The organism is Flaviflagellibacter deserti (genome assembly GCF_042652085.1).
In the GTDB taxonomy this organism is placed as follows: Bacteria; Pseudomonadota; Alphaproteobacteria; order Rhizobiales; family Methylopilaceae; genus Flaviflagellibacter; species Flaviflagellibacter deserti.
The window spans coordinates 156,890-202,393 of sequence record NZ_JBHSJF010000002.1; the positions used below are offsets into that span (position 1 = coordinate 156,890).

52 protein-coding genes and 1 pseudogene (1 of these 53 running past the window's edge) are annotated in these 45,504 nt (G+C 64.5%); 24 read left to right on the plus strand and 29 right to left on the minus strand.

Annotation, left to right across the window (positions count from 1 at the left end):
* Nucleotides 1-1,307: the 5' portion of an outer membrane beta-barrel protein gene (locus tag ACFPFW_RS02910; RefSeq protein ID WP_114957370.1), read on the minus strand. The gene continues 118 nt to the left of window position 1, outside the view; only the first 1,307 of its 1,425 coding nucleotides appear in the window; its start codon is at nt 1,305-1,307; its stop codon lies beyond the left edge, outside the window.
* Nucleotides 1,308-1,415: 108 nt separating this feature from the next.
* Here ACFPFW_RS02910 and ACFPFW_RS02915 point away from each other — a divergent pair, with 108 nt between their 5' ends.
* From ACFPFW_RS02915 to ACFPFW_RS02925, 3 genes are all read left to right on the plus strand, one after another.
* Nucleotides 1,416-2,414, plus strand: coding sequence for a KpsF/GutQ family sugar-phosphate isomerase (locus ACFPFW_RS02915; protein WP_114957371.1), 999 nt, complete (start codon nt 1,416-1,418; stop codon nt 2,412-2,414).
* Between the two features lie 135 nt (nt 2,415-2,549).
* Nucleotides 2,550-3,320, plus strand: coding sequence for a motility protein A (locus ACFPFW_RS02920; RefSeq protein WP_114957372.1), 771 nt, complete (start codon nt 2,550-2,552; stop codon nt 3,318-3,320).
* A 3-nt stretch (nt 3,321-3,323) separates the two neighbouring features.
* Nucleotides 3,324-4,154 (plus strand): OmpA/MotB family protein, encoded by an 831-nt coding sequence (locus tag ACFPFW_RS02925; protein ID WP_114957373.1) that lies wholly within the window; start codon nt 3,324-3,326, stop codon nt 4,152-4,154.
* 35 nt (nt 4,155-4,189) lie between these two features.
* Here ACFPFW_RS02925 and ACFPFW_RS02930 read toward each other — a convergent pair whose 3' ends face one another.
* A complete protein-coding gene (locus ACFPFW_RS02930; RefSeq protein ID WP_114957374.1) occupies nt 4,190-4,639 on the minus strand; it encodes an NfeD family protein in 450 nt (149 codons plus the stop codon).
* Nucleotide 4,640: 1 nt separating this feature from the next.
* A complete protein-coding gene (locus tag ACFPFW_RS02935) occupies nt 4,641-5,630 on the minus strand; it encodes an SPFH domain-containing protein (protein ID WP_114957375.1) in 990 nt (329 codons plus the stop codon).
* 194 nt (nt 5,631-5,824) lie between these two features.
* On the opposite strand from ACFPFW_RS02935, the gene ykgO reads away from it, so the two are divergent.
* Nucleotides 5,825-5,950 carry a type B 50S ribosomal protein L36 gene (gene ykgO, locus ACFPFW_RS02940; protein WP_114957376.1) on the plus strand — a complete coding sequence of 42 codons (126 nt, stop codon included), beginning with the start codon at nt 5,825-5,827 and terminating at the stop codon, nt 5,948-5,950.
* A gap of 76 nt (nt 5,951-6,026) precedes the next feature.
* Complete coding sequence (locus ACFPFW_RS02945) at nt 6,027-6,653, plus strand: tetratricopeptide repeat protein (protein ID WP_114957377.1); 627 nt, start codon at nt 6,027-6,029, stop codon at nt 6,651-6,653.
* Between the two features lie 12 nt (nt 6,654-6,665).
* Here ACFPFW_RS02945 and ACFPFW_RS02950 read toward each other — a convergent pair whose 3' ends face one another.
* Complete coding sequence (locus ACFPFW_RS02950; protein WP_379769351.1) at nt 6,666-7,193, minus strand: DUF1036 domain-containing protein; 528 nt, start codon at nt 7,191-7,193, stop codon at nt 6,666-6,668.
* 120 nt (nt 7,194-7,313) lie between these two features.
* The gene (locus ACFPFW_RS02955) at nt 7,314-8,231 is read right to left on the minus strand and encodes a DMT family transporter (protein WP_114957379.1); all 918 of its coding nucleotides are present in this window, start codon (nt 8,229-8,231) and stop codon (nt 7,314-7,316) included.
* A gap of 56 nt (nt 8,232-8,287) precedes the next feature.
* Here ACFPFW_RS02955 and ACFPFW_RS02960 point away from each other — a divergent pair, with 56 nt between their 5' ends.
* The 3 genes from ACFPFW_RS02960 to ACFPFW_RS02970 all read left to right on the plus strand — a co-directional run bounded on the left by ACFPFW_RS02960 (nt 8,288) and on the right by ACFPFW_RS02970 (nt 9,824).
* Entirely contained in the window at nt 8,288-9,133 is an 846-nt protein-coding gene (locus ACFPFW_RS02960) for an N-formylglutamate amidohydrolase (RefSeq protein ID WP_114957380.1), read from the plus strand.
* A complete protein-coding gene (locus ACFPFW_RS02965; protein WP_114957381.1) occupies nt 9,130-9,432 on the plus strand; it encodes a DUF1244 domain-containing protein in 303 nt (100 codons plus the stop codon). Before ACFPFW_RS02960 ends, ACFPFW_RS02965 begins: the two co-directional genes overlap by 4 nt.
* A 137-nt stretch (nt 9,433-9,569) precedes the next feature.
* The gene (locus tag ACFPFW_RS02970; protein WP_114957382.1) at nt 9,570-9,824 is read left to right on the plus strand and encodes a DUF2312 domain-containing protein; all 255 of its coding nucleotides are present in this window, start codon (nt 9,570-9,572) and stop codon (nt 9,822-9,824) included.
* A 19-nt stretch (nt 9,825-9,843) separates the two neighbouring features.
* Here ACFPFW_RS02970 and ACFPFW_RS02975 read toward each other — a convergent pair whose 3' ends face one another.
* From ACFPFW_RS02975 to ACFPFW_RS03005, 7 genes are all read right to left on the minus strand, one after another.
* Entirely contained in the window at nt 9,844-10,605 is a 762-nt protein-coding gene (locus tag ACFPFW_RS02975) for an SDR family NAD(P)-dependent oxidoreductase (RefSeq protein ID WP_114957383.1), read from the minus strand.
* A gap of 120 nt (nt 10,606-10,725) precedes the next feature.
* Complete coding sequence (locus ACFPFW_RS02980) at nt 10,726-11,331, minus strand: LuxR C-terminal-related transcriptional regulator (protein WP_379769357.1); 606 nt, start codon at nt 11,329-11,331, stop codon at nt 10,726-10,728.
* A gap of 242 nt (nt 11,332-11,573) precedes the next feature.
* Nucleotides 11,574-11,918, minus strand: a complete 345-nt coding sequence (locus ACFPFW_RS02985; protein WP_114957385.1) for a DUF3088 domain-containing protein — start codon at nt 11,916-11,918, stop codon at nt 11,574-11,576.
* A gap of 32 nt (nt 11,919-11,950) precedes the next feature.
* On the minus strand, nt 11,951-13,552 hold the full coding sequence (locus ACFPFW_RS02990; protein WP_114957386.1) for a peptidoglycan L,D-endopeptidase MepK: 1,602 nt from the start codon (nt 13,550-13,552) through the stop codon (nt 11,951-11,953).
* 217 nt (nt 13,553-13,769) lie between these two features.
* Entirely contained in the window at nt 13,770-15,605 is a 1,836-nt protein-coding gene (locus ACFPFW_RS02995) for a L,D-transpeptidase family protein (RefSeq protein WP_114957387.1), read from the minus strand.
* A gap of 75 nt (nt 15,606-15,680) precedes the next feature.
* On the minus strand, nt 15,681-17,171 hold the full coding sequence (locus ACFPFW_RS03000; RefSeq protein WP_114957388.1) for a sigma-54-dependent transcriptional regulator: 1,491 nt from the start codon (nt 17,169-17,171) through the stop codon (nt 15,681-15,683).
* Nucleotides 17,172-17,263: 92 nt separating this feature from the next.
* Complete coding sequence (locus ACFPFW_RS03005) at nt 17,264-17,875, minus strand: NAD(P)-dependent oxidoreductase (RefSeq protein ID WP_114957389.1); 612 nt, start codon at nt 17,873-17,875, stop codon at nt 17,264-17,266.
* A 108-nt stretch (nt 17,876-17,983) separates the two neighbouring features.
* On the opposite strand from ACFPFW_RS03005, the gene ACFPFW_RS03010 reads away from it, so the two are divergent.
* The 8 genes and pseudogenes from ACFPFW_RS03010 (at nt 17,984) to ACFPFW_RS03045 (ending at nt 26,043) form a co-directional block, all read left to right on the plus strand.
* Nucleotides 17,984-18,349 (plus strand): winged helix-turn-helix transcriptional regulator, encoded by a 366-nt coding sequence (locus tag ACFPFW_RS03010; RefSeq protein WP_114957390.1) that lies wholly within the window; start codon nt 17,984-17,986, stop codon nt 18,347-18,349.
* A 159-nt stretch (nt 18,350-18,508) separates the two neighbouring features.
* Nucleotides 18,509-20,236 carry a M3 family oligoendopeptidase gene (locus ACFPFW_RS03015; RefSeq protein ID WP_379769390.1) on the plus strand — a complete coding sequence of 576 codons (1,728 nt, stop codon included), beginning with the start codon at nt 18,509-18,511 and terminating at the stop codon, nt 20,234-20,236.
* A complete protein-coding gene (locus tag ACFPFW_RS03020; protein ID WP_379769364.1) occupies nt 20,233-21,144 on the plus strand; it encodes a heme-dependent oxidative N-demethylase family protein in 912 nt (303 codons plus the stop codon). The genes ACFPFW_RS03015 and ACFPFW_RS03020 overlap by 4 nt, the downstream gene beginning before the upstream one ends.
* Entirely contained in the window at nt 21,137-22,513 is a 1,377-nt protein-coding gene (locus tag ACFPFW_RS03025) for an ABC1 kinase family protein (protein WP_114957391.1), read from the plus strand. Before ACFPFW_RS03020 ends, ACFPFW_RS03025 begins: the two co-directional genes overlap by 8 nt.
* Nucleotides 22,514-22,645: 132 nt before the next feature.
* Nucleotides 22,646-22,933, plus strand: a complete 288-nt coding sequence (locus ACFPFW_RS03030; RefSeq protein WP_114957392.1) for an aa3-type cytochrome c oxidase subunit IV — start codon at nt 22,646-22,648, stop codon at nt 22,931-22,933.
* Nucleotides 22,934-22,938: 5 nt separating this feature from the next.
* The gene (locus ACFPFW_RS03035) at nt 22,939-24,258 is read left to right on the plus strand and encodes a Re/Si-specific NAD(P)(+) transhydrogenase subunit alpha (protein ID WP_114957393.1); all 1,320 of its coding nucleotides are present in this window, start codon (nt 22,939-22,941) and stop codon (nt 24,256-24,258) included.
* Nucleotides 24,259-24,305: 47 nt separating this feature from the next.
* Nucleotides 24,306-24,641 (plus strand): annotated as a pseudogene (locus tag ACFPFW_RS03040) (proton-translocating transhydrogenase family protein); the annotation flags it as partial.
* A 4-nt stretch (nt 24,642-24,645) separates the two neighbouring features.
* Nucleotides 24,646-26,043, plus strand: coding sequence for an NAD(P)(+) transhydrogenase (Re/Si-specific) subunit beta (locus ACFPFW_RS03045; protein ID WP_114957395.1), 1,398 nt, complete (start codon nt 24,646-24,648; stop codon nt 26,041-26,043).
* An 899-nt stretch (nt 26,044-26,942) separates the two neighbouring features.
* Here the strand turns inward: ACFPFW_RS03045 and ACFPFW_RS03050 are convergent.
* The 4 genes from ACFPFW_RS03050 to purE form a co-directional block, all read right to left on the minus strand.
* A complete protein-coding gene (locus ACFPFW_RS03050) occupies nt 26,943-27,809 on the minus strand; it encodes a tetratricopeptide repeat protein (protein ID WP_114958713.1) in 867 nt (288 codons plus the stop codon).
* 123 nt (nt 27,810-27,932) lie between these two features.
* The gene (gene rpsU / locus ACFPFW_RS03055; RefSeq protein ID WP_114958714.1) at nt 27,933-28,163 is read right to left on the minus strand and encodes a 30S ribosomal protein S21; all 231 of its coding nucleotides are present in this window, start codon (nt 28,161-28,163) and stop codon (nt 27,933-27,935) included.
* Nucleotides 28,164-28,299: 136 nt separating this feature from the next.
* Complete coding sequence (locus tag ACFPFW_RS03060) at nt 28,300-29,394, minus strand: 5-(carboxyamino)imidazole ribonucleotide synthase (protein WP_379769371.1); 1,095 nt, start codon at nt 29,392-29,394, stop codon at nt 28,300-28,302.
* 2 nt (nt 29,395-29,396) lie between these two features.
* Nucleotides 29,397-29,897, minus strand: a complete 501-nt coding sequence (purE, locus tag ACFPFW_RS03065) for a 5-(carboxyamino)imidazole ribonucleotide mutase (RefSeq protein ID WP_114958715.1) — start codon at nt 29,895-29,897, stop codon at nt 29,397-29,399.
* Nucleotides 29,898-30,085: 188 nt separating this feature from the next.
* Between purE and ACFPFW_RS03070 the strand changes: the two genes are divergently transcribed.
* Together ACFPFW_RS03070 and ACFPFW_RS03075 are read left to right on the plus strand one after the other, a co-directional pair.
* Nucleotides 30,086-31,015: a flagellar motor protein MotA gene (locus tag ACFPFW_RS03070; protein ID WP_114958716.1), complete on the plus strand. Its 930-nt coding sequence runs from the start codon at nt 30,086-30,088 to the stop codon at nt 31,013-31,015.
* A 1-nt stretch (nt 31,016) separates the two neighbouring features.
* The gene (locus ACFPFW_RS03075) at nt 31,017-32,042 is read left to right on the plus strand and encodes a peptidoglycan -binding protein (protein ID WP_114958717.1); all 1,026 of its coding nucleotides are present in this window, start codon (nt 31,017-31,019) and stop codon (nt 32,040-32,042) included.
* Nucleotides 32,043-32,151: 109 nt separating this feature from the next.
* Here the strand turns inward: ACFPFW_RS03075 and ACFPFW_RS03080 are convergent, their stop codons facing one another.
* Nucleotides 32,152-33,942, minus strand: a complete 1,791-nt coding sequence (locus ACFPFW_RS03080) for an ABC transporter transmembrane domain-containing protein (protein WP_114958718.1) — start codon at nt 33,940-33,942, stop codon at nt 32,152-32,154.
* Nucleotides 33,943-34,124: 182 nt separating this feature from the next.
* On the opposite strand from ACFPFW_RS03080, the gene rpmE reads away from it, so the two are divergent.
* On the plus strand, nt 34,125-34,355 hold the full coding sequence (gene rpmE, locus ACFPFW_RS03085) for a 50S ribosomal protein L31 (RefSeq protein ID WP_114958719.1): 231 nt from the start codon (nt 34,125-34,127) through the stop codon (nt 34,353-34,355).
* Nucleotides 34,356-34,421: 66 nt separating this feature from the next.
* On the opposite strand, the gene rcdA is transcribed toward rpmE, so the two are convergent.
* Nucleotides 34,422-34,949 (minus strand): protease adaptor protein RcdA, encoded by a 528-nt coding sequence (gene rcdA / locus ACFPFW_RS03090; RefSeq protein WP_114958720.1) that lies wholly within the window; start codon nt 34,947-34,949, stop codon nt 34,422-34,424.
* Nucleotides 34,950-35,259: 310 nt separating this feature from the next.
* A complete protein-coding gene (locus ACFPFW_RS03095; RefSeq protein WP_114958721.1) occupies nt 35,260-35,457 on the minus strand; it encodes a DUF1192 domain-containing protein in 198 nt (65 codons plus the stop codon).
* Between the two features lie 207 nt (nt 35,458-35,664).
* Here ACFPFW_RS03095 and ACFPFW_RS03100 point away from each other — a divergent pair, with 207 nt between their 5' ends.
* The gene (locus ACFPFW_RS03100) at nt 35,665-36,381 is read left to right on the plus strand and encodes a DUF1013 domain-containing protein (protein WP_114958722.1); all 717 of its coding nucleotides are present in this window, start codon (nt 35,665-35,667) and stop codon (nt 36,379-36,381) included.
* Nucleotides 36,382-36,420: 39 nt separating this feature from the next.
* On the opposite strand, the gene ACFPFW_RS03105 is transcribed toward ACFPFW_RS03100, so the two are convergent.
* The gene (locus ACFPFW_RS03105) at nt 36,421-36,609 is read right to left on the minus strand and encodes a YdcH family protein (RefSeq protein WP_114958723.1); all 189 of its coding nucleotides are present in this window, start codon (nt 36,607-36,609) and stop codon (nt 36,421-36,423) included.
* A gap of 194 nt (nt 36,610-36,803) precedes the next feature.
* Between ACFPFW_RS03105 and ACFPFW_RS03110 the strand changes: the two genes are divergently transcribed.
* A complete protein-coding gene (locus ACFPFW_RS03110) occupies nt 36,804-37,016 on the plus strand; it encodes a YdcH family protein (RefSeq protein ID WP_114958724.1) in 213 nt (70 codons plus the stop codon).
* On the opposite strand, the gene ACFPFW_RS03115 is transcribed toward ACFPFW_RS03110, so the two are convergent.
* The 9 genes from ACFPFW_RS03115 to ACFPFW_RS03155 all read right to left on the minus strand — a co-directional run bounded on the left by ACFPFW_RS03115 (nt 37,013) and on the right by ACFPFW_RS03155 (nt 43,699).
* Nucleotides 37,013-37,801 carry an inositol monophosphatase family protein gene (locus tag ACFPFW_RS03115; RefSeq protein WP_114958725.1) on the minus strand — a complete coding sequence of 263 codons (789 nt, stop codon included), beginning with the start codon at nt 37,799-37,801 and terminating at the stop codon, nt 37,013-37,015. The two genes, ACFPFW_RS03110 and ACFPFW_RS03115, sit on opposite strands and share 4 nt — an antisense overlap.
* Before the next feature lie 35 nt (nt 37,802-37,836).
* Nucleotides 37,837-38,838: a tetratricopeptide repeat protein gene (locus ACFPFW_RS03120; protein WP_162799817.1), complete on the minus strand. Its 1,002-nt coding sequence runs from the start codon at nt 38,836-38,838 to the stop codon at nt 37,837-37,839.
* Entirely contained in the window at nt 38,835-39,464 is a 630-nt protein-coding gene (locus ACFPFW_RS03125) for a thiamine phosphate synthase (RefSeq protein WP_114958727.1), read from the minus strand. Before ACFPFW_RS03125 ends, ACFPFW_RS03120 begins: the two co-directional genes overlap by 4 nt.
* Before the next feature lie 57 nt (nt 39,465-39,521).
* On the minus strand, nt 39,522-40,151 hold the full coding sequence (locus ACFPFW_RS03130; protein WP_114958728.1) for a Crp/Fnr family transcriptional regulator: 630 nt from the start codon (nt 40,149-40,151) through the stop codon (nt 39,522-39,524).
* Between the two features lie 36 nt (nt 40,152-40,187).
* A complete protein-coding gene (locus ACFPFW_RS03135; protein ID WP_114958729.1) occupies nt 40,188-40,859 on the minus strand; it encodes a Crp/Fnr family transcriptional regulator in 672 nt (223 codons plus the stop codon).
* 99 nt (nt 40,860-40,958) lie between these two features.
* Nucleotides 40,959-41,279: a c-type cytochrome gene (locus ACFPFW_RS03140; protein ID WP_114958730.1), complete on the minus strand. Its 321-nt coding sequence runs from the start codon at nt 41,277-41,279 to the stop codon at nt 40,959-40,961.
* A gap of 55 nt (nt 41,280-41,334) precedes the next feature.
* Nucleotides 41,335-42,573 carry a PQQ-dependent sugar dehydrogenase gene (locus ACFPFW_RS03145; protein ID WP_114958731.1) on the minus strand — a complete coding sequence of 413 codons (1,239 nt, stop codon included), beginning with the start codon at nt 42,571-42,573 and terminating at the stop codon, nt 41,335-41,337.
* 155 nt (nt 42,574-42,728) lie between these two features.
* Nucleotides 42,729-42,920 (minus strand): hypothetical protein, encoded by a 192-nt coding sequence (locus ACFPFW_RS03150; protein WP_114958732.1) that lies wholly within the window; start codon nt 42,918-42,920, stop codon nt 42,729-42,731.
* Between the two features lie 374 nt (nt 42,921-43,294).
* On the minus strand, nt 43,295-43,699 hold the full coding sequence (locus tag ACFPFW_RS03155; protein WP_114958733.1) for a GFA family protein: 405 nt from the start codon (nt 43,697-43,699) through the stop codon (nt 43,295-43,297).
* A gap of 83 nt (nt 43,700-43,782) precedes the next feature.
* Between ACFPFW_RS03155 and ACFPFW_RS03160 the strand changes: the two genes are divergently transcribed.
* The 3 genes from ACFPFW_RS03160 to ACFPFW_RS03170 all read left to right on the plus strand — a co-directional run bounded on the left by ACFPFW_RS03160 (nt 43,783) and on the right by ACFPFW_RS03170 (nt 45,195).
* Nucleotides 43,783-44,487: a helix-turn-helix transcriptional regulator gene (locus ACFPFW_RS03160; RefSeq protein WP_114958734.1), complete on the plus strand. Its 705-nt coding sequence runs from the start codon at nt 43,783-43,785 to the stop codon at nt 44,485-44,487.
* Nucleotides 44,488-44,560: 73 nt separating this feature from the next.
* A complete protein-coding gene (locus ACFPFW_RS03165; RefSeq protein ID WP_114958735.1) occupies nt 44,561-44,797 on the plus strand; it encodes a hypothetical protein in 237 nt (78 codons plus the stop codon).
* Nucleotides 44,794-45,195 carry an SH3 domain-containing protein gene (locus tag ACFPFW_RS03170; protein ID WP_114958736.1) on the plus strand — a complete coding sequence of 134 codons (402 nt, stop codon included), beginning with the start codon at nt 44,794-44,796 and terminating at the stop codon, nt 45,193-45,195. Before ACFPFW_RS03165 ends, ACFPFW_RS03170 begins: the two co-directional genes overlap by 4 nt.
* The last annotated feature ends 309 nt before the right edge of the window (nt 45,196-45,504 follow it).

Genomic DNA, 45,504 nt, shown 5'->3' on the forward strand with positions numbered 1-45,504 from the left:
CGGTATTCGACCCCGAGATCGGCCGAATATTGGTCTTCGACGAAGTCCGCGCCCTCATAGTCGACACGGTCGTAGGCGAGCTGCCCCGTCAGGATCAGATTGCGTCGCAGCGCGTGCTCGACCTTGATGGAGGTCGAGCGGTTGACCGCGCCGGAAGCTCCGGGAAGCGTCGTCTCGTCGATGCTGGACGCGCCTGTCAGGGTCATGGTCGTGAGCACGGACGGGCGCCAGATCAGCGAGCCCTCGGCGATGAGGCCATCGATCGTTTCGAGCTTTGATGAATCCGGGTCGCGACGCCCATAGCCCGCTTTGCCCTCGATTGCGATGAGCGCGCTCGGTTCGAAACGCGCGCCGAGCAGGGCTTCCACGCCGGTCGAATCACGCTTCTCCTGCAGGAAGTCGTCATCCGCCTCGTAGAGATGGCGATTGCCCGCCACTTCGACGAAAGGTTCGAGAGCCGGGCTCAGCTCGTAGCCGATGCGCTCGCGCAGTTCGTAGGCGGTGTAGTTGCGGGGCGAGTTGTCGAGCGTGTCGCCGTTGTTGAGCTTCGAGTCGGCATAGAAGTAACGGTCGGCCGAGAGGGTCGAGCCGATCGACAGGCGGTTCGGCTTGTAGGTCGCACCGACGCTGATGCCCGATGTGTAGACCTCCGTCCGGCCGACGACGCTCTCCGGTACTTCCGGATCACCGGGCCGGTCGCTGCCGATCGTGCCCCGGATCGCGAGATCGATCTTGAGGTCACTTCGAGCATCGAGGCGAAGCGCCATGTCGCCTGCGAAATCCGGCGTGTCGAGGTCGTGGATGTCCTGGTAGGCGATGTAGGCGCCACGGATCTTCGCCGTGAATTGATGGCGCGCCCAGTCGGAGGCGACGTCGAGGTCCGCTTCGGCGCGGGTGAAGGTCGAGCCCTTGCCGCCGGCTTCCGCGCGCGGATTGCTCTCATAACCGCCGGAGGTCTCGAAGCTCGGCTTCAGGATGAAACTGCCAGCGCGAACGCCTAGGGGAGCATAGGGATCGTCCTCCTCGATCCGCCTCTTGCGGCGCGGCTCAACGATCTCCGCCGGGCTAGGCGGCATGGCGTCTTCGAGCGGCGGCTCGGCGAAGCTCGTGTCGGGGGCGCTCTCGAAAGCCGGGAAGCCGAGGTCGTCGGACGATGTCGGCGGCGTCTCGGCCAGGGTTCCCCGTAGCTCCTGCGCGACGGCCGGATGGGCGAACGCCGCCAAGGCGAGGGCGCAGAGAATCGACCGGCCAGGCGGCAGGGCTCCGCCCAGACGGGTGCGAAGCGGAGCCTTTCGCCGTCCCAACATGGTTAAGAACCATTGAACAGGAAGGGTTAACGCGCGGTTGCGGAGGGCGCGCTTGCTGCCGTCCCGGCACGGGGCTAGAAACGCGTCTTGTCGCAGGAGGACGCGTTTTTGTCCCTGAAGCCCGTCAGTACCGAAGCGCGGGAAGAGCCGGCGCTCGTTTCAGCCCGCAACACTCTCGAGACCGAAGCCGGCGGGCTTGCGCTCCTTGCCCGCGCCCTCGATGGCGAACTGGGTACGGCATTCCTCCGGGCGGTCGACAAACTGCAATCGGCCGAAGGTCGCGTGATCGTCACCGGAATGGGCAAGAGCGGCCATGTCGGGCGGAAGCTGGCGGCGACCTTCGCCTCGACCGGCACGCCCGCGAGCTTCGTGCACGCGGCCGAAGCCAGCCATGGCGATCTCGGCATGATCACGAAGCGAGATGTCGTGATCGCGCTGTCCTGGTCGGGCGAGACCCTCGAACTGCGTGATATGCTGCACCACACGCAGCGCTACGATATTCCGCTGATCGCGATCACCGCCAATCCGGAAAGCGCGCTCGGCTCGAACGCCGACATCGTGCTCTGCCTGCCGAAGGCGCCGGAAGCGTGCCCGCATGGCCTGGCGCCGACGACCTCGACGACGATGCAGCTTGCACTCGGCGATGCGCTGGCGATCGCGCTGCTGGAAGTTCGACGCTTCACCGCGGAGGGTTTCCGAGGGTTTCATCCCGGCGGCAAGCTTGGGGCCGGCCTTATCCATGTCGAGGATCTGATGCATGGCGGCGATGAGATGCCGCTCGTTGGCACGGGTACTCTGATGTCCGAGGCGATCTCGGCGATCAGCGCGAAAGGCTTCGGCTGCGTCGGCGTGGTCGACGCGGATGGACGTCTCGTCGGCATCGTGACCGACGGCGATCTGCGCCGCCACATCTCGCCGGTCCTGCCCAGCCTTCCGATCGACGATGTGATGACCCGCTCGCCGAAAACCGTCGCGAAGGGAGAGATCGCGAGCTCCGCGATCGAACTGATGAACTCCGGTAAGTTCACGGCGGTTTTCGTCGTCGAGAACGGCCGTCCGGTGGGGCTGCTTCATCTGCACGATCTGCTGCGGGCAGGGGTCGCCTGAAGGTCTTCAGTTCCGCACAAGCTTTCTGAGCGATATCAAGTTTGTGAGCCAAAAACCGTCCCAGGTTTAACGTCGGGTTAGAACAAGCCTGCATAAACTCCAGTGTTCCCGCGTGGGTTACTGGGGTTTGCGTAGATGGATCTTGCATCGCTAATCGGCTTTGGTCTTGCGATGGCCGTGGTCGGCGGTCTGATGGTACTGGGCGGCGACCCGTCGATCTTCCTCGACTCGCATTCGGTGATCATCGTGTTCGGCGGCGCGCTGGCCGCCACAATGATCCGTTTCCCCCTCCATGCGACCCTGCACGGCTTTCCGGTCGGTCTGAAATACGCGTTCACGATGCGGAAGGTCTCCGCACGGGATCTGATCGTCGAGATCGGCCAACTTGCCGACACGGTTCGCAAAAACGGCCCGTTGGCGCTCGAGAACGTGCAGGTATCGGACCCCTTTCTGGGAAAGGGCGTCCGCTACATCGCCGACGGCTATGACGGCGACTTCATCCGCGAAAGCCTCGAACTGGAGCGCGACCTCCTGCTCGGCCGCCTCAGCGAAGGCGAGAAGATCTTCCGCTCGATCGGCGATTGCGCCCCGGCCTTCGGTATGGTCGGCACGCTCATCGGCATGGTGCAGATGTTCGCCAACATGCAGGACCCCTCGACCCTGGGTCCCTACATGGCCATCGCGCTGACCGCGACCCTCTACGGCGCGCTGATGCAGAACTTCGTCGGCATTCCGATCGCCGACAAGCTGCACCTGAAATTCGCCGAGGAGGACCTCAACCTCACGCTCATCATCGACGGCATCATGCAGATCCGCGACGCAAAGAGCCCGGCGCTCGTGCGCGAGATGCTGCTGGCCTACCTGCCCGAGAAGCACCGGGCAGAGATGCTAGAGGATGCGGCCTGATCCATGGCACGTAAAAGGAAAGGCGATGCCCACGCTGGCGGTCACGGCTGGTACGTAACCTTCGCCGACCTGATGGCGCTCTTGATGGCGTTCTTCGTCGTCGTCGCCGCGGCCTCGTCCGCCGACAAGGCCAAGATGGCCGCGATGGTCGGTTCGATGCGCGAGGCGTTCGGCGTTCAGACCAGGCAGCCGGAACAGGCCGGCATCATTGAGATCGACGGTTCGCCTGTCCGCGGCAAGCCGAAGAATGTCGCACACGTGGATCCCGAGGATACGACACAGAGGCCGGGACCGATCGAGCAGCAACTCGATACCGGCCCCATGAACGCCGGACATAACTCGAAATACCAGATGGCGGCGACGACACTCCGTCAGGCGCTGCAGCAGATGCCTGAAATCTCGGAGATATCGCAGAACATAGTGATCGAGGAATTGCCGGAAGGCGTGGCGATGCAGATCGTCGACCAGGATGGCCGATCGATGTTCGCTGAAGGATCGGCGGAGCCGAACGAACGTACGAGGGAGGCGCTGGTTGCGCTTGCCCCGGTGCTGCGCTCGCTGCCGGAACGCATCGCCATCATCGGTCACACCTCGCAATCACAGACAGCCGCGACGCCTGACTACGGACCATGGGAAATCTCGGCCGACCGCGCCAATTCCGTGCGCCGCGTGCTGCGAGAGAGCGGCGTGCCGGCCGACCGTTTCCACTCCGTCGTCGGCCGTGCCGATACCGAGCCGCTCTATCCGGACAATCCGTTCCTGGCCGCCAACCGGCGCGTGACGATCCTGCTAATGTCGGAAGCGCCGCCGGTGCCGACGAACGTGCAGCCGTAAAATAGTCTCCCGGAGCGCATCGCGATATCCGGAATCTACGCCACCGGCGCGACGATCAAAACCGCGCCGTCCGTTCCCTCGACACGGATGCGCGTTCCGGCGGCGAGATCGGGGCCGCTGATCCTCCAGACCGTATCGTCGATCTTGACCCGCCCGCGGCCGCTGACGATGGGCTCCTCGAGCGTGAACTGGCGGCCGACATAGAGTTCGCTCCGGCGATGCAATACGGGCTCGGACGATGCCGGCCCGTGACCGCGCGAGAAGCGCCACCAGCCGACCACGGCGATGATCGATAGCGCGGCGAAGGCGAGGATCTGACCCTGCCAACCCCAGTCGACGACGAGCATGAGCAGGCCGGTCGCGATGGCCGCCACGCCTAGCCAGAGCATGAACGTGCCCGGAGCGACGATCTCGATGCCGAGGAAGAGGAGGCCGAGGACGAACCAGGTCCAGACGCCGAGACTTTCGAGCCAGCCCAGGATCATGTCAGGCGTCCGGCGTCTGAATGGTCGGGGGCACTGAGCCGCGGCGTGCCGCAGGGGCCGAGCGAGGTGTCTCCTGCGCGTCGCCGATGGCGGATTTGGCGATCTCGGCGATGCCGGCCAGCGAGCCGATGATCGCGGTCGCCTCGACCGGCAGGATCAACGTTTTCTGATTGGGCGAGGAGGCGAACTTGCTCAGCGCGGCGACATATTTGTCGGCGATGAAATAGTTCAGCGCCGCTAGATTGCCGCTGGCCACCGCCTCCGAGACGACGCTCGTTGCCCGTGCCTCGGCCTCGGCCGCGCGCTCGCGGCCCTCGGCATCGCGGAACGCTGCTTCCCTGCGGCCCTCGGCTTCAAGGATCTGCGCCTGCTTCTTGCCTTCGGCGCGCAGGATCTCGGACTGGCGCTGGCCTTCCGATTCCAGGATCGAGGCGCGCTTCTCGCGCTCGGCCTTCATCTGCCGGCCCATCGCGGCGACGAGGTCGACCGGCGGGCGGATGTCGCGGATCTCGATACGGGTGACCTTGACGCCCCAGGGCGAGGCCGCGGCGTCGACCACCTTGAGAAGGCGTTCGTTGATCTCGTCGCGCTGCGACAGAAGATGGTCGAGGTCCATCGAACCCATGACCGAGCGGATATTGGTCATGGTCAGGTTGAGGATCGCCGATTGCAGATCGGTCACCTCGTAGCTTGCGCGAGCGGCGTCGACGACCTGATAGAAATTGACGCCGTCGACCTGCACCGTGGCGTTGTCGCGGGTGATGACCTCCTGGCTCGGGATGTCGAGCACCTGCTCCATCATGTTCACCTTGCGGCCGACGCGGTCGATGAAGGGGATGATGAGGGTCAGGCCCGGCGTCAGTGAGCGGGTGTATTTCTGGAAGCGCTCGACAGTGTAGTTGTAGCCCTGCGGCACGGTCTTCACGCCGGCGGCGACGACAAGGACCACGAGTGCCAGCAGAACGATGGCGAAGACGTCGAATCCGAACATGGTGCAGGGGCCCTTTTGGTTGCGGCGACTGTGATGTGTCGGATCGAAAGTCTCAAGAGCATGACGAAAGGTTCAAATCGGCCGCTCAGGGTGGTTGATTTCGGGGCGCGATTGGCATAGTAAGCCGCCTCCGCCGATGCTTCGACATCAGTAACGACCGCTCACGCGGCAAAGATTTTTGCAGGCCTGAACCGATGAAGATCCGCAACTCCCTCAAGTCGCTGCGCGACCGCCATCGGGACAACCGCATCGTCCGCCGGAAGGGCCGCGTCTACATCATCAACAAGACGCAGAAGCGCTTCAAGGCTCGCCAGGGCTGATTGCCCGGCGTGCTGTCCACCGGACGCGCGCCTTTATCCTTTGACGTGAGACGCCACGCGCCCTAGCCTCTAGGGCATGAGCGCAGCAACACGGTCTCTTCTTCTCTCCGTTTTCCTCCTCATGCCGGCGGCCGCTTCCGCACAGGACGCGCCGAAGGACCAGACGCCCGCGCCTCAAGAGACGCCGTTCGTCGCCGACGGCAACTCGCAGCAGAATCGCGAGGCGCGTCTCGATCGCCTGTTCGACAGCCTCTCGGGTGCGAAGGATGCGGATGAGGCAAAGCGCTTCGAGAACACGATAGAGGTGCTGTGGGCGCAGTCCGGCAGCGACACGGCCGATCTTTTCGCCGCCCGCGCCGTCGACATGCTGACGGAGGCGCAGGACCAGGACGGCGCGCTGCGCATGCTGAACGCGGCGCTGGAAGCGAAGCCCGATTATGCCGAGGGCTGGAACAAGCGGGCGACCCTGTTCTTCATGAAAGGCGACTACGCGCATGCGATGCGCGATATCCGCGAGACGCTGCGCTATGAGCCGCGCCATTACGGCGCCTGGGCCGGGCTCGGCCGCATCCTCGACCAGACCGGCGACAGCAAGAAGGCGCTCGACGCCTATCGCCGCGCGATCGCGATCAACCCGTATATGGACGGGTTGAAGGACGAAGTGTCCCGCCTGACCACGAAAGTCCGCGGCGAGGAGCTCTGATTTTCTCTTGAGTTAGCGGGTGGTGCCGGTGGTCGGCACGCTGCGGTCGGCCATCGCGGCGTCGGGCCTGGCCTGGACCTGGGTCTGCTCGTTGGTCGAGCCTTCGGTGAGCTGAACGGTCCAGCTGCGCTGCTCGCCGGTATCGATCTCGAAGAAGCCGGTGCGGCTGTAGCCGCGCGTCAGGCAGTTATCGATGCCCTTGATCGTGAATTCCTTGTCCTTGGTGCACATGAAGGCACCGCCGCCCCATTCGCCGCCATGGTCGTAATCGAGGGCGTAGACGTAATAATAGCGGGCGACGAGGGGGCCCTTGAGCAGCGTCTCGCAGCTCGATCCGCCGACATTCCACCAGCCTTCGGTGATCCAGGTTTCACCGTCCTTGTAGCCGATGGCTACGCCGACGCGACTGGACGTGGCATTGCATAAGCGGAAATCGACCGCCCAGGCCGCGCTTGCACACGCAGTACTCAGTGCCAGCACGCTGAGTGTGAGGAACGAACGTCTTCCCCCAACCCGGCGCTTCGGAGCGGGGACCCTCATCCCATTACAGCTCGCGTCAGCCTTACGGTGGCAATTCTCATTCCCCATCCCCCTTACGCTGTCAACGTTCCCATCGGTGACAAGGCGATAGAGCGCGCCAAAAAGGGCGGCATCGCGGCACTATGGTCGTTCTTCAAGTGATTCGCCCTGCGGTCGCGCAATCCAGATCCCCAACAGAATGACTGCTCCGCCAATCGCCTGGATGATCGAGATCGGTTCGGAGAGGATGATCCAGCCAAACAGAGCGGCGGCGATCGCCTCGAGGAAGATGACGAGCGACGAGAAGGTCGCCGGCAGATGTCCGAGCGAAAAGGCAAGAAGGCCTTGGCCAGCCGCGTGGCTGACGAGCGCGAGCGCGAAAAGCATCGCAAGGCTCGCCGCCGAGTCCGGGAAGAAGTTCTGCTCGCGGATCAGCGCGACCACACCGAGGATCAGGGCGGTGATGATCGTCGAGGCGAACGTGATGCGGGCCGCGCCATGCGTCTTGCGGGCGGCGCCGACGGCCAGGAAATAGCAGCCGAAGAAGACCGCGGTGATGAGGCCGTAAAGGTCGCCGGAGAGGCGTTCCGGATCGACCTGCATGCTCTCGCCCACCAGGAGCCCGCCGCCGATCATCGCCAGCCCGAGGCCGACGACGACGGAGCGGCCGATATGCTCGCTCTTCATCAGCCAGGTGCCGAACAGCACCCAGAACGGCGCGGTGGTGGCGAAGAAGGTGGCATTGGCGACCGTCGTGTTGAGGATCGCGAGGTGCCAGAAGAACAGATCGCACGCGAAGAAGATGCCCGCGAGAACGATCGGCAGGCTGAACAGCTTTCCGTTCGATCCGGCCGGTGCCGTGCGGGCCTCGTAGCGGTCCCAGGCCCAGAGAACGGGGAGGGCGAGCGCGACGCGCCAGAAGGCGCTGGTGGTCGGGCCGACATCGACGAGGCGGACGAAGATCGGCGAGGCGCCCATGGCCACGGCGCCGGCAACGAGCGCGATAAAGGCGCCGATATGCGTGCCCGAGCTTTCGTCGGTCCCGGTGGATGCGGTCATTCGACTGTGCGGCTTTCTATGGCAGGGCGCGGGTTAGGTTACTATGCTCGGGTTTCATGCTTCACACTCCCGCGACCGAACCCTACCGCGCACCGTTCGATGTGCTGCCCGGCAGACCGGGCAACCGGCTTCTCATTCTCTGCGACCACGCGACGAATGCGTTGCCGCCAGCCTATGGCACGCTCGGCCTAGCGGATTCCGAGTTCCGCCGCCACATTGCATATGACATAGGCGCCCGTTGGGTGACGCACGCGCTTTCCGAAAAGCTCGGTGCGCCGGCCATCCTGTCGGGCTTTTCGCGATTGCTGATCGACCCCAATCGCGGTCCGGACGATCCTACCCTGGTGATGCGGTTGTCCGACGGCGCGGTGATACCCGGCAATGGTCGGATCGACGAGGCCGAGGTCGTGGAGCGGACGCGGCTATACCACGAGCCCTACCACGCCGAGATCAAGCGGCAGATCGATGCCATGCTAGGGGCCGGCGATGTGCCGGTGATCCTTTCAGTGCACAGTTTCACGCCCAATTGGAAGACGGTCGCCCGGCGCTGGCACGCGGCCTTGCTCTGGGACAAGGACCCGCGGTTCGCACGACTGCTGATCGATGCGCTCGAGGCCGACGGCGATCTCGTGGTCGGCGACAACGAACCCTATGACGGCGCGCTGGAGCGCGACACCCTCTACACCCACGGAACCGTGCGCGGGCTGCCGCATGCGTTGATCGAGATCAGGCAGGACCTTATCTCGGAGGAGACGCAGGCGATCGCCTGGGCGGAGCGTCTGGCGCGGATCATCCCGCCGATGCTGGACGGCCCTGCGCTGTCGCAGATCGAATATTGGGGCTCACGGGCTCACGATGGACGCCGGGCGCCGCCCGTGCCGGCCGACAAGGAACAGAGATGAGCGATATCGACCAGAAGACGATGACTGAACTCGAAGCGGCGGCGTTCCGCCGGCTCGTCCGGCATCTGCGCGAGCGCGCCGACGTGCAGAACATCGACATGATGAACCTCGCCGGGTTCTGCCGGAACTGCCTGTCGAACTGGATGAAGGACGCCGCCGACGAAAAGGGCGTGCCGCTGACCAAGGACGAGAGCCGCGAGCTCGTCTACGGCATGACCTACGACGAGTGGAAGACGAAAAATCAGGCAGAGGCGACGCCGGACCAGCAGAAGGCGTTCGCGGAGCGCCAGGGCCACTGACCACCAATTAAGAGGGCGAACCCCCGCTTTCCACAGGGCTGGGTGCGGGCGTTCAGCTTTTCTTGACCCTGCCAGCCGGGTGGCCCAAACGAGGGCTCCTCTTTTGTACCCAGTAGGTATCCAGCATGAGCATGGCCATGACCGAACCCTCCCCGACGGATGTCGCGAAGGACCAGCTTCTCTCGATCATCGAGCGCATCGAGCGTCTCGAAGAGGAGAAGAAGGGCATTTCCGACGACATCAAGGAGGTCTACGCCGAGGCCAAGGGCAATGGCTTCGACACCAAGGTGCTGCGCAAGGTCATCTCGATCCGCAAGCAGGATTCCGCCGAGCGGCAGGAGCAGGACGCGATCCTGGAGCTTTACCTCAGCGCGCTTGGAATGCCGACCTGACGCAGCGCGCCGGTTTGGATCAGGCGGATGTTCCGCCGTCGATCTTCAGGTTTGCTCCAGTGACGTAGGAGGCTTCGGGGCTTGCGAGATAAGCGACAAGCCCCGCGACCTCATCATCGACGCCGTATCGCTTCAGCGCGATCATCTCCCGCATCCTGTCCCCGGTGGAGTCTTGCGGCTGGACCTGCCGCCGGGCCTGACGCAGGAGTTCGGTGTCGATGCGCCCGGGCTGGACATTGTTGATGGTGATGCCGCGCGGCCCGAGGTCGCGGGCGAGACCGCGTGTCAGGCTGGCGACCGCGCCCTTGGTCATCGCATAGACGCTCGCTCCGCTGGTGGGCATGAAGTCGCTGCTGATACTGCCGATATTGATGATCCTGCCCCCTTGGCCCATGTGCCGCAGGGCCTCCTGCGTGGCGACGAACAATCCCCGGATGTTCACCGCGATCATCTGATCGAGGTCCTTGAGCGCGTAGTCCTCGATCTTGCCGAGATAGGAGATGCCGGCATTGTTCACGAGGATGTCGATAGCGCCGAACTCCTCGACGGTCTTCGACACGGCTGCTTTCACATCGTTGACGTCCGCGCTGTCCGCCTGGATCGAGATCGCTCGACCGCCGTCGGCCTCGATCGTCCGGACCACGACATCCGCGGCCTGCTTTGAATCGGCATAGGTGAAGGCGACCGCCGCGCCTTCATGGCCGAACCGCCTGGAGATCGCTGCCCCTATCCCGCGAGACCCCCCGGTGACCAGGGCCACCTTGCCAACCAAACCTGCCATCGTCCGTCTCCGCGCATTACCGGATGCGTTGGACATGGAGCGACGATGGCGATGGGGGATGTGCGTTTACGCTTGGCAGACATGAGAAAACCGATGGGTCGGAGCGCCGGCGCAGGGCTTCTAGACGATCAGGCGCTTGCGGATGGCCTGCGCCACCGCATGGACCCGGCTGGTCGAGCCAAGCTTGCGGGCGGCGGAAGCGATGTGGTGCTCAGCCGTCCGCTCGGAGATGCTGAGGATCTGTCCGATCTCCCAATTGGTTTTTCCACGGCTGCACCAGTAGAGGCACTCGCGTTCGCGCTTGGCCAGCGCCGGAGGATGGCTCGCCGCGTGATTTGAATCGAGCTCGGCGGGATCTGTGATGCCCACGATCGCGATCCCACCCGTGAAGCTGCCGACCTTGATGTCGCAATAACCTCGCGAGATGATCCCCGCCGGCGGGCCCACCGATCTCAGCACGCGGTAATGGGCGAGAAGCTCGCCGCCCGTCTTGATCGTCTGCTCGATCCTGCTCTCCAGCTCCGGGCGATCCTCGGCGTGGACGCGGCTCAGGAATTCACCCGACGGTATCCCTTCGAGTGCCCGGTCCGGCTCGATCGAGAACACGCTCGCCACCATGGGGGAGACGGTGACCAGATCGAGGCAGATGCTCCAGTCCCACGTCCCGAGGAAACGGGAGCCGGCCGCGATATAGGGTTGCAGGATGTCTGCCGTACTCTCTGTCATCGGCTCCCCCGCCGTCACGCCAATGTGAAGGCCTAGGGAACAGGGTTGTGCCCCGCAACTCGGGCAATCCCCGAACATCGGTTGTCATTTGGTCCTGCTAGGATGTCCGTTTTCCTGCAAATATCTGTATTTCTTATGTTTATCCCGTCGCCGATAGCCCCTTGTTGCAAGGCCGTGACATTAGCTCGCGGATCGGAGTTTCCACAGCGGCGATCGGCCTGAAGTCGAGGCCTCGAAAGGGCCTACGGGTGAGCGCGCGGGAAACCGTGGCGTTCCGAGAGCGCGATCAGGATCGCGTCCTTGTCGGCGATCAGGGCGCGTCCCTCGAACGAGCCGGTCTGATGAGGCGGCTTCTCTCCCTCCGCCAGCATCAATAACGGAAGGGATTGATTGCCCTCGCCCGCCGCGCGGATCACTTCCATGCGCGGCCGCGGCCACGGAATCCGTTCGACGTCGAGATTGGTCGCGAGTTGCGGAAACGATGCGAGCACGCCTTCGATCAGCGCGCAGTGCCAGCAAAAGAAGATCTGGCCGGGATAGGCGGGATCCTCGAAGCCGGGTCTCAGCAGGAAGAGCCTATCTCTCATGAGGTCCGTCTGCGATGGACCTCCAGAACCCGTCAACCGCGCGGCAGGAGCGTCGCGGTCTGCTGCGGTCCGAAGCTCTGGGTGCGGAGCAGGGCGACCGAGGAGCCCTTGAAGGCGCCGCTGTCGAGACCACCGGTCGGATTGGCGGTGAAGGTGACGGCGAGCACCTTGGTCGGCTGGGAGAGCATGCCGTTGACCTGGGCGAAGTCCGGATGGGCCATGGAGGCCTCGGGATCGCTCATGGTGCGATTGGGCGACAGGGCAACAGCCGGCACGTCCTTGTCGAGGACGTTGGGCGAGGAACGCAGCGCCGCGGTCTGAACAGGCTGCGGCTTCGGACGGCGCTGCGTCACGTCGCGCACGGCGGCGGCGAGGAGGCGGGCCGCTTCGGCGCCTGAGGTGGCGAGACCGCCGGCAGAGGCCGCGACGGGGGCCGGGCGCATGGCCGGCATCGGAACACCTGGGGCATTCGCGGCGGTCAACGCGGCAGGGGTCGTGCTCGACAGCGGACGCGGCATCGGCATGGCGACCTGGGCTGCCGGTGTCGGCGGGGCGGCGGACGGTTCGCTCTGCAGAGCGGCGAGTTCGTAGGCTGCGGAAGCGCGGCCGACGGCGGCCTGCGGGCCAGCCTGCCAGGCCATCTGCGGGCCGGCGGGGACTTCAGGCGCGGCATAGGCCATGGCCGGGCGGGCCGACGGCATCGGAACCGGCGCGATGGAAGCGATCGCGGCAACCGCCGTCGGGGCCGGGGCGGTTTCCGGCGCCGGTGGCGGAGCCTTGGCGACCGCAGTAGCCGGCGTCGTATCCGACACCGGAGCCGTGGTCTCCTCGTCGTCGTCCCCGCCGCCGATCATGCGCGAGAGGAAGCCGCCGCTCCTGGATGTGTTGGACGCGACCATGGTCGAGCTGGATGCCGGCATGCCCTTGACGGTCGCACCGTTGCGCTTCAGGTCGGCCAGAGCCAGCGCATAGTTCTTCAGCGGCTTGCCGTCGGCCGGCAGATGCACCGTGCGGCCATCCGGGAAGACCTTCGCGAGCTGATCGCGCGACATGCGCGGCCACATACGGACATTGCCGACGTCCAGATGGACGAAAGGAGTGCCGGAGCTCGGATAGAAGCCGACGCCGCCGCGCTGCAGGCGCAGACCGGCTTCGCGGATCTTGCTCATCGGCACGTCGGGGACATGGATGTCCATTGCGTGGCCGAGCGTGTGCTGGCTGAACTTCGCGACGCCGCTGGAGCGCGACCGCAGCATGGCGTTGGTCTCCGGCGAGCGGTAGGCGGAGATGATCTGGATCGGCTCCCTGGAGCCGGCATCCTTCTGCACTTCCCAGACGACGTCGAAGAGCCGCGGCTCCATCGTCGTTTCCTTCTGGTTTCGCCAGTCGCGCAGGAAATGGTTGAGCTGCTTCAGAGCGCTCTGATCGTAGCGGCCGTTCTTCTTGAAGGTGACGGTGATCCGTTCCTTCGAGTGCGTGTGATAGAAGCTGAGGGTACGGGTGTCGCCATTGGCGATGGCATTCTGGGTGCCGCTCGAGCCGACGACAAGAATACCAGCGGACAGCGCAACGATCGCGGAGGAGCGCGAGAGCTTCGTGACGAGGCGGCTTTTGCCTGCGGAGACTTTCGTCACGCGTTATTTTCCCCACACCCAAACGCCCCGGTGAGGAGCGTGAACAACGATGTCGAGTGTTCCCCCGTTTGGTAAACGGCACCTTAAGTGCACGAAATACCAGGAACCTCTCTTTCAACTTGTTGCCGAACAAAATGGCAAAAAAGGAGCGAAAGGAAAAGAAAATTGGGGCGATGCAGCCGAGCCGCACCACCCCAGCGGTGGAAAACAGAGGAAATTAGTTAGTCTTCGCAGAGGCTTGGATCTGACCTCCGAGACCGAGCGCGGCCCGCATCTTACGGTCATGTCCGTAGATGTCGTTGCGGGTGACCAGATTGCCATCCGGGCCGATGTCGGCGGTGAAGTAGGTCAGATGGACCGGAAGCTTATGGGCGAGGTCGATTCGACGCTCGGATCCGCCGATCAGCTTTTTCATGCGCGCCGCGTTCCAGTCGGTGCCTTCCAGCAGTACGTCGGCCAGGGCGAAGGGGTCCTGCACGCGGACGCAGCCGTGGCTGTAGGCGCGCACCGCATTGGCGAACAGGTTCCGGCTCGGCGTGTCGTGCAGATAGACCGCGTGCTGGTTGGGGAACATGAACTTGATGTGCCCGAGAGCGTTCCGCTCGCCCGGAGGCTGGCGGATGCGAATCCTCTTCATGTTGACCGAGTACCAGTCGACCATCGTGGAATCGATCACGACCGGGCGCTTGCCCGAGACGTCGAGCACTTCCATGCCCTGACGGGCCAGATAGGTCGGATCGCGCTGGAGGTTCGGCAGCATTTCCTTCGATGCGATGGAATACGGCACGTTCCAGGACGGATTGACGATGATGAATTCCATCTCGTCCGAGAAGACCGGCGTCTGGTTCTGCGGCTTGCCGACGACGACCCGGGTCTCGTGCGCGACCTGACCGTCGCGGACGATGCGGGCCATGTATTCGGGGATGTTGACCATGATGTGCGTCTGGCCCAGATCGCGCGGCAGCCAGCGCCAGCGTTCCATGTTGACCAGGATCGTCGAGGTCGGATCGGCCGGCGTGTCACGTCGGTTCAGGGCCTGGGTGCTGGCCTTGCCGACCGAACCGGTCGGCTTGAGGCCGTTCTTTCTTTGGAATGCCTTCACGGCTTCTACCAGCGCCGGATCGAAGACATTGTCCATGCCCGCCGGCAGACCGAGGCGGGTGCGGAGCAGCGGAACGCGATCGTCCACCATGCCGGGCTTCAGGACGGCACCGCCGGGAACTTCCGGCGGAGGCGCGGCCGACGGTTCGACAGCCTTGGCGCGAAGCTCGGCGAGCTTGGTCTTGAGCGCCTTGAAGCCGGCGTGAGGCGGGTTGTAGCTCTCCAGCCAGTCGGCGGCGCCATCGTTCGCCGCAAGCGTATTCAGCACGCTGGCCGGCGTCGGCCGCTGCGGCTCGGCGGTGATCAGCGGGCTCAGCGATTTCGGGATGAGGCGTCCGCCCTGCGCCTGACGGGCATAGGCGACGGCCGCGTGCGAAAGCGTGATCTCGGCGGCGGCGAGCCGGGCCAGCGAGGTGTCGGTGGCATTGGCATCCGGCAGGACGAAGGCCGCGGCATCGAGGCCTTCCTCGTCGGCGCGGGCGATGCGGGCCATCACGGCCTTGGCCTTCTCCGAGAGATGGCCGTCGGCGATCCAGAGCGGAGCGTTGTTGCGCTGGGCGTAGAAGGCGACGACCTCCGGGTCTTCCTTCGCCTCGGCGAGTTTCTTGGCGATGACGCCCTCGATCGTCTCGACCGGAGCCGGGGGCTCGGCGGCGACGACGGGAGCGGCGGGTTGTTGCGGCTCCTGTGCCTGCTCGACGGGAGCCACGGGAGGCGTGGCCGGCTCGGCGGGAGCCGTCGACTGCAAAGCCGGCTGAGATTGCTGGGTCTCATCCGCCGGTCGATTGGCTACGGCGGGCGGCGGGGAGGTAGGCGAGGCCTCCGGGCTTGGAGTGGATGCTGCCGCCTCGGCACCCGGCGTCGCCGGGGCGATGGGAGCGGTTTCTTGCGCCAGGGCCGTGGTGGCAAGCAGCACCGCGGCCAAGAAGCCGATCCCAGAAGACGCGCGCATGCAGGGTTCTCCGTTGCCCTCTCGGGACTTAATCTATGCCTGTTCCGCCCCGCATTGTGAATCCGAAAGCGGCTTTCACGCGGCGGCTTCAGGCGGTGTCGTGTCCGGTGCGCCACACGGCGTATCGGTAAGGTTGAGGTCGCTCAACTTGCGATAGAGCGTCGACCGGCCGATGCCGAGCCGGCGCGCGATCTCGGTCATCTGCCCCTCGTAGTGATTGAGTGCGTGCGAGATGACGTCGCGTTCAATCTCTTCCAAGGGCCTGACGTGGCCATCCGGCTTCGTCAAAGCGAGGCCACGCACGATATTTTTTGCAGGAACAGGCGGTTGCGCCGGTTTCTCGGGCTCCGGTACCGCCGGCATAGTCAATTCGGATGAGACGCCCAGCGCCGACGCGATCTGCGGGAATTCGGCGGTCGTCAGTTCGCTGTTCTCTGCCAGCACGACGGCGCGGAAGACCGCATTCTCGAGCTGGCGGACATTGCCCGGCCAGGGATAATTCTCCAGCAGCGCGAGGGCGGCGGGAGCGATCGAGCGCACCGGGCGGCCTTCCTCGGCGGCGAAGCGCGCGAGGAATAGACGGGCGAGCATGCGGATGTCGGAGGCGCGCTGGCGCAGCGGCGGGATGCCGACCGGGAAGACGCCGAGACGATAATAGAGGTCTTCGCGGAACGAACCCTGCTTCACCTTATCGATGAGGCTCTGGTTCGTCGCCGAGACGACGCGGATGTCGACGCGGACCGCTTTCTTGCCGCCGACAGGATCGACCTCGCCGTCCTGCAGGACGCGGAGCAGCTTGACCTGGGCTTCCGGCGGAAGATCGCCGACCTCGTCGAGGAACAGCGTGCCGCCATGCGCCTCGACGAATTTGCCGGCGTGCTTCTCCGTCGCTCCGGTGAAGGCGCCGCGTTCGTGGCCGAACAGGACGCTTTCGACCAGATTGGCGGGAATGGCGCCGCAATTGACGGCGACGAAGGGTTTGCCGGCGCGCTCGCTGGAGGCGTGGATGGCGCGGGCGAAGACATCCTTGCCGGTGCCGGTCTCGCCTTCGAGCAAAACCGGGATGTTCGAGCTCGCGGCGCGGCGGCCGAGATGCAGCGCGGCCTGCATGGTCTCGCTGCGGGTCTGGATATCGTCGAACGAGAGGCGGTTCGACTGCCTTTTGCCGATGCGGCGGACCTCGCCTTCGAGTTCCCTGGCGCGGAGCGCATTCCGGACCGAGACCTGGAAACGCTCGGGGCCGACCGGCTTCACGACGAAATCGGCGGCTCCAGCGCGCATCGCGGAGATGATGGTGTCGATCGAGCCGTTCGCGGTCTGGACCACGACGGGGACGTCGATCCCGGCCTTCTTCAGCCGCTCCAGCACGGCGAAGCCGTCAAGGTCCGGCATGACGAGGTCGAGCAGCATCAGGTCGACGCCGCCGCGGTCAGGCTGGGACAGGAGTTCGACCGCCTGCTCGCCGCCGTCCATCACGATCGGCTCATAGCCGAACCGGCGCGCCATCGCCTCCAGCAGTCTGCGCTGGACGGCGTCGTCGTCGACAATGAGAAGTGTGCCGCTCATCGGCAGCGCGGGTCCGGATCGAGGGAATCGTGCCGCATCCTTGGCCCGAGACGGTAAACAGGTGCTTACCTTTCCCGGGCGGGCAATACTTGTCAGTAGGCGACCGTGATCTGCTCGTGGTGATGGCCCGGGTGCTCGGCTTCGTCAGCCATTGCAATGGCATAGTCGGCATAGGAGATGCGGCTGTCGCCGTTTGCATCCGCGAGAAGTCGGGTTGTGCCGAGCCGGTATTTGCCGGTGCGTTCGCCGGGTCCGATAAGGGCAGGCGGGGAGACGAACACCCAATCGACATCGCGGATCGGACGAAGCGCATCGACGAAGGTCACGCCCGGTATCGCAATCGACAGCCATTCTTTCGGGAATTCCGGCGAATCGATCAGGCGAGAGCCGTCGGGCAGATAGAGGCTCGCGGCGCCGCCGACGACGAGAAAGCGGCTCACACCGGCATTCTTGAGTGCCGTCAGGTAGGACGGTGCGTCGATCGTTTCGAAATGCAGTGCCGAGATCACGAGGTCGTGGCCGCGCAGCGTGGATGCCAGCCAGCCGGCTTCAGCGACACTTCCCGAAATCAGCCTGGCGCCTGGTGGCAAGGGCTTGCCTTCGACATTCCGGGCAATGCCGGTGACCTGATGTCCGCGTTCCGCGAGTTCGCTCACGATGTGCGAACCGATATTGCCGGTTGCTCCTACGACAGCGATCTTCATTGTGGTCTCCTGGGGGCTCTAGGTATCTATTGGATACCAAGTAGCCGTATGTTACTTGGCTGAGAAGACGGCACTTTCAGGTGACCAAGTCAGCTTCAGGAGACCGCTATGCGGGGAAATGTGCTCGATCCGAATTGCCCGACGCGAAAGGTGCTCGACCGGGTGGCGGACAAATGGAGCGTGCTCGTTCTCATCCTCTTGGCCGACGGGCCGCTGCGCTTCAGCCAGCTAAAGCGACAGATCGGCGGCATTTCGCAGAAGATGCTGACGCAGACGCTGCGCAAGCTGGAGCGGGACGGGCTGGTGAACCGCACCGTCACTCCGACCGTTCCTATCACGGTCGAATATTCGATGACCCCGCTCGGCCGTTCGCTCGCCGGGGCGGTCGGCGCGATCCGGACCTGGGCCGAAACGAACTTCGATCACATCGTCACGGCGCAGCAGACATACGATACGTCCGCGCAGGCGGGTTGATCATGTCCCGTGAGCACGCGATATGGTTGGAGACGCTTCGTCCTTCGCGAGGATCCCACTTTGCTCCGTACGTTTCCGCTGCGTGACTCCGCCGAACCCGCTTCCGCTCCCGCGCTCGGCGACCTGCCGGAATGGAATCTCGCCGATCTCTATCCGGCAATGGATTCGCCGGAAGTCGCGGCCGACCTGAAGAAGGCGAACGCGGACGCCGAGGTGTTCGCGGCAAAGTTCAAGGGCCATCTCTCGGAGCTTGCCGAAAAGGGTTCGCTGATCGAGGCGGTGAAAGCCTATGAGGCGCTCGACGACCTGATGGGCCGTCTCGGCTCCTATGCCGGCCTCGTCTATGCCGGCGACACGACCGATCCGAAGCGCGCAAAGTTCTACGGTGACGTGTCCGAGAAGCTGACCGACGCCTCGGCGCATCTGATCTTCTTCTCGCTCGAACTGAACGCGATCGACGACGCAGTGCTGGACCGTGCGCTCGAAGATGCCGCGCTGGGCCATTACAAGCCGTTCTTCGACGATGTCCGCAAGGAACGCCCGCACCAGCTCGAACCCCGCGTCGAGCAGCTCTTCCACGAGAAGTACACGGTCGGCCGTGGCGCCTGGAACCGGCTCTTCGACGAGACCATCGCGGCGCTGAAATTCGAGGTAGGCGGCGAGACGCTGACCCTCGAGCCGACGCTCAACCTGATGCAGGAATCGAAGGAAGAGCGCCGCAAGGCGGCTTCCGACGCGCTGGCCAAGGTGTTCGGCGAGAACCTGCGCACCTTCACCCTGATCACCAACACTTTGGCTAAGGACAAGGAAATCTCCGACCGCTGGCGCAATTTCGAGGATGTCGCGGATTCGCGGCATCTGGCGAACCGCGTCGAACGTGAGGTCGTCGATGCGCTGGTCGCTTCGGTGCAGGTGGCCTATCCGCGCCTGTCGCACCGCTATTACGCGCTGAAGGCGAAGTGGTTCGGCAAGGATCGGCTGGAGCACTGGGACCGCAACGCGCCGCTGCCGAAGGTCGAGCAGCGGACGATCCCCTGGATCGAGGCCAAGGACACGGTGTTGTCGGCCTATCACAGCTTCTCGCCGCGCATGGCCGACATCGCACGCGAGTTCTTCGACAAGAACTGGATCGACGCTCCCGCGCGTCCGGGCAAGGCACCGGGCGCCTTCGCGCACCCCACGACGCCGTCGGCGCATCCTTATGTGCTGGTCAATTATCTCGGCAAGCCGCGGGACGTGATGACACTCGCTCACGAGCTCGGTCATGGCGTGCATCAGGTGCTCGCCGCGCCGAACGGTCCGTTGATGGCGCCGACGCCGCTGACTCTGGCGGAGACCGCCAGCGTGTTCGGCGAGATGCTGACCTTCCGCAAGATCCTGGACGGCACGACCGATCCGCTGCAGAAGAAGGCGCTGCTGGCCTCGAAGGTCGAGGACATGATCAACACGGTCGTCCGGCAGATCGCCTTCTATACGTTCGAGCGGAAGGTCCATCTGGAGCGCCGCGAAACCGGCGAACTGACCAGCGATCGGCTGAACGAGATCTGGCTCGAAGTACAGGCCGAGAGCCTCGGCCCGGCGATCCGCTTCAACCCCGGCTACGAGACGTTCTGGACCTATATCGGCCACTTCATCCACTCGCCGTTCTACGTCTACGCCTATGCCTTTGGCGATTGCCTCGTGAACTCCCTCTATGCGGTCTACGAGAAATCGCATGAGGGCTTCGCCAATCGTTATTTCGAGCTCTTGGCGGCGGGCGGCACGAAGCATCATTCCGAACTGCTGAAGCCATTCGGCCTCGACGCGCGCGACCCGGCCTTCTGGCAGACCGGCCTCGGCCTGATCGACCGCATGATCACGGAGCTGGAGGAGCTGGAGACGGCGTGAGCGGCGACGTCGGCGCTTTTGCCCACACGCCCTACGACGGCTCGCACAAGCCGTTCACGATCGGCATGAGCCTGCTCGATCCGCGCGAGTGGATCGAGGTCGATGGACATATCGGGCGCTACCTCGCCGAGAAGGACGAACTCTTCGCCACATCGAGGGACGTCGTGTTCCGCGAGGAGACCGAGACGCGGGCGGCGCAGGGCGAAGTGCTGGCCATGCTGGCCGATTTCCTGCCGCAGCGTTTCCCGGAGACCTATCGCCGCGATGGCTCGCGGATCGAAATCGTGCCGCTGGGCCGCTCAATCGATCTCGATGGCGGTGAGCCGCCGCTGATGACGGCCTCCCGCTTCGTCCAGGAAGACCTCTGCCTGATGCGCGACGGTCCGGGCGGTTACCGATTGGCCGCAGCTTCTCTCTGCTTTCCGTCGTCATGGTCGCTCGCCGAGAAGTTCGGCGCCACGCTCGACGGGCTTCACGGCAACGTGCCCGGCTATGCCGGCGGCTTCGGCCCACGCATGAACCGCATCTTCTCCAATCTCCGCACCGAGCTGCCGGCACAGCGGCTGAACTGGTCGCTCTATGCCGATGACGAGCTCCACCACCCAGCCTCGAAAGCGCGGCCGCGGCACTGGTTCGATGCTGAGGCGGGGGACTTTGGGGCATTCGTCAGGGTCGAGCGGCAGACGCTGCGGCGCCTTCCGGTGTCCGGCGACATCCTGTTCACGATCCGCATCTACGTGGACCCGGTCGATGCATTCCGCCGCCACCCGGACGGAGCGCGGCTCGCGGCGGGACTTCGCGATGATATCCTGCGGCTGGACGAGGCGCAGCTGACTTACAAAGCATTGCTGGAGGGACGCGATCGCGTTGCGTCGGCCCTTGGCGAGATCGCAGGATCGAATGGCTGACGACCGCGAACGGAACCGCTTCTCCAGCCGCCTGTCCCGCTACGCCCGTGTCGGCACCGGTATCGGTGGCGTGGCTGCGCGGATGGCGGGCGCACGGCTGACCGGCGGAACAGATCGCGGGAGGGCGGCAGCAGACCTCGCGAGCGCGCTCGGCGGGCTGAAGGGGCCGCTGATGAAGGTGGCACAGCTGCTCGCCACCATTCCCGACGCAGTCCCGCCCGAATATGCCGCCGAGCTGATGAAGCTGCAGAGCGAGGCGCCACCGATGGGGGCCGCGTTCGTCAAGCGGCGTATGGCGTCGGAGCTCGGGCCGGACTGGCGTTCGAAATTCGCCGAGTTCGACCTGACGCCGGCTGCTGCCGCATCGCTCGGCCAGGTGCATCGCGCCACCACGCTCGGCGGCGAGGCGGTCGCCTGCAAGCTGCAATATCCGGAGATGGCGTCGGCGGTGGAGGCGGACCTGGCCCAGCTCAGGATCGTGCTCGGTGTCCACCGCCGCATGGACCCGGCGATCGACACCCGCGAGATCGCGCAGGAGATCGGCGCGCGCGTCCGCGAGGAGCTGGATTACCGCCGCGAGGCGAAGCACGCGGCGCTATACGCCGCGATGCTGCGGGACACGCCGGAGGTGCGGGTTCCGAGTGTGCATCCGGATTTGTCGACCGGGCGATTGCTGACGCTCGGCTGGCTCGATGGGAAGAGGCTGCTGACGTTCAAGAACGAGCCGCTCGAGGTCCGCAACCGCATCGCCACCGCGATGTTCAAGGCATGGTGGCATCCGTTTGCGCATTTCGGTGTCATCCACGGCGACCCGCATCTCGGCAATTACACCGTCTTCAGCGGCGAGGACGGCGAGCCGGCGGGCATCAACCTGCTGGACTATGGCTGCATCCGCATCTTCCCGCCGCGCTTCGTGGCGGGCGTGGTCGACCTTTATCACGGCCTCCGCGAGAACGACCGGGCGAGGATCGTCGGCGCCTATGAGAGCTGGGGATTCAAGGGACTGTCGAACGACCTGATTGACGTGCTGAACGTCTGGGCGCGGTTCATCTACGGGCCGCTGCTTCAGGACAAGGTCCAGGCGATCGCAGGGAAGGGGATTTCGCCGACGGAATACGGGCGCAAGCAGGCCTTCGAGGTGCACAAGGCGCTGAAGGAAAAGGGCCCGGTGACGGTTCCGCGCGAGTTCGTGTTCATGGACCGTGCCGCGATCGGGCTCGGCGGGGTCTTCCTGCATCTGCGCGCCGAAATGAATTTCTATCGCCTTTTCAATCAGGAGATAGAGGATTTCTATCTACCCAAGGTAGCGGAGAGGCAAAACGACGCGCTCGTATCGGCGGGTCTCCCCGATCACGTCGCACAACTGTAGAAATACCTTCAATCTCGCTCTGGAAACGCCTCGCCGAATGGTGGCGAATTCACGGCGAACGCCGTTGCCCTAACGAAACCTTTCCGATAAAGGCGGCGTGGAAATTCATTCCATTCGCAATGGGGGACAGTCATGGCCGAACACGGCAGGACCGAATACGCCACCGCTGCCGGCAACGACCTGCCGGAGCATGAGGCGACCTATGCCAACGTCATGAAGCTGACCAAGGTCGGCACCGTGGCCGTCCTCTGCGTCGTCGTCGCCCTCGGCATCTGGGGCACCGTCGGCTCCGTCTTCTGGACGGCGTTCGGCGTCCTGTTCGCCATTGTCACCCTCGTCATCGGCATGGTGCGCGACAGCGCGGTTCCGCCCGCTGGCCTCCTTGTTCTCCTGTTGCTCGCCTGGGCATTGATGGTCTGATTGCTATGCGCATTTCCGTTCTGAGTGAAACCGATCCGAACGAGGGGCGCGTCGCCGCCACTCCGGAAACCGTCAAGAAGCTGAAGGGCCTTGGCGCCGACGTCGTCGTGCAGAAGGGCGCGGGCATCCGCTCGGGCATCCTCGACGCCGACTACGAAGCCGCCGGCGCGACGATCGAAGGCACCGCCTCGAAGATCGCCGCGAAGTCCGACGTGATCCTCGCCGTGCGCCGTCCGACGGTCGCGCAGATCGACGGCGCCAATGTCGGCGCAGCCGTGATCTCGATCATGGACCCGTATGGCAACGAGGCCGAGCTGGCGAAGATCGCCGGCACGAAGACCTCCGCCTTCGCGATGGAGCTGATGCCGCGCATCACTCGCGCGCAGGTCATGGACGTGCTGTCGTCGCAGGCGAACCTCGCCGGCTACCGAGCCGTGATCGACGCCTCGGCCGAATATGGCCGTGCCTTCCCGATGATGATGACCGCCGCCGGCACGGTTCCGGCCGCGCGCGTCTTCATCATGGGCGTCGGCGTCGCCGGCCTCCAGGCCATCGCGACCGCCCGCCGCCTCGGCGCCATCGTGACCGCGACCGATGTTCGCCCGGCCACGAAGGAGCAGGTCGAATCTCTCGGCGCGAAGTTCATCGCCGTCGAGGACGACGAGTTCAAGCAGGCCGAGACCTCCGGCGGCTACGCCAAGGAGATGTCGAAGGAATATCAGGCCAAGCAGGCCGAGCTCGTCGCTTCGCACATCGCCAAGCAGGACGTGGTCATCACCACCGCCCTGATCCCCGGCCGTCCGGCTCCGAAGCTCGTCACCAAGGCGATGGTCGAGTCGATGAAGCCGGGTTCGGTGCTGATCGACCTCGCGGTCGAGCGCGGCGGCAATGTCGAGCTCGCCAAGGCAGGCGAGGTCGTCATCCATAACGGCGTGAAGATCGTCGGCCACCTCAACGTCGCCGGCCGTCTCGCGGCCTCGGCTTCGGCGCTCTATGCCAAGAACCTGATCGCGTTCCTCGAAACGCTGATCGACAAGGAAAAGAAGACCCTTGCGATCAATTGGGACGACGAGCTCGTCAAGGCGACCGGCCTGACCCGCGACGGCGCCGTGGTCCACGACCAGTTCAAAGGCGGCTCGTCCGCCAAGCCGACGGCCAAGCCCGCCGCTGAGAAGCCTGCTGCTGACAAGCCGGCGGCGAAGCCTGCTGCCGCCAAGTCGACCGCCACCAAGACCGCTGCCGCGAAGCCTGCCGCCGCCAAAACGCCGGCTGCTCCGCGCAAGCCCGCGGCTCCCAAGTCTGCACCCAAGCCCAAGGACGCCTGATAATGGTTCAGCTCGCTCAAGCGACCGTGCCGTCCGAGGCCGTTGTTGACGGTGCGGCGGCAGCCGCACACGCCGCCACCGGCATCGACCCGTTCGTCTTCCGTTTCGCGATTTTCGTGCTCGCGATTTTCGTTGGCTACTACGTGGTCTGGAGCGTCACCCCGGCGCTGCACACGCCGCTGATGGCCGTCACCAACGCCATCTCGTCGGTCATCGTGGTCGGCGCGGTGTTGTCGGTCGGCGTCAGCCTCGATCTCGGCGGCGACGGACCGATCTGGGCCCGTGCCCTCGGCTTCTTCGCGCTGGTACTCGCCTCCGTGAACATCTTCGGCGGCTTCCTCGTCACCCAGCGCATGCTGGCGATGTATAAGAAAAAGGGCTGAGCGCGTGATCAACATCGCCCAATTCCTCTACCTCGCCGCGGGTATCCTGTTCATCCTCGCGCTGCGCGGCCTGTCGCACCCGACGACCTCGCGCCAGGGCAACATGTACGGCATGGCCGGCATGGGCATCGCGATCGTGACCACGCTCGTGATCTCGCCTCCGGCGGACTTCCTCAGCTGGCTGCTCGTCGTCGGCGGCATCGCCATCGGCGGCACGATCGGCGCGGTGATCGCCAAGCGCATCGCCATGACCGACATGCCGCAGCTCGTCGCGGCCTTCCACTCGCTGGTCGGTCTCGCCGCGGTGCTCGTGGCTGCCGGCGCGCTCTACGCGCCTGACGCGTTCGGCATCGGCGAACCCGGAGAGATCCACAAGTCGAGCTTGATCGAGATGTCGCTCGGCGTCGCCATCGGCGCGATGACCTTCACCGGTTCGATCATCGCGTTCCTCAAGCTCGCGGCGATGATGTCGGGCAAGCCGATCATCCTGCCGGCGCGCCATCTGCTGAACATCGCGCTGGCCGGCGGTCTCGTCCTGCTCATCGCGATCTTCTTCGCCACCGAGAGCCACCTCGTGTTCTGGGCGATCACGGTCGTCGCGCTGGTCCTCGGCGTCACCCTGATCATCCCGATCGGCGGCGCGGACATGCCGGTCGTCGTGTCGATGCTCAACTCCTATTCGGGTTGGGCCGCGGCCGGCATCGGCTTCACCCTCGGCAACTTGGCGCTGATCATCACCGGCGCGCTGGTCGGCTCCTCGGGTGCGATCCTGTCCTACATCATGTGTAAGGGCATGAACCGCAGCTTCTTCTCGGTGATCCTCGGTGGCTTCGGCGGCGAAGTCGCGGCGGGCGCCGGCAAGGTCGAGACCCGTCCGGTCAAGCAGGGCTCGGCGGACGACGCGGCCTTCATCATGAAGAACGCCGAGAAGGTCATCATCGTGCCGGGCTACGGCATGGCGGTTGCCCAGGCGCAGCATGCCACCCGCGAAATGGCGGACATGCTGAAGAAGGAAGGCGTCGAGGTTAAGTACGCCATTCACCCGGTCGCCGGCCGCATGCCGGGCCATATGAACGTGCTGCTCGCCGAAGCGAACGTGCCGTACGACGAGGTTTTCGAGCTCGAGGACATCAACGCCGAGTTCGCCCAGGCGGACGTGGCGTTCGTCATCGGCGCCAACGACGTGACGAACCCGGTCGCCAAGACCGACCCGTCCTCGTCGATCTACGGCATGCCGATCCTCGACGTCGAAAAGGCCAAGACCGTTCTGTTCATCAAGCGCGGCATGGGCTCCGGCTATGCGGGCGTCGAGAACGAACTGTTCTTCCGCGACAATACGATGATGCTGTTCGGAGACGCCAAGAAGGTCACCGACGAGATCGTCAAGGGTCTCGGCCACTGAGACCGACTCGATCGCAGAAATGAGAAAGGGCGCCGTGAGGCGCCCTTTTGTTTGAGGTGCTCGCCTGCCTCTCTGCGTCCCCCGGACAAGTGCGCGGAGCGCACGCCGATCCGGGGTCCAGTGCATGAGTGCGCCGCAGGCGCTCTTTAGACAAAGTGCGGCTTCGCCGCGAGGAACGCTGGGTCCCGGTTCTCGCGACGTGCTGCGCATCCGGCTCAGAATGAGGCAACCCCATTCTCGGTCATGCCAAGGCTCGGCCTTGGCATCCACGAGTTCACGGCATGTCGAGAGGAACAGGACGTGGGTGGCCGGGACAAGCCCTGCCATGACGGAGAACCTTGACAATATTCCTATCATGTGCTTATCCTCCCGTCATCCTCACCCTGCGAGGGGCGCTGGCCAGGTACCGGCCGGCCGGCGCGGGATGGGGAGCGGCGCCTGCGGGCGGGGTCCGGAACCCCGCTCCCGGGAGGCCGGAGGATGTAGGACGACCGAGAAGGTCGTCTGACGAGCGGGCCCGTCGGGCACCATGACCCGTCCGTGCCTTGCACTGGGGATGAGCCGTGGTCTTCGAAGGCTCTCAAACCTTCGGCGGCCACAGGCCGTGGAAGCGCCCGCCTCCTCCGACTTAACCGCCGTGCGGGGAACGCCTCAGGCATCCACGCAAACCAAACCAGTCAGAGGACGCCGAGGCGTTCCCCGCTCCCTCCGAGGGAGCATTTCTCCGACATCGCTGATCAAGGCAGGCGAGGATGGGGTGTGCCCGGCTCGGTGCTATTTGGGTCGTCGTCCTCCGGCTTGACCGGAGGGCCCATAGGGCGCCCACCGCGTGGCATGGAACCTCCGGTCAAGCTGGAGGATGACGGAACAAAACCTAACCTAAGCGAGGAGGGGAGATATCAATTCACCAGATTATACGTAACGCCCGCTTTGCCGCCGACGCGGGCGAAGGCGTCGCGGGCGCGGGAGTTCTTCGGCGAAACCTGCAAAGCGCGGGCATAGGCCGCCTTGGCGCGCTCGGGATCGTTCATCGCCTCATAGGCGCCGCCGCGGCCGAGCCAGGCATCGACGTTGGAGGGGGCGGAGGCGATGGCGGTGTTGAAGTCGTCGAGCGCGGCCTTCGGATCGTTGGTCGCCAGATAGCTGACGCCACGGGCGATGCGCGGCGGCGGGGCGGAGGCGTCGATCGCGATCGCGCGGGTGAAGTCCTCGATCGCGAACATATGCTGGCTCTGCGCCTGCTGGACGAGACCGCGATTGTGGAACGCCTCGGCGTTCTGCCGGTCCATCTCGATAGCGCGCTGATAATCGTTCAGCGCCGCCTGCAGCTGGCCCGCCTGACGGTAGACGTTTCCGCGGCCGACATAGGCGGCGACGTAGTTCGGATTGGCGTTGATGGCGCGCTCGTAGTCCTGCAGCGCGACCCGGTCTTGACCGAGGCTGTGCTGGGCCAGCGCCCGGTTGGCATAGGCCTTGGCGAAGCTCGGATCGAGCCGCACGGCGGCGTCGAAATCCTGGATCGCTTCCTTGTACTTGCCGGCGCGGGCGAGGGCGGAACCACGGGTGTTGTAGGCTTCCGGATCCTGTGGATTGCGGGCAACGACGTCGCTCAGCGAGGCGATGTTCACCTGCGAGCCGGCGACGGATTCCGTGGCGACCGAGCCGGTGGTCGAGTTCGAGACCGTTTCGCAGCCGGCGAGGAGAACCGCGCAGCTAGCCAGAAGCAGGCTGCGCTTGGCGGTCAGACCGGACAGAGCTGCGAACATCAGGCGGTTACCCCCGGAGTCAAATCAGCGCGTCGGATGACAATGCCATCCCCGCCGAAAATACAAAAGCGCCCGCGGATGGTCCGGGGCGCTCTTGCGACGTATCAGTCTGCGAGCAGCGGATTAGCGCGCTGCGGGCTTCTTCATCGGGATGAGGCCCTCGCGCTGAGCGCGCTTGCGGGCGAGCTTGCGAGCGCGGCGAACGGCTTCGGCCTTCTCGCGTGCCTTCTTCTCGGAAGGCTTCTCGTAGTGACCACGCAACTTCATCTCACGGAAGATGCCTTCGCGCTGCATCTTCTTCTTGAGCGCTTTCAGCGCCTGATCGACGTTGTTGTCACGAACGAGAACCTGCACGGGCAGCCACTTTCCTTCAGAATTTCGGATCAGGGCAGGCCAAGCGCACCGAAGCGTCGAACAAGGCAACTGCCGATTAGGCGGAGCATCTACCAGACGAGTCGCGATTTGTCACGCGCGAACCGCCGGAAATTTACTAATCCGGTTTCAGCCGGTTCACATGGCCCATTTTGCGGCCGCGCTTGACCTGCGCCTTGCCATAGAGATGCAGGTGCGCACCGGGTTCCGCGGCGATCTTCCGCCAGTCGAGCGCTTCCTCGCCGAGGAGGTTCGTCATCTCGGCGCGGCCGAGGCGGGCGGGGGACCCGAGCGGCCAGCCGGCGATGGCGCGGATGTGCTGCTCGAACTGGCTGGTGACCGCGCAGTCCTGCGTCCAGTGGCCGGAATTATGGACGCGGGGGGCGAGCTCGTTGACGAGGATGCGGTCCTTGCCGCCGTCCTTTACCACAAACATCTCGACACCGATGACGCCGACATAATTGAGCGCGTCCGCAACCTTTCTGGCGATTGCGAGTGCTTCCTTCGATGCGGAGGCGGACAGATTGGCCGGCACGGTCGACGTCCGGAGGACGTGGTTCTCATGCCGGTTCTCCGTGACGTCGAAGGCGGCGAACTGGCCGCCGCGGCTGCGAGCGGCGACGACGGAGACCTCGCGCTCGAAGGGGACGAACGCTTCGAGGACCGACGGTTGCTGCAGCAGCGACTGGAACGCCTGGGTGAGATCCGTCTCGGTGCGGATCATCACCTGGCCCTTGCCGTCATAGCCGAAGCGGCGCGTCTTCAGGACCGAGGGGCGGCCGAGCGTCGCGACGGCCTCTTCGAGATCGGCGATGCTGTCGACCCGGGCGAAGTCCGCGAGCGGGATGCCGAGATCGCGAAGAAAGCTTTTTTCCGTGTAGCGATCCTGGGTCGTCGCGAGTGCCTCGGCGTCCGGAAAGAGCGGTCGCTCATTCGCGATGACCTGCGCCGCCCTGTGCGGCACGTTCTCGAACTCATAGGTTACGACGTCGACGCTGGCCACGAAGCGGAGCAGGGCCTCGTAATCGTCGTAGGCGGCGACCGTATGCTGGTAGGCGACATCGAAGGCCGGGCTGTCGGCATCCGGGCAATAGATATGCGTGCGGAAGCCGAGATTGGCGGCCGCGATCGACAGCATGCGGCCAAGCTGTCCGCCGCCGACAATACCGATAACCGCGCCCGGTCGGAGCGCGTCCAGAACAGTATCGTTCACGATCAGACGCCTTCGTTGGAGGGCGTTTCGGCGATCTTCGCCGTCTGGGCCGCACGAAAGGCGTCGAGCCGGCCTGCGAGACCGGGATCGCTGAGCGCAAGCACGCTGGCGGCGAGGAGCGCGGCATTGACCGCGCCGGCCTTGCCGATGGCGAGCGTGCCGACCGGGATGCCGGCAGGCATCTGGACGATCGAGAGCAGGCTGTCCATGCCGGACAGCGCCTTCGATTCGACTGGGACGCCGAATACCGGTAGCGGCGTCAGCGAGGCCGTCATGCCCGGCAGATGCGCGGCGCCGCCGGCGCCGGCGATGACGACCTTGAAGCCTTCCTCACGCGCGCCCTTGGCAAACGAGAACAGCCGCTCCGGCGTGCGGTGGGCCGAGACGATGCGCGATTCCCAGCGGACCTCGAGCGTGTCGAGCGTCTCGGCTGCGTGCTGCATGGTGGCCCAGTCCGACTGACTGCCCATGATGATGGCGACAGGTCGCCCCGCGTCCGCCATAGCGGAACTCCTCGGTCCAGCCCCTAAAAAGAAGGCGCGGACTATATGGACAGGCCTCGGCGAGGGCAAGGTCGTGAAATAGATCGCCAATGTCGTTTCAATGACGCCGGGGCTTGGTTAAGCTTCTCGGACTCTAGGTGTTCGCGTCCTCCCGGCGGAGGGGCGTCCAAACGGAATCGCAGGCCCCGATGACCGTCGCCGAATTCGATCCTTACAAGCTGTCCTCGCCACGCGGATTTCTCGTCCGCATGGTGGTTTTCATCCTTCTCGCGGCGTTCGTCGGGCTGATCCTGCATGAGCAGATCATCCGTGCGTTCATGGCCAATCCGGGCTTGAACGGCCTGATCTTCGGCGTGCTCGGCATCGGCATCATCCTCGCCTTCCGGCAGGTGATCCGGATCTTTCCCGAAGTGCGATGGGTGAACGATTTCCGGGTGTCAGATCCCGGTCTTGCTCTCCGCGACGCGCCGGTGCTGCTGGCGCCGATGGCCTCGCTGCTCGGCAACAGGCTGGGACGGGCGTCGATCTCGACGCTGACGCTGCGTTCCATTCTCGATTCGGTCGGCACCCGCCTCGATGAGTCCCGCGATATCGGCCGCTATCTCACCGGTCTTCTCGTCTTTCTCGGCCTGCTCGGCACATTCTGGGGTCTGCTGGAAACGGTGGGCTCGGTCGGCGGCGTCATCTCCGGGCTTCAGGTTCAGGGCGATGCGGGCGTCATCTTCGAGGACCTGAAGCGCGGTCTTGGCCAGCCTCTCGCCGGCATGGGCATCGCCTTCTCGTCCTCGCTGTTCGGCCTTGCCGGATCGCTGGTGCTCGGCTTCCTCGATCTTCAGGCCGGGCAGGCGCAGAACCGCTTCTACAACGAACTAGAGGACTGGCTTTCCGGCACGGTCGCCGATGCGCGCATCGAGGAGGACGGCGTGTTGAAGCCCGTTCTCGCGGGTGCGCCCATGCCGTCGATCGAACCGCTGACGCAGGGTGTGCAGGGGCTGATTCAGCATCTGCGCGCCGAACAGGCCCTGATCCGCGACTGGATGGAACGGCAATCGGCGCAGAATGACGAGCTCCGGCGGCTGATCGCCGAACGCGTCATCGGCCGCGACATGCGGAACTGAGATGGCAGGCCGCGCCCGCCGCCGCGAGCGGCAGATCGATTACTGGCCGGGATTCGTCGATGCGCTGTCGACGCTTCTCATGGTCATCATCTTCCTGCTCTGTGTGTTCGTCGTCGCCCAATTCGTGCTGATGCGCGAAGTCACTGGCAAGGACACCGCTCTGGCGCGACTGAACTCGCAGATCGCCGAACTCAGCCAGTTGCTGGCTCTTGAGCGGACCGGCAAGCGCTCGGCGCTCGAGGAACTGGCATCGATCCAGGCCAGCCTGGCGACCGTCGAGGCTGAGCGTGACCAGCTCAAGACCCAGGCCGCGGCGGGAGCCGGAGCCGCGGCCGACGCCGGCGGACGGGCCGACACTCTCTCGACCGAACTCGGGCAGCAGAAGGAGATATCGTCGCGGGCGCTGGCGCAGGTCGAATTGCTGAACCAGCAGATCGCGGCACTCCGCCGCCAGATTGGCGCGTTGGAAGATGCGCTCGAGGCCTCCGAGGCGCGAGGGCGGGAGAGCCAGGCGAAGATATCCGATCTCGGCTCGCGCCTGAACGTCGCCTTGGCGCAGCGGGTGCAGGAACTCGCGCGCTATCGCTCCGACTTCTTCGGACGTCTGCGTGACATTCTGGCCGACCGACCGGACATTCGCGTCGTCGGCGACCGCTTCGTGTTCCCGTCGGAAGTCTTCTTCGATGTCGGGTCGGCCTCGATCTCCGCTTCCGGGCTCCAGCAGCTCGACAAGCTGGCGGGCGCCTTGCAGCAACTCGCCGGGCAGATCCCACCGGAAATAAACTGGGTCCTGCGCGTCGACGGTCACACCGACAAGCGGCCGCAGCGCTCGGCGCTTTACCCGTCGAACTGGGAATTGTCGGCCGCGCGCGCCATCGAGGTGGTGAAGTATCTCATCTCGAAGGGAGTCTCGCCGCAACGGCTCGTCGCGGCTGGTTTCGGCGAGTATCAGCCGCTCGACAATGCCGACACCGAAGAGGCCTATGCGCGCAACCGGCGCCTGGAGCTCAAGCTGACGGAGCGGTGACGTGGGTGTTCCGGGGCCGCGAAGCGGAGCCGGAACCCATACTCCGCAGCGTTTCACAACGAGCACAGGGGTTATGGATCCCGGGCGCTTCGCCGCCCCCGGGATGTGCTCATACCGCCGCGAGCACCCGGTCGTCGAACTGCAAGCGGGCGAGGCGGGCGTAGAGGCCGTCCTGGGCAACGAGTTCGGCATGCGTGCCCTGCTCGATGATCCGGCCTTCGTCGAGAACCACGATACGATCGGCCTTGAGCACCGTCGCCAGGCGATGCGCGACGACGAGCGTGGTGCGGCCCTTCATCAACCGGCCGAGCGCTTCCTGAACCAGGGTTTCGCTTTCCGCGTCGAGCGCGGACGTCGCTTCGTCGAGAAGAAGGATCGGAGCGTCGCGGAGAATGGCGCGCGCAATGGCCAGACGTTGGCGCTGACCGCCCGATAGGGTGACGCCGCGCTCTCCGACCTCGGTTTCGTAGCCCTCCGGCAGCGCCCGGAGGAAGCCGTCGGCGGCAGCGTCGCGCGCGGCTGCCTCGACCTCGGCGTCGCTTGCGTCCGGACGACCGAAGCGGATGTTCTCGCGAGCGGTCGCGGCGAAGATCACCGGGTCCTGCGGGACGAGCGCCATGCGGCTGCGGAGATCCTCAAGGTCGGCGGTCGAGATATCGACGCCGTCAAGCAGAACGCGGCCGGCTTGTGGATCATAGAACCGCAACAGAAGGTGGAAGAGCGTCGACTTGCCGGCACCCGACGGGCCGACGATGGCGACGGTCTCGCCGGGGCGGATGTGCAGGTCGACATCGCTGAGCACCGGCGAATGTTGGCGGGCGGGATAGACGAAGCGGATCGCCTCGAACTTCACGTCGCCGCGCGGCGGGACCGGAAGCGGAGCGGCCAGTGCCGGGCTCTTTACGTCCGGCTCTACGGCCAGGATTTCACCGAGACGTTCGGCGGCGCCCGCTGCCTGCGAGATCTCCGCCCAGACCTGCGAGACCTCACTGAGGGCACCGGATGCGAACACCGCATAGAGAACGAACTGACTGAGCGTGCCGACGCTGAGATTGCCGGCCAGTACGTCAGTAGCACCCCACCACAGCACGCCGACGATGCTGGCGAACACCATGAAGATGACGGTGCCCGTGAGGAAAGCGCGGGTCGCCGCGGCGGCGCGGGCACTGTCGAACGCATGCTCGGCTGCCGCGCGGAAACGCCCGGCAAGGGTCGTCTCCGCATTGAAGGCCTGGATCGTGCGCATCGCGCCGATTGCTTCGCCGGCAAGGGCCGAGGCATCGGCGAGCGTGTCCTGCGCCGAGCGCGAGCGGCGGCGTACCGCGCGGCCGAAAGCGACGAGCGGCAGTACGATGAAGGGGATGGCGAGGAGTACGAGGGCCGACAGGCGCGGGCTTGTATAGACCATCATGCCGGCCGCGCCGACGAACAGGAACAGATTGCGGAGTGCGATCGAGGCGGACGCGCCGAAGGCCGACTTGATGAGCGTGGTGTCGGCGGTCAGGCGAGAGACGAGCTCTCCGGCGCGCGCGTCGTCATAGAAACTCGGAGAGAGCTTGACGAGATGGGCGAAGACGGCTGCCCGGACATCCGCCACGACCCGCTCGCCCAGCGAGATGACGAGGTAGTAGCGGGAGGCACTGGCGAAGGCCAGGCCAGCCGCGATCGCGATCAGGGTTCCGAAATAGAGGTCGACGAGCGTGCGCTCCTCGGACGAGAAGCCGAAATCGATGATGCGGCGGATCGCGAGCGGCACGACGAGCGTCACCGCCGCTGCTGCGACCAGCGCGACGAAGGCAAGCGCGATCCGACCCTTGTGCTTCAGCGCGAAGGGAGCAAGGGCGAGAAGGGGACGGAAGCGCCGGCTTCCTGCGGGGGAGGCGGTTTCGGTCGTCGTCATGGCGTGCGGCGGACCATGGCGCGCACTTGATGCGATAGGCAAGACGTGTCGATACCGCGTGATTGCGGCGGATCGTCCGTACGAGCCTTGCGCGGGGCGGGCTCGTCCGATATAGGGGCGCCTTCAATTTCTCGAACAGCCGAGGGCGGGTTCATTCCGCGCCCGTGCCCGCGAGCGAAGCCATGAAAAGCGATATCCATCCCGACTACCATTTCATCAAGGTCGTGATGACCGATGGAACGGAATACATGACCCGGTCGACCTACGGCAAAGAGGGCGACGTCCTCCAGCTCGACATCGACCCGAAGACCCATCCGGCATGGACCGGCGGGACCGCCCAGCTTCTTGACCGCGCCGGCCGCGTGTCGAAGTTCGCGCAGCGCTTCGGTTCGATCGGCGCCGCCAAGCGTTGATCCCGGTTTCCGGACAATAAAAAGCCCCGCTTCGGCGGGGCTTTTTCGTTTCTGGTTCTGCCGGCCTCAGCCGTTGGAGGCGAAGGCCGTGCGCAGGAGCGCAAGCTGGTTGCCGATCGGGTTGTCGTGGTTGTCCACGGCCGGCTCCTTGATCTGGTTGTCGAGCATGATGACACGCTCCTGAAGGCGCTCGGTACGCGCCACGAGATCACGCAGGCGTTCGGGCAGGGCGGCGAACGTCTCCACCGGAACCGTGGAGCGGCCGGTCGACAGCTTGACCTTCTGCTTCTCCGCCAGCGCCTGCTCAGGGTTCATCTCGCCTTCGTTCGCGGCACGCTGGATCAGCAGCCAGGAGGCGATCTGCATCAGGCGTGTCGTCAGGCGCATGCTCTCGGTGGCATAGGCCAGAGCGGTGGTGCGGGCGAGCGCGCGGCTCTCCTCGCGGCCTTCGCCGTCGAGATAGCCTGCGGTCTCCTCGACCAGGCTCATGCCCTCGCGGAACAAGGTTCGGAAGCTCTCCGATGACAGCAGCTTCTGCCCGAAGGATACGAAGGCGCCGTCAGTGTCGTCGAGCCGATCGGAAGGTTCAGCCATAGCCTCGGTCCAGTACGAAAAACGATGAACGCGAGGCCCCCGCCTCTCGTTGCGCGACTGTGACCCGGAAGGGTCCCGAACGGAAGCCGAAATTTAACGAGTGGTAAACGGAGGGTGGGGCGGACCCTGGACGCCCGACCGAAAAAAGAGCCGCCAGGAGGGCGGCTCTAAGTCCATGACAGGGAGGCGTCAAAACAGAGCGGCGAACCGCCCGCATCCAGAGACTGGATGATTTACATAAATACAGTGGAAAGCTTAACGCTAGGTTAATTCAAAGCTGTCCACCGGTATTCGAGGCCTTCGACCTCCATCAACGACTGGCGAATATGCTATCCGCAGCAGCGCGTTGTGCGGTTTTCTGGTCGCGATTTCGTTCCAGGCGCGCGATTTCCTCGCGCAACAAAGAGATACGCTCGTCGATCTCTTCAATTGAAAAGACTGAGAGATCCTGTCCGATTTCATAGCCGCCGATGCGGCGCGGGCGGTCTTCCTCAATGGCGAAGCCCATCTTCCGGCCTCCTCCTTGTCCGTCGCAAGACCGTCATTGTAGCGCGCATGCGGCGCGACGGGGAGGGTGTCTATTTCCGCGCTTTCGCGCGTTCCTAATAAGGACGTTTGCGTCTGGCCGGAGCACGTCTTATATCTCTCGTCATTCCGGTCATCGTGAATAGACCATTGCTTCGCCCCGGCGGGCGGAGCGCAGAGGAGATTTGTCATGTCGAATGCGCCGCTGATGCCGAAGGCCACGGCTGTCTGGCTTGTCGACAACACGTCGCTTTCATTCTCGCAGATCGCCGACTTCTGCCATTTGCACGAGCTCGAGGTTAAAGCCATCGCCGATGGCGATGCGGCGCAGGGTATCCGCGGCATCGACCCGGTTTCGGGTGGCCAGCTGGCGCGCGATGAGTTGGAGCGCGGCGAGAGGGATCCGAGCTATCGGCTGAAGCTGCAGGAATCCAAGGTACGTCTGCCCGAGGTCAAGCGCCGCCAGGGACCGCGCTATACGCCGGTCTCCCGCCGTCAGGACCGCCCGAGCGCTATCCTCTGGCTGACCCGCAACCACCCGGAACTGAAGGACTCGCAGATCATGCGTCTCGTCGGCACGACGAAGACGACGATCGCGTCGATCCGCGACCGGACCCATTGGAACATCGCGACCCTGACGCCGCTTGATCCGGTGACGTTGGGTCTTTGCTCGCAGCTCGATCTCGACTTCGAGGTGAACCGCGCGGCCAAGAATGCGCCGCCCCGTCCTCCGGAGGAGGAAGGCCAGACGCTGCTGCCGGCCGATGTTACAACGGGTGGAGAAACGAGCCCGTTCGCGGACTTTGAGCGGCCCGAACGTCGCCGCGACGACGAAGAGAAGATCGACGTCGATTCGGTTTTCGCGAAGCTGAAGGGGCTGCCTCGCGGTGAGGAGGAAGAGCGCTAACCAGCGCTCTTTCCCCGTTATCGACTGATTGATTGCCGGTTAGTGGAGGGTCTGGCCCGACGCGGTGGTGCGCAGGCGGGTGATCTCGTCCTTCAACTTGAGCTTAAGCCGCTTGAGCTCGCTGATACGCGCGGCATCTACGCTGGGCTGGGCCTGTTCCTGCTCGATCTGCGATTCCAGCAGTTTGTGTTTCTGCTCGAGCGCTGAAAGATGCGATGCCACAGACATGCGGTGTCCTCCTGACCAGCTGGTTGACGACGACGAAACGATGACACGCTCGCCGCACGCTGTCGATTCGATCCCAAGAGGGTGGCGGACATTAGGCAGAGGCGTGGGGTCTTGATGAAGTCGATGCTGTCGCGATACTTGCACGTGCGAAGGCCAGCGGGCCGAGAGCGCGGCTTCAGGGGCACACGGGCCGAATGATCCAGGACAATGACGAAGACGGTCTGCTTCGCGCCGAACTTATGCGGCTCGAAGAGGAACATCGTGACCTGGATTCCGCGATCGAGGCGCTGGAGAAGCTCGGTACGGGAGACCGGCTGCAGATCCAGAGGCTAAAAAAGCGGAAGCTTTTTCTCAAGGATCGCATCGCGCATATAGAAGATGCGCTGACGCCGGACATCATCGCCTAGGCGCTTCTCAGCCTGTCGAAGAGTGCGCGGTGGATGGTTTCGTTGCCGGCGCAGAGATCTCCGCGCTCCAGCATCTCGTCGCGGCCGTCGAGATCGGAGACATAGCCACCGGCCTCGCGGATCAAGAGAATACCGGCCGCGATATCCCAGGCCTTGAGATTCCGCTCCCAAAAGCCGTCCAAGCGACCGGCCGCGACCCATGCGAGGTCGAGAGCGGCGGCGCCCATCCGCCGTATGCCGGCGACGTCGGCCTGCACCTTGCGAAGCTCGCGGCTGAACAGTTCGTGATCGCCCTTGCCTCGGTGCGGTACTCCGGTGCCGACGACACAATCGTTGAGCTTTATGCGCGCGGCGACGCGGATGCGGCGATCATTGAGGAATGCGCCCTGCCCACGCTCGGCCGTGAAGAGCTCGTCGGTGATCGGATTGAAGACGACGCCGGCGACGACTGTGCCGTTGCGCTCCAGCGCCACCGAGACCGCGAACTGCGGAATCCCGTGCAGAAAGTTGGTCGTGCCGTCGAGCGGATCGATGATGAAGCGCTGGCTTGGATCGCGCCCGATTATCTCGCCGCTCTCCTCGAGCAGGAAGCCGGCGTCCGGCCGTGCCTTGGAGAGTTCGGCGCGCAGCGTGTCCTCGGCGCGCTTGTCGGCGATCGAGACGAAGTCCGATGGTCCCTTCACCGAGACCTGAAGCTGCTCGACCTCGCCGAAGTCGCGCCGCATCCCGCGTCCGGCCTTGGTGACGGCCTGGACCATGACGTTCATCAACGGCGAGCGGGGCATTGCGACCTGAGGAAAGTTCGGGGGGAAGAGGGCGTCTACTGCCTGTCCGCCGCCGATGCGTCAAGGGCGGCCGAAAGCTGGCGGCGGAATTGCGTGGCAAGTCCGTCGGCTCGGGCGCGCTCCTCGGGCGTGAGCTTGGTCAGTTCCTCGTCGAGGAGACCGTCGCTGCGGCCATTGGCACGCGCGACCAGATGCCAGGCGGCGGCGCGGATGCGGTCTTCATCGAAGCCCCGTCCCGCCGAGTAGATCCTGGCCAGGCGGTTCATCGCGATGACATTGCCCTTGAGCGCCGCCCGCAGGAAAAGCTTTGCCGCGCGGCTCTCGTCCTTTTCGGTGCCGTCGCCATTGAAGACGGCAATGGCGTATTCCACAGCCGCATCGGGGTGGTTCTGGTTCGTCGCCAGCCCGAGAAGTCGTGTCGCTTCCTTGCGGTCCTCCGGAGTGTTGCTCTGGCGGAGCGACATCGCCAGCGCGTATTGAGCATCCGCATATCCGGCATCTGCCGCCTTGCGAAAATTCGCCGTGGCCGCCTTCACGTCATAGGGACGAACAGAGCCCTGGAGCTCAAGCAGACCGACATTGTACATGGCGATCGGGTCGCCCTTGTCGGCGGCCTGCTGGAAAAGATCGGCGGCGCCCTTTGGATCTTTCGGCGTACCGCTGCCTTCGAGTTTCAGCAAAGCAAGAGCGACCATCGAATTGTGGTCGCCATTATCCGCGCCGAGCTTGTACCACTCGACCGCCTTGGCCGGGTCCTTGTTGAAGCCGAGGCCATTCTCGTAGATCACGCCGATCAGGGTCATCGCCGGGGCCGGGTCTTCCTTCTTGCCGACCCGCTTCAGCGCCTCGTTCATGGCCGTCATATACTCGCCGCGCTGGAAGGCCGCGAAGGCGAGGTCGCCGGCGGGTACAGCCTCCTCCGAGCCCGTCATTTGATCCGGAGTGCTCAAAGGGACTTCGATCGGCGGCAGCTCCGGTTGCGCCGCATAGACCGGTGCGGCGACCAGCAGGGCCAAGAGCGGCAGGCACTGTTTCACGAGATGGCCTCGGCCTTCGCCAGTTCGTCCGCGGCGACTCGCACTGCGGCGGCGGGAGACTGCGTCCATACGAAGTGGCCTAGCGCGACGAAATCGGCGCCGGTCGCGGAAATCGGCGCAACGGCCTCTAGCGTCTCCGCCTGACCGACGCAGGGCGTAACGAAGATTTCCGCCCACCATTCGAGACGCTCGAGCGTCGCGTCGATCGGCGGGGTCTCGCCGCCCTTTCCGGGATCGCCGAAGAGGACGTAATCCGCGCCCGTCTCTCCGGCTGCCATTGCGGTATCACGGGTACGTAATCCTCCGATGCCGACAAGCTTTTCGGGCTTGAAGCGCGATGTCGCCTCGCGGCCGTTTCGCTCTCCGAGCGCATGCATGCCGTCAGCTCCGGATTTGCCGACGAGGTCGGGCGCGCCCTCGATCAGGGCCGCTGCTCCGGCGGCCTGGACCGTTTCGACCAGCGGCTTCAGCGCCTTCAGCAATGCGCGTTCATCCGCCGACGCTTCGACGCGCAGGATAACGGCTGCGATCTCGGCGGCGCCGAGCGCTCCGGACAATTGGGATGTGAGGTCGGTATCCGCGCCGATCGGCGGCGTAATCAACATGAGGCGGGGAGAATTGGACATCGTTGGCCTTCTAGCAAAGCGCGGTGGCGAAATGTAGGTGCCTGGCCTCTTCCGTCGTCAGAACGGTGAACGCGCCCGCTTTGCATTACGCTCCACATTGTCCTGCAGGCGCTGAACGATGAGGCGGATCAGATACCAGCCGAATTCCGGATTCTGATAGTAAAGCTGTTTCAGTTCGTATTCGCCGATGGACAGGAGCGCGCAATCCTCGGCGCAGACCGCTGTCTGCGTGCGCTCGCCTTCCTTGGTGAAAAAGGCGAATTCGCCAAATAGGCTGCCCTGCTGGATCTCGACGCCGATCTCGGGGAATGAAACGGTCCCGGTCGCGATGTAATAGAGGCGATCGGCGGCGTCGCCCTTGCGGAAGATCACCGCGCCCTTGCGGTGTTCCGAGACATGGGCGAACGGCATCAGCCAGTTCGCATCGACTTCCCCCTCGTCACCGGGCTTCATGTCCGCGATCAGTTTTCGCATCTGCCGCAGGCGGAAGACGTTCATCGGTAACTGGATCGCGTTCTGCAGCGCGTTGGGCCAGTAGCCTGCAGCCGCGGCCGCGATGATCGAGACGATATTGCTCGACGCGGCGAAACTCCGGAGCGGAATCATCGTGCGGGAGAAGCTGGACAGGAGGCTCAGCGCCATCGCTCCCCAGCCGAGATAGGGCAGGTATTTGAGTATGAGATCCATCGAACCGGAACGCGGAGGAAACAGAAGTACCTGCCGCTATTGTAAATTTCTTTCCGGTTCGTTGAGCAGGGTGGCCTTGCGAGAACGCTTTTCGACCAGTTCCTGCGCGCGTTGCGCATTCTCCGTGAGGCGCTGGGCGATCAGCTTGATCAGATACCAGCCGAATTGCGGGTTTTGGAAGTAAAGCTGTTCCAGCCGGTCCTCGGTGATCGAGAGCACCCGACAATCGGTCATGCACGCGGCGGTCTGGGTGCGTTTTCCGTCCCGGGTGAAGAAGGCGAGTTCGCCGAACAAAGTACCCGGCCCGATCTCGACATTGATCTCCACGAACCGGATGCGGCCCGAACAGAGCACGTAGAGCCGGTCTCCGTCGTCACCCTTGCGGAAGAGGATTTCGCCGGAGCCGAGATCGCGGGTGTCGGCGAACGGCTCCAGCCATTGCGTCTGGAAATCGCCGGCCTGCGCTTCCTTGATGCTCTTGATCATTCGCCGCATCTGCAGCAGGCGATACAGGTTGAGCGGCAGCAGGATGGAGTACTCGACCATTCCCGGAATCGAGCCGATCGAGGTCGCGTAGCTGAACTTGGCGACATTGCTCCAGACGGACACCAGCCGCAGCGGGATCATGGTGCGGAGGAACGCCGCGATAACGCTGAGCGCCGCGGCGACCCAGGCGAGAATGTTCAGATAATGGAAGAGGTCGGACATGCGGCCGGATCAAATGAGTGCAACGGACGCCGCATATGACGATTTGATTGCCGTTCGATGACAATTTCTCGAAGCCGCGCAGGACTTTCGAGCAGTCGGCTACGGAACCGTCGCGGTCACTTGAATGGACGCGAACCAAGCCGCCAGATCGTCGATGTCCTGATCCGACAGAGGCTGGGCGATGACGGTCATCATCTCGTTCTTCCGCGCGCCGGACCGATAGGCCTTGAGTTGCTCGACCACATAGACTTCCGGCTGGCCGGCGAGGTGAGGGGCGTTCGGCAATTGGCTGATGCCATCGGCGCCATGGCAGGTGGTACAGACCGCGGCCTTTTCCTTGCCTGCGGCGGCATCGGCGAGAGCCGGTTGTGAGAAGACAAGCATGAGCGGCAATGCAAGAAGGGGAACTGAAAGGATCATGCGGGAAACCTGAGAAAAGCGAAGAGGCCCGGCGGACCGGGCCCCTGTTGCTGGGTCAATCGGCGGAGGAGATGCGCCAGATCGCGCCCGACAGGTCGTCGGAAACGAGCAGCGAGCCGTCGAGATAGGTCTGCACGTCGACCGGACGGCCGAGGTACTGACCGGTCTTCTCGTCGAGCCAGCCATCCGCGAACACTTCCGGCTTGCCAGATGTGCCGTCCGCCTTAACCGGGGTGAACATGATGCGGGCGCCGACCGGCTTGGTCCGGTTCCAGGAACCGTGCTGGGCAGAGAAGAGGCCGCCCCGGTATTTCTCCGGCAACGCGGTGCCCGTGTAAAAGCTCAGGCCGAGATCGGCTGCGTGGGCCGGCATCTCCTGCTCCGGCGGCGTGACATCGGCCGGAATCTCGTCGCTCTTGTATTCGACCGTCCGGACCTTGCCGCCGCCATACCACGGGAAGCCGAAGTTCTGGTTCGGCTTGGTGATGCGATTGATCTCTCCGGGAGGGATATCGTCACCCATGCCGTCGACCTGGTTGTCGGTAAACCAGAGCTGGCCCTGCGGGCTGAACGCGATGCCGACCGAATTGCGGATGCCGGTCGCGTAGACCTCGCGGTTCTTGCCGTCGCGGTCCATGCGGATGATGCCGCCGATGCCGTGCTCCTTATAGAGAGCGAGCTTGTCCTTCGGCGGAACGTTATGCGGCTGGCCGAGCGAGATGTAGAGCTTGTTGTCCGGCCCTATCGTGCAGACACGGGCGCCGTGGTTGAAGCTCTCCTCGCTTTCCGGGATCAGCTTGTCGGCGACGATGCCGATCGCGACGTCCGGGCTCTCGTAGAAGAATTCAGCTGCCGGGAAGACGAGAACGCGGTTGTGCTCGACGACGAACAGGAAGCCGTCCGGCGAATAGCACATGCCGTTCGGCACCTTCATCGCGACCGAGGGCGCGAATTCCTTCACCTCGTCCGCGACGCCATCCTTGTCGCGGTCTGTGACTGCATAGGCCTTGCTCTTGCGGGTGCCGACGAAGACCGTGCCGACATTCCGGCCAATCGCCATGTGGCGGGCGTCCGGGACGATCGCGAAGAGTTCGACCTTCAAGCCTGCAGGCACTTTGATCCGTGCCGCGACCTTTTGAAGGTTGGCGACCTTCTTGGCGTCCTGCGGGACGGTCGGGATTTCGAGCTTCGTTCCGGTCGACTGAAAATTCTGGAGCTTCTGGAGATTGTCTTGCGCGAAAGCGCAAGCAGTGGACGCCATCAGCATGCCGATGGCGAGTGCGGAGCCTCTCATCTATTCCTCCCCGACGCTTCTTGATGAGCGTTAACGCAGTGTGTCAGGAAGTCGCAGATGTGACAACCCGCCGCATCGGTTGCAATGGCGGGACAGGTCGCCTCATTGGCGATATTTGGCGTGCTCGCTCACCCTTTCGAGGGCGACGTCCCGGTTCAGTTCGGACGCCTCGCGGTCGTGGGCGCAGGGGGCGCGGCGAAGCTGAGTTCGAGCAGTGCCATATCGAGAAGATGGCAGGTCACGTCGAGACCAAGCCGATCAGCGCATTGCCGGGCGGTCACGCATTTCTCGATCAGGGTATCGATATCAGGATCGTCGACGATTATCAGTTCGATCGGTTCGGGCATGCTGCACCTGAGCTCGCGTCCGCCGCAACGGCAACGCATTGTGCTGACCTATTGTGCGATCACGGAGGCGTGATGCAATTAGGTGAACTACGGACGGTGGCGCGACCGGCAGCCTGAATTCTAACGATAGGTCGCGAAGTACCAGGCGATCATCGCCAGGCACAGCAGGAGAAGCCATGGCCTGCTACCTCTGGATTTTTCGCGGCGCGGCTCCTCCGCGTAAACGTGACGAGTCTTGCGCATATCTTAGCCTCTGCCGTTCCAGCGCACAGGAACGATGAGTGAAATGGTTAAACGATTTATTTCCTGATCATTATCATTTCGTAGGTAATTAATCACGGTTGTGTGAGCGAAGAAATACACGGTTTCCGTGCTCAGAGATGATTGGTCACCTCCGGCTCGTTCCACCAGTTGTTGTTACGGCCATCGAGATAGCGGACGGGCACGGTGGCGAGTTCTTCGTCCGGCACGCCGTCGAGGCACGAGATGCTGATGGCGATGTAGGCCCCACCGATCTCTTCGACGAAGCCCTCAGCGTAGCATGAGACGCCGCAATTCCCGCAGAAGGGGTGATGCGCCACCCTGGTGCCGAACTGGTAGTCGCGGAGCACGTCCTTGCCGGACAGGAGCCGGAACTGGTCCGGCTGGATGATCGCCTCCCAGCCGCGTTTCTTGGCGCAGATCGAGCAATTGCAGCGGCCGGTCCCGATCTCGAAATCGATGTCGGCCTCGAAGCTCACCGCGCGGCAGTGGCAGCTTCCCCGATAGGTCTTCAGCATCGTCAGTCTCCGCATTCGATGCCGTGACATACTGCCATGCTGCTGACAACGTGTTGTCAGCAGCATGGCAGTAGAAGGCAGGAATGCGTCGCGCCGACCGCCTTTTCCAGATTGTCCAAATCCTCCGCCGCGAGAACCGGCCAGTGACGGCGACCGCCATCGCGGCCGAGCTCGAGACCTCGCAGCGCTCGGTCTACCGCGACATCGCGGCCCTGGTCGGCCAGCGGGTGCCGATCAGGGGCGAGGCGGGGATCGGCTATGTGCTCGAAGGCGGCTTCGACATGCCGCCCCTGATGCTGACCGTCGAGGAGATCGAGGCGCTCGCGCTCGGCGCGCAATGGGTAATGGGTCATGCCGATCCGGCGCTGGCGCATGCCGCCAACGATGCGCTGGCCAAGATCGCCCATGTCCTGCCGGAAGAGATGCGGACGCTGATCAGCGATGCCGGGGCGAGGGCGCCGCCGGCCTGGGTAATGGCACCGGACGGGCTCGACGTCGGCATGCTGCGGGCCTGGATCCGGGCCGGGCGCAAGGTCGCGATCGGCTATCGCGACGAGGCGGGCGCGGAGACCGCACGCACGATCTGGCCCTTCCTCCTCGGCTATTGGGAGGCGACGCGGATCGTCGTCGGCTGGTGCGAACTCCGCCGCGATTTCCGCAGCTTCCGGCTCGACAGGATCGGTCAGGCCGACTTCCTCGACGAGCGCTTTCCGGAACGGCCGGCGGTGCTGCGACGGCGATGGCAGGCGATCCGCGATGCCGCCGACCATTCGTACACGAGGTCGTGATCGGACGCCGCTATCCGCCGCGCGCGTGGGCGCCATGATGTATCCTGCCAATGGCAGCATCGGGAGAGTGACGATGCATCGATACAGCAGCGAGACCCTGGTCTTCCGCCGGCCCTTTGTCCTCAGCGGCGAGATGTGCCCGCCCGGCACATACGATTTCGAGAATGAGGAAGAGCTGATCGAGGGCGCCAATTTCACGGCGTACCGCAGCGTGCGGACCCAGGTAAAAATCCACCGTGACGGCTTCACCGAAATCCTGAAGGTGCGGCCGGGCGATCTGGCCCGCGCCGTGGCCAAGGACAGGCTTTGAGCCGATCCCTGTTCGGGCTGGGGCTTGCCGCGCTTTTGATCTGTTCGTCGGGCGCGGCGGAGGCGGCTCGCCTCCGCGCGACGGCGGACGTCAATGTCCGCTCGGGTCCGGGCATGAACCATCGTGTCGTCGGTCATCTGGCGAGCGGTCAGCGGGTCAGTGTTTCCACGAAACAGGGCCGCTGGTCGAAGATCGGCGCCTCGCGCTGGGTTAGCAGCCGTTATCTCGGCGGCGGCAAGCGCGTGGCTGCCAAAAGGATCGATCGCAGGGTTGCCGAACCGGCAGCCAACTACACCGCGACGACGACCGGAATCGCGACCTCGGACCCGATCTTCGGGCTCAAGCCGGAGGACGGCTGGGAATGGGAGCGGATGCACCTCCTGCGGCACGCGCATTAGGGGACGTGCGTGAAGGTGCAGTTTGCGGGGCATTCGGGTTGGGTCTCCTTTTAGAGTTGGGCCTGCCTCTTCCCTCGGGAGAGGGTGGAGGGCGCGCCTCATCCTCGCCTCGTTCCACCAGCGATGTCGGAAAGGTCGCCCCTCGGAGGGGCGGGGGATGCGGTCGCATCCTCTGAATGGTTTGTGTGTTGACGCGATCCGCATCCCCACGCACGGCGGTTAAGTCGGAGGAGGCGGGCGCTTCCACGGCCAATGGCCGCCGAAGGTTTGAGAGCCTTCGGAGACCACGGCTCGTCCCCAGTGCAAGGC

Bases quoted from the DNA above. Each gene is read 5' to 3' on its own strand.
- ACFPFW_RS02920 (WP_114957372.1), top strand. From the start codon at position 2,550: ATGGATCTTGCATCGCTAATCGGCTTTGGTCTTGCGATGGCCGTGGTC.
- ACFPFW_RS02925 (WP_114957373.1), top strand. From the start codon at position 3,324: ATGGCACGTAAAAGGAAAGGCGATGCCCACGCTGGCGGTCACGGCTGG.
- ACFPFW_RS02930 (WP_114957374.1), bottom strand. From the start codon at position 4,639: ATGATCCTGGGCTGGCTCGAAAGTCTCGGCGTCTGGACCTGGTTCGTC.
- ACFPFW_RS02935 (WP_114957375.1), bottom strand. From the start codon at position 5,630: ATGTTCGGATTCGACGTCTTCGCCATCGTTCTGCTGGCACTCGTGGTC.
- ykgO (WP_114957376.1), top strand. From the start codon at position 5,825: ATGAAGATCCGCAACTCCCTCAAGTCGCTGCGCGACCGCCATCGGGAC.
- ACFPFW_RS02945 (WP_114957377.1), top strand. From the start codon at position 6,027: ATGAGCGCAGCAACACGGTCTCTTCTTCTCTCCGTTTTCCTCCTCATG.
- ACFPFW_RS02950 (WP_379769351.1), bottom strand. From the start codon at position 7,193: ATGAGGGTCCCCGCTCCGAAGCGCCGGGTTGGGGGAAGACGTTCGTTC.
- ACFPFW_RS02955 (WP_114957379.1), bottom strand. From the start codon at position 8,231: ATGACCGCATCCACCGGGACCGACGAAAGCTCGGGCACGCATATCGGC.
- ACFPFW_RS02960 (WP_114957380.1), top strand. From the start codon at position 8,288: ATGCTTCACACTCCCGCGACCGAACCCTACCGCGCACCGTTCGATGTG.
- ACFPFW_RS02965 (WP_114957381.1), top strand. From the start codon at position 9,130: ATGAGCGATATCGACCAGAAGACGATGACTGAACTCGAAGCGGCGGCG.
- ACFPFW_RS02970 (WP_114957382.1), top strand. From the start codon at position 9,570: ATGACCGAACCCTCCCCGACGGATGTCGCGAAGGACCAGCTTCTCTCG.
- ACFPFW_RS02975 (WP_114957383.1), bottom strand. From the start codon at position 10,605: ATGGCAGGTTTGGTTGGCAAGGTGGCCCTGGTCACCGGGGGGTCTCGC.
- ACFPFW_RS02980 (WP_379769357.1), bottom strand. From the start codon at position 11,331: ATGACAGAGAGTACGGCAGACATCCTGCAACCCTATATCGCGGCCGGC.
- ACFPFW_RS02985 (WP_114957385.1), bottom strand. From the start codon at position 11,918: ATGAGAGATAGGCTCTTCCTGCTGAGACCCGGCTTCGAGGATCCCGCC.
- ACFPFW_RS02995 (WP_114957387.1), bottom strand. From the start codon at position 15,605: ATGCGCGCGTCTTCTGGGATCGGCTTCTTGGCCGCGGTGCTGCTTGCC.
- ACFPFW_RS03000 (WP_114957388.1), bottom strand. From the start codon at position 17,171: ATGAGCGGCACACTTCTCATTGTCGACGACGACGCCGTCCAGCGCAGA.
- ACFPFW_RS03005 (WP_114957389.1), bottom strand. From the start codon at position 17,875: ATGAAGATCGCTGTCGTAGGAGCAACCGGCAATATCGGTTCGCACATC.
- ACFPFW_RS03010 (WP_114957390.1), top strand. From the start codon at position 17,984: ATGCGGGGAAATGTGCTCGATCCGAATTGCCCGACGCGAAAGGTGCTC.
- ACFPFW_RS03015 (WP_379769390.1), top strand. From the start codon at position 18,509: ATGGATTCGCCGGAAGTCGCGGCCGACCTGAAGAAGGCGAACGCGGAC.
- ACFPFW_RS03025 (WP_114957391.1), top strand. From the start codon at position 21,137: ATGGCTGACGACCGCGAACGGAACCGCTTCTCCAGCCGCCTGTCCCGC.
- ACFPFW_RS03030 (WP_114957392.1), top strand. From the start codon at position 22,646: ATGGCCGAACACGGCAGGACCGAATACGCCACCGCTGCCGGCAACGAC.
- ACFPFW_RS03035 (WP_114957393.1), top strand. From the start codon at position 22,939: ATGCGCATTTCCGTTCTGAGTGAAACCGATCCGAACGAGGGGCGCGTC.
- ACFPFW_RS03050 (WP_114958713.1), bottom strand. From the start codon at position 27,809: ATGTTCGCAGCTCTGTCCGGTCTGACCGCCAAGCGCAGCCTGCTTCTG.
- purE (WP_114958715.1), bottom strand. From the start codon at position 29,897: ATGGCGGACGCGGGGCGACCTGTCGCCATCATCATGGGCAGTCAGTCG.
- ACFPFW_RS03070 (WP_114958716.1), top strand. From the start codon at position 30,086: ATGACCGTCGCCGAATTCGATCCTTACAAGCTGTCCTCGCCACGCGGA.
- ACFPFW_RS03075 (WP_114958717.1), top strand. From the start codon at position 31,017: ATGGCAGGCCGCGCCCGCCGCCGCGAGCGGCAGATCGATTACTGGCCG.
- ACFPFW_RS03080 (WP_114958718.1), bottom strand. From the start codon at position 33,942: ATGACGACGACCGAAACCGCCTCCCCCGCAGGAAGCCGGCGCTTCCGT.
- rpmE (WP_114958719.1), top strand. From the start codon at position 34,125: ATGAAAAGCGATATCCATCCCGACTACCATTTCATCAAGGTCGTGATG.
- rcdA (WP_114958720.1), bottom strand. From the start codon at position 34,949: ATGGCTGAACCTTCCGATCGGCTCGACGACACTGACGGCGCCTTCGTA.
- ACFPFW_RS03095 (WP_114958721.1), bottom strand. From the start codon at position 35,457: ATGGGCTTCGCCATTGAGGAAGACCGCCCGCGCCGCATCGGCGGCTAT.
- ACFPFW_RS03100 (WP_114958722.1), top strand. From the start codon at position 35,665: ATGTCGAATGCGCCGCTGATGCCGAAGGCCACGGCTGTCTGGCTTGTC.
- ACFPFW_RS03105 (WP_114958723.1), bottom strand. From the start codon at position 36,609: ATGTCTGTGGCATCGCATCTTTCAGCGCTCGAGCAGAAACACAAACTG.
- ACFPFW_RS03110 (WP_114958724.1), top strand. From the start codon at position 36,804: ATGATCCAGGACAATGACGAAGACGGTCTGCTTCGCGCCGAACTTATG.
- ACFPFW_RS03115 (WP_114958725.1), bottom strand. From the start codon at position 37,801: ATGCCCCGCTCGCCGTTGATGAACGTCATGGTCCAGGCCGTCACCAAG.
- ACFPFW_RS03125 (WP_114958727.1), bottom strand. From the start codon at position 39,464: ATGTCCAATTCTCCCCGCCTCATGTTGATTACGCCGCCGATCGGCGCG.
- ACFPFW_RS03130 (WP_114958728.1), bottom strand. From the start codon at position 40,151: ATGGATCTCATACTCAAATACCTGCCCTATCTCGGCTGGGGAGCGATG.
- ACFPFW_RS03135 (WP_114958729.1), bottom strand. From the start codon at position 40,859: ATGTCCGACCTCTTCCATTATCTGAACATTCTCGCCTGGGTCGCCGCG.
- ACFPFW_RS03140 (WP_114958730.1), bottom strand. From the start codon at position 41,279: ATGATCCTTTCAGTTCCCCTTCTTGCATTGCCGCTCATGCTTGTCTTC.
- ACFPFW_RS03145 (WP_114958731.1), bottom strand. From the start codon at position 42,573: ATGAGAGGCTCCGCACTCGCCATCGGCATGCTGATGGCGTCCACTGCT.
- ACFPFW_RS03150 (WP_114958732.1), bottom strand. From the start codon at position 42,920: ATGCCCGAACCGATCGAACTGATAATCGTCGACGATCCTGATATCGAT.
- ACFPFW_RS03155 (WP_114958733.1), bottom strand. From the start codon at position 43,699: ATGCTGAAGACCTATCGGGGAAGCTGCCACTGCCGCGCGGTGAGCTTC.
- ACFPFW_RS03160 (WP_114958734.1), top strand. From the start codon at position 43,783: ATGCGTCGCGCCGACCGCCTTTTCCAGATTGTCCAAATCCTCCGCCGC.
- ACFPFW_RS03165 (WP_114958735.1), top strand. From the start codon at position 44,561: ATGCATCGATACAGCAGCGAGACCCTGGTCTTCCGCCGGCCCTTTGTC.